The 50,052-nt window shown below is 69.2% G+C and carries 52 protein-coding genes and 1 rRNA gene (1 of these 53 running past the window's edge); 19 read left to right on the plus strand and 34 right to left on the minus strand.

Annotated features, from left to right (window positions below):
• The 5 genes from IG75_RS0111515 to IG75_RS0111535 all read left to right on the plus strand — a co-directional run.
• A protein-coding gene (locus IG75_RS0111515; protein WP_030521212.1) for a M24 family metallopeptidase crosses the window boundary here: on the plus strand, positions 1 to 43 show its final stretch. The gene continues 1,082 nt to the left of window position 1, outside the view; the window shows 43 of its 1,125 coding nt (coding positions 1,083-1,125); its start codon lies off the left edge, out of view; it ends in the stop codon at positions 41 to 43.
• On the plus strand, positions 40 to 1,056 hold the full coding sequence (locus tag IG75_RS0111520; RefSeq protein WP_081876802.1) for an enoyl-CoA hydratase/isomerase family protein: 1,017 nt from the start codon (positions 40 to 42) through the stop codon (positions 1,054 to 1,056). Before IG75_RS0111515 ends, IG75_RS0111520 begins: the two co-directional genes overlap by 4 nt.
• A 182-nt stretch (positions 1,057 to 1,238) precedes the next feature.
• Positions 1,239 to 3,644: a CaiB/BaiF CoA-transferase family protein gene (locus IG75_RS0111525; RefSeq protein WP_030521214.1), complete on the plus strand. Its 2,406-nt coding sequence runs from the start codon at positions 1,239 to 1,241 to the stop codon at positions 3,642 to 3,644.
• 41 nt (positions 3,645 to 3,685) lie between these two features.
• Complete coding sequence (locus IG75_RS0111530) at positions 3,686 to 4,321, plus strand: type 1 glutamine amidotransferase family protein (RefSeq protein ID WP_030521215.1); 636 nt, start codon at positions 3,686 to 3,688, stop codon at positions 4,319 to 4,321.
• 12 nt (positions 4,322 to 4,333) lie between these two features.
• Complete coding sequence (locus IG75_RS0111535) at positions 4,334 to 4,783, plus strand: MarR family winged helix-turn-helix transcriptional regulator (protein ID WP_030521216.1); 450 nt, start codon at positions 4,334 to 4,336, stop codon at positions 4,781 to 4,783.
• Positions 4,784 to 4,804: 21 nt separating this feature from the next.
• Here the strand turns inward: IG75_RS0111535 and IG75_RS0111540 are convergent, their stop codons facing one another.
• The gene (locus IG75_RS0111540; RefSeq protein ID WP_030521217.1) at positions 4,805 to 5,560 is read right to left on the minus strand and encodes an SDR family oxidoreductase; all 756 of its coding nucleotides are present in this window, start codon (positions 5,558 to 5,560) and stop codon (positions 4,805 to 4,807) included.
• A 164-nt stretch (positions 5,561 to 5,724) separates the two neighbouring features.
• Complete coding sequence (locus IG75_RS37325; protein WP_156058846.1) at positions 5,725 to 7,839, minus strand: hypothetical protein; 2,115 nt, start codon at positions 7,837 to 7,839, stop codon at positions 5,725 to 5,727.
• 451 nt (positions 7,840 to 8,290) lie between these two features.
• Between IG75_RS37325 and IG75_RS0111550 the strand changes: the two genes are divergently transcribed.
• The gene (locus IG75_RS0111550; protein ID WP_036513324.1) at positions 8,291 to 10,021 is read left to right on the plus strand and encodes a sodium:solute symporter family protein; all 1,731 of its coding nucleotides are present in this window, start codon (positions 8,291 to 8,293) and stop codon (positions 10,019 to 10,021) included.
• Between the two features lie 10 nt (positions 10,022 to 10,031).
• Positions 10,032 to 10,286 (plus strand): hypothetical protein, encoded by a 255-nt coding sequence (locus IG75_RS0111555; RefSeq protein WP_051714497.1) that lies wholly within the window; start codon positions 10,032 to 10,034, stop codon positions 10,284 to 10,286.
• A gap of 238 nt (positions 10,287 to 10,524) precedes the next feature.
• Here the strand turns inward: IG75_RS0111555 and IG75_RS0111560 are convergent, their stop codons facing one another.
• The 6 genes from IG75_RS0111560 to IG75_RS0111585 form a co-directional block, all read right to left on the minus strand.
• Complete coding sequence (locus IG75_RS0111560) at positions 10,525 to 11,025, minus strand: L,D-transpeptidase (RefSeq protein ID WP_030521221.1); 501 nt, start codon at positions 11,023 to 11,025, stop codon at positions 10,525 to 10,527.
• A 176-nt stretch (positions 11,026 to 11,201) separates the two neighbouring features.
• Positions 11,202 to 12,500 (minus strand): hypothetical protein, encoded by a 1,299-nt coding sequence (locus IG75_RS0111565; protein WP_030521222.1) that lies wholly within the window; start codon positions 12,498 to 12,500, stop codon positions 11,202 to 11,204.
• On the minus strand, positions 12,497 to 12,721 hold the full coding sequence (locus IG75_RS0111570) for a hypothetical protein (protein ID WP_030521223.1): 225 nt from the start codon (positions 12,719 to 12,721) through the stop codon (positions 12,497 to 12,499). The genes IG75_RS0111565 and IG75_RS0111570 overlap by 4 nt, the downstream gene beginning before the upstream one ends.
• Before the next feature lie 212 nt (positions 12,722 to 12,933).
• The gene (locus IG75_RS0111575; protein WP_051714498.1) at positions 12,934 to 13,941 is read right to left on the minus strand and encodes an alpha/beta hydrolase; all 1,008 of its coding nucleotides are present in this window, start codon (positions 13,939 to 13,941) and stop codon (positions 12,934 to 12,936) included.
• Positions 13,938 to 14,585, minus strand: coding sequence for a TetR/AcrR family transcriptional regulator (locus tag IG75_RS0111580; protein WP_030521225.1), 648 nt, complete (start codon positions 14,583 to 14,585; stop codon positions 13,938 to 13,940). Before IG75_RS0111580 ends, IG75_RS0111575 begins: the two co-directional genes overlap by 4 nt.
• Positions 14,582 to 15,928: a flavin-containing monooxygenase gene (locus IG75_RS0111585; RefSeq protein ID WP_030521226.1), complete on the minus strand. Its 1,347-nt coding sequence runs from the start codon at positions 15,926 to 15,928 to the stop codon at positions 14,582 to 14,584. The genes IG75_RS0111580 and IG75_RS0111585 overlap by 4 nt, the downstream gene beginning before the upstream one ends.
• A gap of 175 nt (positions 15,929 to 16,103) precedes the next feature.
• On the opposite strand from IG75_RS0111585, the gene IG75_RS0111590 reads away from it, so the two are divergent.
• Positions 16,104 to 17,144 carry an NAD(P)-dependent alcohol dehydrogenase gene (locus IG75_RS0111590; RefSeq protein ID WP_030521227.1) on the plus strand — a complete coding sequence of 347 codons (1,041 nt, stop codon included), beginning with the start codon at positions 16,104 to 16,106 and terminating at the stop codon, positions 17,142 to 17,144.
• 6 nt (positions 17,145 to 17,150) lie between these two features.
• Here IG75_RS0111590 and IG75_RS0111595 read toward each other — a convergent pair whose 3' ends face one another.
• Complete coding sequence (locus tag IG75_RS0111595) at positions 17,151 to 17,630, minus strand: nuclear transport factor 2 family protein (RefSeq protein WP_030521228.1); 480 nt, start codon at positions 17,628 to 17,630, stop codon at positions 17,151 to 17,153.
• Between the two features lie 178 nt (positions 17,631 to 17,808).
• Between IG75_RS0111595 and IG75_RS0111600 the strand changes: the two genes are divergently transcribed.
• A complete protein-coding gene (locus IG75_RS0111600; protein ID WP_051714499.1) occupies positions 17,809 to 18,348 on the plus strand; it encodes a mycothiol transferase in 540 nt (179 codons plus the stop codon).
• Positions 18,349 to 18,380: 32 nt separating this feature from the next.
• On the opposite strand, the gene IG75_RS0111605 is transcribed toward IG75_RS0111600, so the two are convergent.
• From IG75_RS0111605 to IG75_RS0111620, 4 genes are all read right to left on the minus strand, one after another.
• On the minus strand, positions 18,381 to 19,199 hold the full coding sequence (locus IG75_RS0111605; RefSeq protein WP_030521230.1) for an RNA polymerase sigma factor SigF: 819 nt from the start codon (positions 19,197 to 19,199) through the stop codon (positions 18,381 to 18,383).
• Complete coding sequence (locus IG75_RS0111610) at positions 19,189 to 19,578, minus strand: ATP-binding protein (RefSeq protein ID WP_245713293.1); 390 nt, start codon at positions 19,576 to 19,578, stop codon at positions 19,189 to 19,191. Before IG75_RS0111610 ends, IG75_RS0111605 begins: the two co-directional genes overlap by 11 nt.
• A gap of 223 nt (positions 19,579 to 19,801) precedes the next feature.
• Entirely contained in the window at positions 19,802 to 20,440 is a 639-nt protein-coding gene (locus IG75_RS0111615) for a PAS and ANTAR domain-containing protein (RefSeq protein ID WP_030521232.1), read from the minus strand.
• A gap of 120 nt (positions 20,441 to 20,560) precedes the next feature.
• Positions 20,561 to 20,968, minus strand: coding sequence for an STAS domain-containing protein (locus IG75_RS0111620; protein ID WP_036513328.1), 408 nt, complete (start codon positions 20,966 to 20,968; stop codon positions 20,561 to 20,563).
• A 319-nt stretch (positions 20,969 to 21,287) separates the two neighbouring features.
• Here IG75_RS0111620 and IG75_RS0111625 point away from each other — a divergent pair, with 319 nt between their 5' ends.
• The 8 genes from IG75_RS0111625 (at position 21,288) to IG75_RS0111660 (ending at position 25,878) form a co-directional block, all read left to right on the plus strand.
• A complete protein-coding gene (locus tag IG75_RS0111625) occupies positions 21,288 to 21,896 on the plus strand; it encodes a flavodoxin family protein (RefSeq protein ID WP_030521234.1) in 609 nt (202 codons plus the stop codon).
• A 61-nt stretch (positions 21,897 to 21,957) separates the two neighbouring features.
• A complete protein-coding gene (locus IG75_RS0111630) occupies positions 21,958 to 22,968 on the plus strand; it encodes an iron-containing redox enzyme family protein (protein ID WP_036513331.1) in 1,011 nt (336 codons plus the stop codon).
• 5 nt (positions 22,969 to 22,973) lie between these two features.
• Entirely contained in the window at positions 22,974 to 23,624 is a 651-nt protein-coding gene (locus tag IG75_RS0111635) for a HemK2/MTQ2 family protein methyltransferase (protein WP_030521236.1), read from the plus strand.
• Positions 23,605 to 23,964 carry a CDGSH iron-sulfur domain-containing protein gene (locus tag IG75_RS40750; protein ID WP_307688024.1) on the plus strand — a complete coding sequence of 120 codons (360 nt, stop codon included), beginning with the start codon at positions 23,605 to 23,607 and terminating at the stop codon, positions 23,962 to 23,964. The genes IG75_RS0111635 and IG75_RS40750 overlap by 20 nt, the downstream gene beginning before the upstream one ends.
• 4 nt (positions 23,965 to 23,968) lie before the next feature.
• Entirely contained in the window at positions 23,969 to 24,202 is a 234-nt protein-coding gene (locus IG75_RS0111645) for a DUF6480 family protein (RefSeq protein ID WP_030521238.1), read from the plus strand.
• Positions 24,203 to 24,234: 32 nt separating this feature from the next.
• Complete coding sequence (locus tag IG75_RS0111650; RefSeq protein WP_030521239.1) at positions 24,235 to 24,819, plus strand: nucleotidyltransferase family protein; 585 nt, start codon at positions 24,235 to 24,237, stop codon at positions 24,817 to 24,819.
• Positions 24,820 to 25,098 (plus strand): BON domain-containing protein, encoded by a 279-nt coding sequence (locus IG75_RS40210; RefSeq protein WP_030521240.1) that lies wholly within the window; start codon positions 24,820 to 24,822, stop codon positions 25,096 to 25,098.
• Between the two features lie 24 nt (positions 25,099 to 25,122).
• A complete protein-coding gene (locus IG75_RS0111660) occupies positions 25,123 to 25,878 on the plus strand; it encodes a metallophosphoesterase family protein (RefSeq protein WP_036513334.1) in 756 nt (251 codons plus the stop codon).
• Positions 25,879 to 25,887: 9 nt separating this feature from the next.
• Here the strand turns inward: IG75_RS0111660 and IG75_RS0111665 are convergent, their stop codons facing one another.
• From IG75_RS0111665 to steA, 14 genes are all read right to left on the minus strand, one after another.
• On the minus strand, positions 25,888 to 26,316 hold the full coding sequence (locus IG75_RS0111665; RefSeq protein WP_030521242.1) for a nuclear transport factor 2 family protein: 429 nt from the start codon (positions 26,314 to 26,316) through the stop codon (positions 25,888 to 25,890).
• A 45-nt stretch (positions 26,317 to 26,361) separates the two neighbouring features.
• On the minus strand, positions 26,362 to 26,868 hold the full coding sequence (locus IG75_RS0111670; protein ID WP_030521243.1) for a DnaJ family domain-containing protein: 507 nt from the start codon (positions 26,866 to 26,868) through the stop codon (positions 26,362 to 26,364).
• A 91-nt stretch (positions 26,869 to 26,959) separates the two neighbouring features.
• Positions 26,960 to 28,327, minus strand: coding sequence for a hypothetical protein (locus IG75_RS0111675; protein ID WP_030521244.1), 1,368 nt, complete (start codon positions 28,325 to 28,327; stop codon positions 26,960 to 26,962).
• A 207-nt stretch (positions 28,328 to 28,534) separates the two neighbouring features.
• Entirely contained in the window at positions 28,535 to 29,413 is an 879-nt protein-coding gene (locus IG75_RS0111680) for an alpha/beta hydrolase fold domain-containing protein (protein WP_030521245.1), read from the minus strand.
• Positions 29,414 to 29,976: 563 nt separating this feature from the next.
• The gene (der, locus tag IG75_RS0111690; RefSeq protein WP_030521247.1) at positions 29,977 to 31,404 is read right to left on the minus strand and encodes a ribosome biogenesis GTPase Der; all 1,428 of its coding nucleotides are present in this window, start codon (positions 31,402 to 31,404) and stop codon (positions 29,977 to 29,979) included.
• On the minus strand, positions 31,401 to 32,099 hold the full coding sequence (gene cmk / locus IG75_RS0111695; RefSeq protein WP_051714525.1) for a (d)CMP kinase: 699 nt from the start codon (positions 32,097 to 32,099) through the stop codon (positions 31,401 to 31,403). Before cmk ends, der begins: the two co-directional genes overlap by 4 nt.
• A gap of 65 nt (positions 32,100 to 32,164) precedes the next feature.
• Entirely contained in the window at positions 32,165 to 33,514 is a 1,350-nt protein-coding gene (locus tag IG75_RS38225) for a pseudouridine synthase (protein ID WP_081876805.1), read from the minus strand.
• Between the two features lie 9 nt (positions 33,515 to 33,523).
• Positions 33,524 to 34,180, minus strand: a complete 657-nt coding sequence (scpB, locus tag IG75_RS0111705; RefSeq protein ID WP_030521250.1) for an SMC-Scp complex subunit ScpB — start codon at positions 34,178 to 34,180, stop codon at positions 33,524 to 33,526.
• On the minus strand, positions 34,177 to 35,082 hold the full coding sequence (locus tag IG75_RS0111710) for a segregation and condensation protein A (RefSeq protein WP_373863771.1): 906 nt from the start codon (positions 35,080 to 35,082) through the stop codon (positions 34,177 to 34,179). Before IG75_RS0111710 ends, scpB begins: the two co-directional genes overlap by 4 nt.
• Positions 35,079 to 35,954, minus strand: a complete 876-nt coding sequence (locus IG75_RS0111715; RefSeq protein ID WP_051714501.1) for a ParA family protein — start codon at positions 35,952 to 35,954, stop codon at positions 35,079 to 35,081. The genes IG75_RS0111710 and IG75_RS0111715 overlap by 4 nt, the downstream gene beginning before the upstream one ends.
• A gap of 395 nt (positions 35,955 to 36,349) precedes the next feature.
• The gene (gene xerD, locus IG75_RS0111720; RefSeq protein ID WP_030521253.1) at positions 36,350 to 37,291 is read right to left on the minus strand and encodes a site-specific tyrosine recombinase XerD; all 942 of its coding nucleotides are present in this window, start codon (positions 37,289 to 37,291) and stop codon (positions 36,350 to 36,352) included.
• A gap of 13 nt (positions 37,292 to 37,304) precedes the next feature.
• A complete protein-coding gene (locus IG75_RS0111725; RefSeq protein WP_030521254.1) occupies positions 37,305 to 37,961 on the minus strand; it encodes an NUDIX domain-containing protein in 657 nt (218 codons plus the stop codon).
• Complete coding sequence (pyrG, locus tag IG75_RS0111730; protein WP_030521255.1) at positions 37,958 to 39,685, minus strand: CTP synthase; 1,728 nt, start codon at positions 39,683 to 39,685, stop codon at positions 37,958 to 37,960. Before pyrG ends, IG75_RS0111725 begins: the two co-directional genes overlap by 4 nt.
• A gap of 261 nt (positions 39,686 to 39,946) precedes the next feature.
• Positions 39,947 to 41,158 (minus strand): putative cytokinetic ring protein SteA, encoded by a 1,212-nt coding sequence (steA, locus tag IG75_RS0111735; RefSeq protein ID WP_030521256.1) that lies wholly within the window; start codon positions 41,156 to 41,158, stop codon positions 39,947 to 39,949.
• 169 nt (positions 41,159 to 41,327) lie between these two features.
• Between steA and IG75_RS0111740 the strand changes: the two genes are divergently transcribed.
• Positions 41,328 to 41,747, plus strand: coding sequence for an SRPBCC family protein (locus IG75_RS0111740; protein WP_030521257.1), 420 nt, complete (start codon positions 41,328 to 41,330; stop codon positions 41,745 to 41,747).
• Between the two features lie 567 nt (positions 41,748 to 42,314).
• Here IG75_RS0111740 and recN read toward each other — a convergent pair.
• From recN to IG75_RS0111765, 5 genes are read right to left on the minus strand one after another with little or no spacing between them, the layout of a single operon-like run.
• The gene (gene recN / locus IG75_RS0111745; RefSeq protein ID WP_030521258.1) at positions 42,315 to 44,087 is read right to left on the minus strand and encodes a DNA repair protein RecN; all 1,773 of its coding nucleotides are present in this window, start codon (positions 44,085 to 44,087) and stop codon (positions 42,315 to 42,317) included.
• Positions 44,065 to 45,039 carry an NAD kinase gene (locus IG75_RS0111750; protein WP_030521259.1) on the minus strand — a complete coding sequence of 325 codons (975 nt, stop codon included), beginning with the start codon at positions 45,037 to 45,039 and terminating at the stop codon, positions 44,065 to 44,067. Before IG75_RS0111750 ends, recN begins: the two co-directional genes overlap by 23 nt.
• A complete protein-coding gene (locus IG75_RS0111755; protein WP_030521260.1) occupies positions 45,036 to 45,857 on the minus strand; it encodes a TlyA family RNA methyltransferase in 822 nt (273 codons plus the stop codon). Before IG75_RS0111755 ends, IG75_RS0111750 begins: the two co-directional genes overlap by 4 nt.
• A gap of 1 nt (position 45,858) precedes the next feature.
• Positions 45,859 to 46,143 (minus strand): hypothetical protein, encoded by a 285-nt coding sequence (locus IG75_RS0111760; RefSeq protein WP_030521261.1) that lies wholly within the window; start codon positions 46,141 to 46,143, stop codon positions 45,859 to 45,861.
• Positions 46,144 to 46,156: 13 nt separating this feature from the next.
• Positions 46,157 to 47,053, minus strand: a complete 897-nt coding sequence (locus IG75_RS0111765; protein ID WP_036513335.1) for an HAD-IIA family hydrolase — start codon at positions 47,051 to 47,053, stop codon at positions 46,157 to 46,159.
• A 483-nt stretch (positions 47,054 to 47,536) separates the two neighbouring features.
• On the opposite strand from IG75_RS0111765, the gene IG75_RS0111770 reads away from it, so the two are divergent.
• Positions 47,537 to 48,025: a GyrI-like domain-containing protein gene (locus IG75_RS0111770; RefSeq protein ID WP_036513336.1), complete on the plus strand. Its 489-nt coding sequence runs from the start codon at positions 47,537 to 47,539 to the stop codon at positions 48,023 to 48,025.
• Between the two features lie 10 nt (positions 48,026 to 48,035).
• Here IG75_RS0111770 and IG75_RS40875 read toward each other — a convergent pair whose 3' ends face one another.
• Together IG75_RS40875 and rrf are read right to left on the minus strand one after the other, a co-directional pair.
• Positions 48,036 to 49,241, minus strand: coding sequence for a tetratricopeptide repeat protein (locus IG75_RS40875; protein ID WP_081876826.1), 1,206 nt, complete (start codon positions 49,239 to 49,241; stop codon positions 48,036 to 48,038).
• Between the two features lie 555 nt (positions 49,242 to 49,796).
• Positions 49,797 to 49,913, minus strand: a 5S ribosomal RNA gene (gene rrf / locus IG75_RS0111785).
• Between the last annotated feature and the right edge of the window lie 139 nt (positions 49,914 to 50,052).

Genomic DNA, 50,052 nt, shown 5'->3' on the forward strand with positions numbered 1-50,052 from the left:
CCCGCAGATCCTGACCTCGAGCCCGCACTGGGAGCCGCGATGACCACCCGCACCCCCGGCAACGGAGTCCACGCCGACGACGACGGGAGCACCCGGGACGCAGGGCCCACGCGGCCGACCGCCGAGGAGATCATCCGGTACGCGAAGGATCCCGCGACCCGCATCGCGACCATCACCTTCGATCGGCCGGAACAGCTCAATGCCCCGACCATGGCCGCCCGCCTCCGCTACGGCGACCTGATCCACCGGGCGAGCATCGACGACGAGGTCAAGGTGCTGGTGATCCGCGGCGCGGGTGACGATTTCGGGTCCGGTGCCGACCTCGGCGAGTTCATGGCGGTGCAGAACGACCCGGATCAGGGACCGCGGCTGAGCGAATACAAGATCGGGCCCGACGAGGTCAGGTATCCGCCCAAGGAATCGTTCCGGCACGGCGCCAGCATCAGTCAGTGGTACGCCAATGCCCAGGCGGGCTGCCGGAGCCTGCAGGAATTCAAGAAGATCAGTATTGTCGAGGTCAAGGGCTACTGCTACGGCTGGCACTTCTACCAGGCCGCGGACGCCGATCTGGTGATCTCCGCCGACGACGCGCTGTTCGGGCATCCGTCGTTCCGCTATTACGGCTGGGGCCCGCGGATGTGGACCTGGGCGCAGACCATGGGCCTGCGCAAGTTCCAGGAGATGGTGTTCACCGGCCGGGCCTTCTCCGCCGCGGAGATGGCCGAGTGCAACTTCCTCAACAGTGTCGTGCCCCGGGCGGACCTCGAGGCGGAGACCGACAAGTACGCGCTGGCCTGCGCGCGCAACCGGCCCACGGACACGGTGTTCATGCAGAAGGTCTTCTTCGAGATCATGAAACAGCAGCAGGGTGAGTACATGGGCAGCCTGCTCAGCGGCTTCTTCGAATCCATGGGCGGCCATATCCACGCCGACGACAACGATCTGATGCTGGACAACGCCTTCGACGGTGGCCTGAACAATTCGGTCAAGGACAACGACAGCCGGTTCCCGCCGGAATTCCGGCTGAGCAAATCGGGCCGCCGGAAGAAGGAGTAGCGGACCGCGTCCGCATTTCCGGGGGATCGACCGCACCGGCCCGGGCGTGCCGGTGTGCTGCACCCGCACCACAGTGCGGGTGCAGCGTGGTCTCCAGGGTTGGCCACGCCCGCAGTCCCGGCACAGGAATCGAGAGAGTCATGACAGCGAATCGGGCATCGGGCCGATACGGCCCCCCGGAAATGTCACCGCTGGCGGGTTACGTCGTGGTCGATCTGTCGAGCGGGATCGCCGGCGCGTACTGCACCAAACTCCTCGCCGACGCCGGCGCCCGGGTGATCGCGGTCGAACCACCGGAGGGCAATCCGCTGCGCCGCCGGACGATCTCCGGGGCGGCCCTCGACGACGGCGGCGACGGCGCGCTCTTCGCTTTCCTCGCCGGTCACTCCCACAGCGTGGTGGCCGATCCGCGCAGCGCCGCGGACCGCGATCTGCTCGACCGGCTGCTCGCCGGCGCCGACGCGGTCGTCTGGTCCCCCGGGCCCGGCACCGCCGACCGCCCCGAGCACGCTCCCGCCACACTGCGCGACCGTCATCCCCATCTCGTCGTCACCACGATCACGCCGTTCGGCCTGGACGGCCCGTGGGCCGGGCGGGCCGCCACGGAGTTCACGCTGCAGGCCTGGTCGGGCGGTATCGTCGGCCTCGGCCGCGGCGCGCCCGAACGGGCCCCGCTGCATATCGGCGGCGATGTCGGCGAATGGTTCGCCGGCGCGCACGCGGCGGCCGCGCTGCTCACCGCCCGGCAGCGCGCGCTCGCCACCGGCACCGGTGAACTGGTCGACCTGTCGATGCTGGAAACCCAGATCCTCGGGCTCTCCTACTATCCGGTGTCCTTCTACGAGACGCTGAACCGCCCGTTCCGCACCCAGCGCCGGCTGAGCCGGCCCGGGGTGGCCACCGCCGCCGACGGTCTGATCGCGGTCGGGTGCGGTACCGCGCAGCAGTGGTTCGATCTGTGTGTCATGGTCGGGCATCCGGAATGGATCGAGGAGGACCCGACTCCCGCCATCACCGAACGCACCAACGAGAAAGCGGCCGAGATCGCCGCCTGGTTCGCGGCGCACAAGGTCGACGAGATCCAGGAGTTGGCCACGGCGTTCCGGATCCCGAACAGTCCCGTGGCCGACGGCGCCACCGTCACCGAGCTGGATCAGCACCGCGCCCGCGATTTCTTCACGGTGCACCCGGGCGGCGGATTCGTCCGGCCCGGACCGCCGTTCCGGTCCCGGCCGCCGCTGTTGCGTGCGCCGGCGGCGGCGCCGCGGCTGGGCGAGCACACCGAGCGGTACCGCCGCGCCGGATCACCCACCCGCGTGGTCCCGCCCGGCGCCGCCACCACGAAACCGCTGCCGTTCGAGGGTCTGCGGGTACTCGATATGACCACGTTCTGGGCAGGCCCATCGTGCACCCATTTCCTGGCGATGCAGGGTGCGGAGGTGATCCATGTCGAATCGGCCCAGCGTCCCGACGGGACCAGGCTCATCGCCGGGGTGCCGATCGACGAGGACCGGTGGTGGGAGAAGTCGGGGATCTTCACCGGCCTCAACACCGGAAAGCGCGGGATCACCGTCGATTTCCGAAAACCGGCGGGCCGCGAGATCCTGCGCAGGCTTGTCGCCTCCTGCGAGGTGATCGTGGAGAACTACACGCCACGGGTGATCGAACAGATCGGTCTCGACTGGGACGCCGTGCGGGCGTTACGCCCCGATGCCGTCATGGTCCGGATGCCGGGGTTCGGTCTCGACGGTCCCTGGCGCGACAATCCGGCCTTCGCCTACGTGATCGAGGACGCCTCCGGGCTCACCGCGCGTACCGGATACCCGGACCAGAACCCGGTCGAGCCCTACAGTCTCGGCGACCCGAACGCCGGCGTACACGCCCTCGTCGCCCTGCTGCTGGCCCTCGAACACCGGCGCCGCACCGGCGAAGGAGTACTGGTGGAGGCGGCCATGGTCGACGCCGCCCTGAACATCACCGCCGAGCAGGTCATCGAATACTCCGCCTACGGTGCGCTGCTGGAACGCGCCGGCAACCGGGGTCCGCACGCCGCGCCGCAGAACCTCTATCGGGCCGCCGGACTCGACGAATTCGGCCGGCCCGACAACTGGATCGCTCTCGCCGTCGCCACCGATGAGCAGTGGGCCGCGCTCGTGGACGTCCTGGGGCGGCCCGGCTGGGCGACCGACCCCGGACTGCGCACGGCCGCGGGCCGCCGGGCCCACCACGACGCGATCGACGACCACCTCGCGGAATGGTTCGCCGGTCAGGAAGCCGGTGCGGTCGTCGCCCGCCTCTGGGACGCCGGAATACCGGTGGCCGAAGTACTACAGCCACACCGCCAGTCGGAGATTCCCCAGTTGCGCCACCGCGAGTTCTTCGAACCCGTCGCGCATCCGGTGAATCCGACCGCGCGGCACAGCACGGTCCCCGCTCGCTATTCCGCCGGTCCCGGCCGCTACCACCGTGCCCACGCCCCGCTCCTCGGCCAGGACAACCACGCGGTACTGGCCGAACTCGGCTACAGCACGGCGGAGGTGGCTGCTCTCGAACGCGACGGGGCGGTGGGCGGTACGCCACAATTCTGATCCATATTGACAATATGATGTCGTATTGACAGGATGTTGTCATGACATCGAAAATCGTGCACGTGGCCGTCTTCGACACCCTCGCCGACTGGGAAGTGGGTGCGGCGACAGCGCATATCAACAATGACGCCTGGCACCGCGAACCGGGCGCCTACCGCACCCGTACCGTCGGCGTGAGCACCGAGCCCGTCACCACGATGGGTGGTATGCGGATCGTGCCCGATATCGCCCTCGCCGAGCTCACCCCGGCCGACAGCGCCATGCTCATCCTGCCGGGCGCCACCGGCTGGGAACTCGGCGAACTGGATCCCTTCGCCCAGAAAGCCCGCGAATTCGCCGCGGCCGGCGTCCCGGTCGCCGCGATCTGCGGCGCGACCTTCGGTCTCGCGCGGGCGGGCCTGCTCGACGACCGCCGGCACACCAGCAATGTCGCCGCATTCCTGGCCGCCAGCGGGTACGCGGGTGGTGACCACTATGTCGACGAACCAGCGGTCACCGATCGCGGGGTGATCACGGCGAATTCCACCGCGCCCTTCGAGTTCGCGCGCGAAGTGCTGGCCGCCCTGGAGATCTACGAACCCGAGGTGCTCGACGGCTGGTACCGCCTGTTCAGCGCGGGAGATCCGGCGGGCTATGCGGTTCTGGCGGAGTACGAGGCGCGGCAGGCGGCGGTCTGAGGTCCAGGCACCGTGCAGAATCCCGAACAGCAGCTGTTCAGCTCGGCCGCCCTCACCTCGTTCCGGCTCAACGGCCAGTTCCTCGCGATCGCCGAGAGCCTGGCCGGCCCGGCCGGCCTCACCGCCGCCTGGTGGCAGGTGCTGGGCGCCGTACTGCACGAACCGCTCCCGGTGGCAGGCATCGCCCGGGCGATGGGCGTCACCCGGCAGGGAGTGCAGCGGATCGCCGACCTGCTGGTGGAACGCGGTCTCGCGGAATACCGGCCGAATCCGGCGCACCGCCGCGCGAAACTGGTCGCGATGACGGACGCGGGCCACGCGGCCGTGGCCCGGATCACGCCGCGGCACGCCGAGTTCGCCGCCCGGCTCACGGCCGAACTCGGTATCGAACGCCTGACCGAGATCGTGGCCGCGCTCACCGACCTCTCCACCGCCGTGACAGTGCTCGAACCGCCGGAATGAGCCGGCCCGCGCCCGGGACCGTCAGATGCCGGCGAGCCGGCGCACGATGGACAGCGGCAGCACCTTCATCGCGTAGGCCAGCGGTACCCACGGCCACGCCGGGCAATAGGCCTTGAACCGCCGCTTCTCGATGGCCGACACCATGGAGCGGACCCCGGTGCGGGTATCGACCAGAAACGTGGGCGGGTGTGCGGCTTTGTCGTTCATCTCCGAGGAGATATAGCCCGGGAAGATGATCGACACATCCACGCCCGGAACCCGTTCGGCCGCGATGCCCTCGGCCAACGCCGCCACGCCGGCCTTGCTCGCGGCGTAGGCGGTCATCGTCTTGGGCATACCGCGGACCGCGGAGATCGACGAGATCACCACGAGATGACCGCCGCCCTGCGCGCGGAAGATCTTCATGGCCGCCTCCATCTGGGCCATTGCGCCGAGGAAATTGGTCTGGACGGTCTGCCGGTTGGGGCGGTCGCCGCCCTTCCCGAACGGCACCCCCTTCCCGAGGCCGGCATTGACGATCACCCGGTCGAGCCGGCCGAGATCGGCGGCGAAACCGTCGAAAACCTTCGGCACCGCATCGAAATCGGTGACATCCAGTTCGGCGACCCGCACCCGGGCCCCGGGATGCGCCGACTCGATCTCTCGGGCCAACTCGTCGAGCCGCTCCGTGCGCCGAGCGCACAGGGCCAGGTCGTAGCCGGCAGCGGCGAACTGCCGCGCCATTTCGGCGCCCAGGCCCGAACTCGCGCCGGTGATGAGGATCGAACCTTTGCCCACTGTGCTGCGTCTCCTGCGGTCGGGCCGGCACCGGTGCCGGGTGCGGCGTTGTCCGGCGGTGCCCCGAGCCTAACGGCTGCACGGACGCCCACCCGTCGGTTCGGGCGCAGACAGCCGACGCGTGGCACCAGGCGGCCGGGCACAGCACGGCCGCCGGTACCGACTCAGCGTGCGGCCCGGATCCGTTGCGAGGCCGGGGCCACAAACGGGGTGAGGGCCTGTTCGATCTGCTGGTGCGAGGGCCGGCTGTACCGGCGTCCCGGCAGTCCGTCCTCGGGCGCGCCGGTGGCCGCGCGACACGGATCAGGTTCCGCGGCAGCAGGGTTTGTGCCGAACTCGTCACCGGTGATCTCCATCGCCGCCAGCCGGCTACCGGTGCGGGCCTCGTACACGGTGAGGCGATAGACCGCTGTGAAGAGGTTGAGCGTCCGGCCCACCGGCTGCCCGGGTGCGGGCGGGTATTGGCAGGTGTGGACGAGTTCCCCACGGCGTTCCTGGCCCACACACGCGACCAGTTGCACCGCGCCGGAATCGATCGGACGCCATACCGCGGAGGGCCCGAACGCGGTGTACTCGGGCAGATCCCCGCCGAGATACACCGGACTGGGCCCGGCCGCCGAATACGGTGCCGCGGCCGGATTCCCCTCCCCGCCCGCGCACAACGCACCGTATTCGGCCACATCGAACCGGGCGAAACCGGACGCCGCGAACACCGTCGCCGTCACGGCCGCGAGCGCCACCCCGGCCACCCCCAGTGCCGCCGGATACCGCAAGTTCTTCCCGCGGCGCGCCGGTTCGCCGTAGGCGCGACCGTCCCAGGGCTCTCGCGGTGGCCGGGCAGCCGGACGCGGGCCGGCCGCCGCCCGGCGCGCTCGCGCCGGGACCTCTCGGAGCCCGGCGAGACCCTGTCGTATTCGGGCCGGGACACGGTCACCGATCCGGCGGCCGTGATCGGACTCGGGGGTGGCCGGCGTATCGGCGAAGTCCCGGCCGCCGTGCCCGAGTGAGCGGGACCCGATACGAGCGGGACCGTCCGGCTCGTGGTCCGACGGCGGACCGGCAGATCCGCGCGCCACCGCCGGCTCCGGCGCGGCCTCAGCGGCTGTGCTCCCGTACCCGGCTGTGACAGCCGCCGGGCCCCGCTCGACCGATACCGCCGGCGAGCCGGTCTCCACCCTCGGTTCCGGGCCCGTCCCCCGAGCCGAGCCCCCGAGCCGCTGCCCTGGTTCGGCCGCCGCACCACCGGAAACACCTTCGTCCCGCCCTCGGCCGGTAGCCGCGCCCCGGACAGCCGATTCCCTCGCGGCCGGGCGCCCGACACCGTGCTCCGGCCCGGAAACCCGCTGATTCGAGTCGATCCGACCGCGAGCGGGGATATCCGCGGCCCACATACCGGCCGAGCTCGGCACATCGCTCTCCGGCCGGTGCTCGTCTCCGCTCGGCGACTCCCCGGAACCAGCTGAGCCCTTATCGGTTTCAGGGGTGGTTCCGCCGCGCTCCGGAGGCGGATCCGACGTGACCGTCGGTGCGGTCGGGGCGCCCGAATCCCGGATCGGCGGGGCGGAGCCGGCATCCCGCTCCGCGGACGCAGCCCGCGGCGAAGTCACGAAATCTCCGGTGACGCCTTGTTCCCGGGGCAGGGCGGACGCCGCGGCTATCGCCGCGACAGAGCTCGATTCGCCCCAGGTCATCACCTCCGATGATGCGCCCGACGCAGCACGAATTCCGGCGGCGCCGCCGGGCGCGAAAGCGAACCCCTCCTCGTCGAGTGCGTCCGGATCGGGCAGATACCGTGACACACCCAGGATTTCGAACGCCCGCACGAGGTCCTCGCCGCGCCAGCGCACCGGGCCGGCGGCCGCACGCTCGAAGTATTCCGCCAATCCCTCGGATCGCCCGATCCGGACCAGAACGGTCTCGATACCGTCCTCCGGCGGAGGCGGCGTCCAGCTGATCCGGGAACCGGTTTTGGGGATCAGCACCACGAGAACATCGATATGTTCGGACAGGCCGTGCCGCCGGAAGAGCGCGGCCAGCTCGTTGCGCACTTTGCGCCCGCGCAGTATCGGATTCGGCGTGGCCTTCCCGGTGCGCAGATCCGCGACGCCGTCACCGAGCTGCCAGCGCCCGGTGGGCCCGGTGGTGAGCACCCCGTGCTGGACCGAACCGAAATCGGCCAGTACCACCAGAGTGCAGGCGTACGGCGTCCAGATCAGCAGGTCGGTATCCGGCGCGGCCCGGCGGCGCGAACGCGGTGGCGGCGAGCCGAGTAGTGCCACACCGCCCATCCGCTCGGCGCCCGGACCCCAATCGGATATGAGTCGCCGGACAAAACGTTGAACACTCGACAATTCGGTGCTCTGCACGCGTACAATCACGGCGACCCCTACTTCGGTGACCACGAAACCCGCGCACACCACAGCGGCGCCAGGGACATGTGAAATTCCCTGGCGCACAGTGCGATTGGATGCGCCGCCGTCCATGGTAGCAACACCTGGGACGGCGCACGAGAGCCTGCGCCCGCACGACTGTGCTCGCAGTCGGGCGAAGACCGGCCACCGGGATTCGTATCCACGGACACGCCCGATTCCGCCGGACAGCACCCGGACGGCCGTCCAGCGCGGTACGTTTTATGCACCAGAGCCGGTCTGGTAGTGCGGCCAGCCATCGGTAGAAGCGATGACGCGAGCTGCGCGCGGTTGTCCGGGACCGCTTCGAGGAGAACGACGTATGTCGCAGCACGAGCTATCCCACGAGGTCGTTTCATTGTTCGCGGAAGGCGAGGTACTGCGGCTCGACGCCCAGCCCGTCGACTACGCGATCGTCGCCCTCTATTTCGTCTTCGTCCTCGGTATCGGGCTACTGGCCCGGCAGCGGGTCTCGTCGAGTATGGACTTCTTCCTCTCCGGACGGTCCCTACCGGCCTGGGTCACCGGGCTCGCGTTCATCTCGGCCAACCTCGGCGCGGTAGAGATCATGGGTATGTCGGCCAACGGCGCCGAATACGGTTTCCCCGCTTTCCACTACTTCTGGATCGGCGCGGTCCCGGCCATGCTCTTCCTGGGTGTGGTGATGATGCCGTTCTACTACGGCTCCAAGGTGCGCAGCGTGCCGGAGTTCATGCGCCGCCGCTTCGGCACCGGCGCACATCTGGTGAACGCGCTCAGTTTCGCGGTGGCCCAGGTCCTCATCGCCGGGGTCAACCTCTATCTGCTCGGCACCATCCTCAATGTCCTACTGGGCTGGCCGCTGTGGGTCGCGGTGATCGCGGCGGCGATCATCGTGCTCTCCTACATCACCCTGGGTGGGTTGTCGGCGGCGATCTACAACGAGGTGCTGCAGTTCTTCGTCATCGTGGCCGCCCTGCTCCCACTCACCCTGATCGGGCTGCACCGGGTCGGCGGCTGGGACGGATTGCAGGACAAAGTGGCGGCTTCCCCCGGCGGCCCCGAACAGCTGGACTCCTGGCCGGGTAACGCGCTGTCGGGCTTCGCCAACGATTTCCTGTCCATCCTCGGCATCGTGTTCGGTCTCGGATTCGTGCTCTCGTTCGGGTACTGGACCACCAACTTCGTCGAAGTGCAGCGCGCCCTGGCCACCCATTCCATCGCCGCCGCGCGCCGCACCCCGATCATCGGTGCCTACCCGAAGATCCTCATTCCGCTCATCGTCATCATCCCCGGCATGATCAGCGCGGTGCTGGTTCCGCAGATGGCCCAGTACAAAGCGGCGGTCACCGCGAACCCGGATGTGGAAAGCGACGTCACCTACAACCAGGCGCTGCTCTATCTGATGAAGGACGTCCTGCCCAACGGTCTGCTCGGGGTGGGTCTGGCCGGTCTGCTGGCCGCGTTCATGGCCGGTATGGCGGCCAACGTCTCGGCGTTCAACACGGTGTTCAGTATCGACCTGTGGCAGCAGTACGTGGTCAAGGACAAATCCGACGGCTACTACCTGCGGGTGGGCCGGCTGGCCACGGTGGGCGCCACCATCGCCGCCATCTTCACCGCGTTCATCGCCGGCGGGTTCAGCAACATCATGGACTACCTGCAGACGCTGTTCAGTTTCTTCAACGCGCCCCTGTTCGCCACCTTCATCCTGGGCATGTTCTGGAAACGCATGACACCCACGGCCGGTTGGACCGGTCTGGTGGCGGGTACCGCGGTGGCGGTGACCATCTTCGTGCTGAACGAGACGGAAGTGTTCTCGCTCTCCGGCCAGGGCGTCAGCTTCGTCGCCGCCGGCGCGGCCTTCGTGGTGGATATCCTGGTCAGCGTGGCCGTGACGCTGGTGACCGCACCGAAACCGGCCGCCGAGCTGGTCGGGCTGGTCTACTCGGAGACACCGCGCGAACTGCGCACGGACCCCGAGGCCGCCACCCTGCCCTGGTATCAGCGCCCGGTCCTGCTGGCGGGTATCGCGCTGGTGCTCGTGATCGTCCTCAATATCGTCACCGGATAGGACAACCATCGTGCTCTTCGATATCCGCACCATTGTGGGCAGCCTGCTCGGCCTCTACGGCATCATCCTGGTGATCACCGGACTCGTTCACGACACGGTCGACGAGGAGGCCAAGACCGGCGGTATCAATGTGAACCTGTGGGCCGGCCTGGCCCTGGTGGTGGTCGCCGCGGCCTTCGTGACCTGGGCGCTACTGCGCCCGGTGGCGGTCGACCGGCCCGGTCGGGAATCGGCCGAGGAGAGCACCGCGCCCGGCACCGACTGATCCGGCGAACGCCGGGCACCAGAGAGAGCCCGTCCGCTGTGCAGCGGGCGGGCTGTTACGCGGACCGGCGGCAGCTCAGTCCGGCAGACCCAGTGCGAAGCCGATCGCGATGAGCACACAACTGATGACGGCGACAGCCACGATGATCCACATGGGGCAAGCGTACGAAACCGGACGCACGACCCGGGTACCGGGTCGCCGGTCCGGGCACCGCGGCCCGGACCGGATCGGCCGGAGATCAGGGCACGACCTCGACCACATCACCGGGGTTCAGGTAGTGGTAGACCGCGACGGCACCGGGTTCGGTCAGCCGGATGCACCCGTGCGATTTGTGTTCCACCGGCCCGATGTGGAACGCGATATCGCCGTTGAAGAAGACCGCGTAGTGCATCGGGGCGTTGTGCATGGTGCTCCAGTGGTACAGCTCTTTGAACGCCACGTGGAAGACACCGGGTGGGGTCTCGTAGCCCTGCATACCGTGCGACATCGGCGTCGGCCCGTAGACGACGTCGCCGTCGTCCATCAACCACACCTCGTTGCTGGACAGCCGCAGGCAGGCCCGGGCCGCCGGTGAGCAGGGCGCCTGGGTCGGGATGATGGCCGGTGCACCGGGCACATCCGGCCCGTTCGGCCAGAGTGGATCGGCCAGCGCGGGCGCTGTGGGCGCCAGCGCGGCCGCCGCGATACCGGCGAGTACAGCCGTACGGCATATCCGATGGAGGAACTGTCCGTTGCTCATCTCGTGCCGACCTCTTTTCGTCGATTTGCCGCCGCATCCGGCGAGGGATAGCAAATTCCGAGCGAAATCAGAGACCTACACGAAGGTAACCGAATATGCCGGGCTGTGGGTAACAATTACCGTAGACGCGCCGAAATGGGGCGCGGTCCGGCGATCGTCCGGCAACCTCCACCCACTCAGGCGACACTCCAGCTATCGGGGGTCGAGCCGCGTCGCCGCCCACGTCGCCGACGCTGGTAGAACACCTCCTCCACCGATATGTTGGGCACTTCCTCGACGATCCCGGCCAGTCGCGCGTCCAGCCGGAGCTCGGCGATCCGCCGGTGCAGCCCGGCTCGCCGTTCCGCCGGCAACCCCGCCCAGATCGCGCCGATCCGGCGTTGCGAGGGGTGATCGGCGAGGGCCACCAGCCTGAGCAGTTCCGGCCAGAGGTCGTCGGCGTTGGCTATCTCCGGCAGCTCGGCGATCCGCTCCACCGGCATCCGCACCAGCAGGCCGACGATATAGCGCTGCACATCGGGATGGCTGCGTTCGGCCAGCAGCAGCAGACCCCGCCACGGCCCGGGAGAGAACGCGATCACCAGGGATTCGACGATCGCGGTGAGCGCGGCGGTATTGGCGAAGATCGGGTTCATCGCCATCCGCTGCAGAGCCGGGTGGCCGAGTTTCGAAACGAAGGTCATCAGTTCCGGCGCCGCGCCCTTCTGGATGACATGGGCGGCGAGTTTGCCCAGCGCCTCCGGACTGGCGATCGCGAGCAGGATATCCCCGATCTCGGACACCACGTCGCGGGAAGCGCGCGACATCACCGAGATCGCCGCCTCCTTCAATTCCGGCGAACCGGCCAGCACCGTCTCCATCATTCGCGGGATCCGTCTCGACCGGCCGTCCAGCAACTGGCGCAGTATGTTGCTGATCGCGGGCGCGGAGTACGCGTAGGCGGCGGAGAAGATGATGCCCTCGTCGTCGAGCGTCCCGTGCTCGACCGCCTCGACGAATTTCGGTTTGGCATATTCGAGAAACGGCCCGACGGTGATGTGGTCCTTGCGGCGCAGGACCTCGTTCACGATGGCGACCAACGGCTCGGAAGCCATGATGTCGCCCAGTTCGCCGAGTGCCTTGGGATCCACATACGGGGTACAGTCCGCGGCATACTCCGTTTTGAGCATGGTGAGTGTCTCGGCGGCCGCATCGGGGTATTCGACGCCGACCGCTCCGGCCGCGCGGCCGGTCATCATGGGCGGCACGATCCGCTGGACCAGAGGCAGGGATACCGTGAGGGGAATGATCGGGATCAGGCGCCCGATCCGTTTGAACATCTCACCGTGGTACTCGAAGATCCGGCCCGACATCCGCTGCTCGAGTTCGTGCAGATGTTCGGCGCCCAGTCGTTCGAGGTAGGCGATACGTTCGACAGGCACGTGTAGCGTGCGCGCGAGCAGAATCATCTGCGCGCGGGTGACCAGATCGCTCATCCTTCGAGTTTGTCCCCGAACATGATCCGGCGGGTGATCGTCCGGAACGGCGGGGGGAAGAACCGGATCATTCCGTTGACGGCTTCGATGAGCAGGTCCTTCTCCTGTTGCTGGGCACTGCGGAACAATCCGAGCAGATCCTGGATCTCGGAGTCGGAGAGCATTTCCGACGCGGCAGTGGGTCCGTTCAGTTCGCGGACGAGTTCGGTTTTGGCACTCATTCTGCTCCTGTGTATCGATCAGGGGCCGGCAGCCGCGACAGCCACCGCCGACACCGGGTATTACCCGCCCGACGATATGCCGAATCGTCGTGAACGTAAGGGCATTCACAACTGGTGTTATCTGCCTGCAATTTGTGCTGTGGCACACCGCCGGGGTGCCGCCGACGCTACCGCAGGCCGGTTCCCGGTCCGGCGGGCCGATGAATCCGGTATCAGCGACTCGCGGCCGGGGGGCGCGTCCCGTTCGGCGCCGCCGCCAGATGCCGGCGCAGGAACAGCAGCTGGTGGGCCACGGCGGACTCGAAGAACGGATTGCCCGGCCAGATACCGAAGTGGTCGCAGGGGTAGTGGCGTACCTCGGCCCGTGCCGCGAACGCCGCCCGTGCCGCGGCGTGCGGCGGTGCGCCGCGATCGAAATCGGCGATCTGCACGAGGACGGGCAGGTTCAGCTCGGCGGCCGCCCGCGCGGGCCGATACCCGGGCAGCTGCCACAGCACACCCGCGTCGATTTCGTTGCGCCAGGTGGGTCCGGCGAGGGCGGTGTAGGAGTCGTAGTAGCCGTCCGATGTCAGCGCGGCGATCTCCCAGGGCCGGCCGACGAGCGGGATGAGCCCGGAACCGCCGAACGCCGCGGCCAGCCCGGCCCGGGCGCCGCCGGCCGCTCCCCGCAGTACTCCCGCGACACCGCTCTCCCGCGCCGCCAGTGCTCCCGCCGCCCGGCCGTCGACCAGCGGAGTGACCGACACGATCGCCGCGAGGGCGGCCCGGACGGCGGTCGAGTCGGCAGGTGTGGCGCCGGCGGCGGCACCGGCGGCGAATACGTGACCGCCGGACAGCGACACGCCCCACAGCACCACTCGGCGCGGGTCCACGCCGGGTAGTTGCGCGGCGGCCAGCACCGCGGCCCGGTAGTCGGCCAGCTGCTCCGACATCCGCACCCGCTGGCGCGGCCGGCCCCCACTCGCGCCGAAATAGCGGAAATCGAAGGCGAGGACGTCGATCCCGGCCGCGGCGTAGGCCCGCGCGAACGGTTCGAGTCCGGAATCCTTGGTCCCGCCGAAACCGTGCGCCATGACCGCGACCGGGCGGCCGGACGGGCCGTCGAACTCGGCGGACGTGGCGGGGAAATGCCAGGCGTGGCAGTCCGTGCCGCCGGAGCGGAAGGTCACGGTGGCCGCACCGGCGGTATCGGCCGGGCCCGGGGTATCGCGCAGAGTCATGAGTCGTTCCTCGCTGTGATGGGTGCGGCGGGACCGGTGCCGTAGATCGACCGCAGCCAGACGGTGACCACCGACTCGATGTAGCGTTCCCGGTCCAGTTCCACATCGAAGGTCAATCGTTCGAGCAGGCGCTCGTTGAGCAGGAGCAGCACATCGGCGACGGCGGTGGCGTCACCGCCGGCCGGGGCGCGACCGGCGGCGCGTTCGGCGTCGATCATGGCCGCGATGGACGGGATGAAGGCCTGGCGGTCGGACTCCCACAGCTCGCGCACGCCCGGGGCACTGCGCACGGCCAGCACCGCACCGTAGAGGTGGCGGTGGCGGTCCCAGAACTCGACGAGTCCACGGATGGCCCGCTCGATACGCTGGGCCGGTGCTCCCGCGCCGACGAGAATATCGTTGAGCGCGAAGACTTCCTCGTAGGTCTCCTCCAGCGCGGCCGCCACGGCCGCGGCCTTGTTCTCGAAATAGAAGTAGAAGGCGGATCTGGTGAGCCCGGCACGCCGCGAGATTTCGGCGATATTGACGGTTTCGAGCCGGCCACCGTTATCGCGCAACAGTTCGTCCAGGGCCGCCAGCAGTGCGCTGCGCCGCCGATCGCCGCGCTGCGGGGCCCGGCGGTCGGTGCGCGACCGCGTGGTCATCCCGCCCGGCCCAGCGGAACCGGACCCCGCGCCCGGGCCCGGCGCAGCCCGGCGGGTAGTTCGGTGAGCCGCAGGTCCCGTTCGTAGACGAAGTAGTCCAGCTGCTGGGTGTGCCGGGGCCGGTCCACCACATGACCGGTGAACCGCTGCCGATCGGTTTCGATGACCCGGCGCATCGTCTCCACCGGCGGCGGGCGGTAGTGCCCGGCCGCGTATGCGGCCACCAGCCGCGCCTGGCATTCGACGAACGGGAACAGCGTGGGAAACGGCTGCGCGAACCCCACGAAGGCGAGATCGTCGATACCCGGTTTGAATATGCGCTTGTACAGGGAGATCCGATTGCCCGGAGCGCTGAGGAATTCCGGGTCGAAGAACGGGAAGGTGATGTTGTAGCCGGTGCAGTAGATGATGACGTCGAAATCCTTCGCCGTCCCGTCCTCGAAATGCACCGTGGCACCGTCCAACCGGCTCACATCGGGTTTGGCGACCACATCACCGGAGCCGAGCCGCAGCGGCAGTTCCACCGATTGGGTGGGGTGGGCCTCGAAGAATTTGTGGTTCGGCGCGGGCAGACCGTATTTCACCGGATCGCCGGAGACGAGCGGCGTGAAGATCTGGGTGATCTTGCGCTGCCAGGACAGCGGCACATAGGGCACGGTGCGGAAATAGCGGTCGGCCGGGGTACCGGCGAAATACTTGGGCACCACCCACGCGCTCGACCGGGTCGACAGCCACACCTCGTTCTCCGTACTGCGCGAGGACAGTTCGACGGCGATATCGGCGGCACTGTTACCGATACCGACGATCAGGATGCGCTTGCCGTACAGATCCAGCGGGGTGCGCGGATCGATATAGGAGTGGGAGTGGATGGATTCTCCGGTGAACTCGCCGGGGAAGTCCGGGAAACGCGGATCCCAGTGGTGCCCGTTGGCGACCACCAGCAGATCGAACCGGCGGATGTCACCGGCCCCGGTCTCGATATCCCAGCCGCCGCCCGCGGCCGGGCGGGCGTACTCGACGGCGGTGCCGAATTCGATGGCGCGTTTCAGGTCGAACGCCGCGGCATAGCCCTCCAGGTACTCCTTGATGAGGGTGTGGTGCGGGAAGTCGGGGTAGGACTCCGGCATCGGATAGTCCCGGAAGGAGAGCTGGTACTTCGAGGTGTCGATATGCAGCGAGCGGTACGCGCTGGAGTGTCCGTTCGGATTGCCGAACGCCCAGTTCCCGCCGATGCGGTCGGAGGCTTCGAAGCAGGTGTACGGGATGCCGTAGTCGCCCAGCATCTTTCCGGTGGTCAATCCGCTGATACCCGCTCCGATGACGGCGACGGTGGGTTCGGGCATACGACCTCCTCGGGCACGACGCCGGCGCAATGGCCGACGCGCCGGGTGATACCGGTCACATGGACCCTAGGTACGGATTTGACAGGTGTCAATAAAAATCAACTCTTGTCAGCCCGCCGCGGAGCGGCCTAGTTTGTGAGACACGCCAGAGTCGGCCGGAGCGGGAGGACACCCCATGAGAGCGCTGCAACTCACCGAACCCGGCACCCTGGAGATACGTGAGGTCCCGACCCCCGAACCGGGTCCGGGCGAGCTGCTGATCCGGGTCGGCGCCTCCGGGATCTGCCACTCCGACCTGCATGTCCTCCATCTCCCCTTCAAGGTCCGCGAGGACCCGCTGACCCTCGGTCACGAGATCGCCGGCACCATCGCCGCGGTCGGCGACCAGGTCGCCGGGCGGACGACCGGCGAACGCGGTGTGGTGTACCTGTGCTGGTCGTGTGGACACTGCCCGGAATGCGCGAGCGGCAACGAGAATGTGTGCCGGGCGGCCGGACGGGTCGCCATGCCGCCCTGTCCCGGACTCGGACCCGACGGCGGTATGGCCGAGTACGTGGCCGTCCCGGCCAACTCCTTCGTTCCCATCGGCGATATGGACTTCGTCGCCGCCGCACCGCTGGCCGACGCCGCGCTCACCAGCTACCACGCCATCCGCGGCGCCCGCGACCAGCTCTACCCCGGAGCCACTGCGGTGGTGATCGGAGCCGGCGGGCTCGGTCATGTCGGCATCCAGATCCTGCGGGCGATCACCCCGGTGCGGGTGATCGCGGTGGACACCGATCCGGACAAACTCGAACTGGCGGCGGAATGCGGCGCGCACGAGGGGCTCGCGGCCGACGCGGACACCGCGGCCCGGATCCTCGCCATGACCGGCGGCCGCGGCGCGGAAGCGGTATTCGATTTCGTCGGCGTGGACGCGACCGCGAAGCTCTCGGTCGAATCGGTCGGACCCAACGGGGCCTACCGGATGATCGGGTTGGGCGAGGGCGATCCCGGTATCACCGCGGGCCCCGCGGGCGGTCCGGGGCTGCCGTGGGGCGCGACGGTGCGGAAATCCTACGGCGGCACCAAACGCGATCTCATCGACAGTATCGCGCTGGCCCGGGAGGGCCGGATCGCCGCGCGCACCCGGCAGTTCCCGCTCGAGGACGGCGCGCACGCCTACGAACTGCTCGAACAGGGCAGAATCCGGGGCCGCGCGGTCCTGGTGCCCTGACCGGGCTCATCTCGTGCCGGTCGCCCACATATTGCTGAGCAACGTATGGCTGGGGGTATCGGCCAGCGACTGCGAGGATTCGTAGATCCGCACGTAGGAGGTGGCGTGGATACGCCAGATCCCGTCGGCGCCGCGTCGGTAGCGGTCGGTGTAGTACCCGGCACCGCGGATCAGCACACCGAAATCCGTGGCCAATACCGTGTCCTCGAACAGCCAGCTACCGGTCGCGGTGTCGCCGTCGACGGTGATCTCCGGATGATTGGCCACATGGGTGGTGACGATGCCGGGGCCCATGTTCTCGCGCATGAACCCGACCACCGCGTCGCGTCCGTCGAGGGTGAGCTCCTTGCCCATGGCGTGGGTGCCGTAGCGGGCTTCGATCTCCGGATCCAGCGTGGCGGCGAAATCGTCCCACTGCTTCAGATCCAGAGTGCGGAAGTACCGGTACTTGAGGCCGCGGAGAAGTTCGAGTGCCTGCAGATCCATGGAGCCACCTTGGCACGGCGACCCGAGCGCGGCAAGAACATGTTCTATTTTCTCGCCACGCCGACCTCCCGTTTGCCCTGCCCGGATCGTGGTACTGCGCCGATACCGGACGACAACTCGCGGTACCCGGTCCGTCGCGCCGGCGTTGCCGCGCTTTCCACCAGCGACGGAGACAGCAATGAACAGTGCCGATCTACTCACCGATGCCTTCGATCGAATCCGCGGGGTGGTCCACGAAGCAGTGGACGGACTCGACGAGCAGGCCCTGACCCACCGTCTCGATCCGGCGGCCAATTCCATCGCGTGGCTGGTCTGGCATCTCACCCGGGTACAGGACGAGCATCTGGCGGAATTGCAGGCCACCGAATCGCTGTGGACGGGCCGCGGCTGGTTCGAGCGCTTCGACCTGCCGATCGACCGGGACGCCACCGGGTACGGCGACACCCCCGCCGAGGTGGCGCTGATCAGTGCTCCGCCCGAGCTGCTCACCGGATACCACGACGCCGTGCACGCGCGCACGGTCCGGTTCGTGGCCGCGCTGGACGACCGGGACCTCGACGCGATCGTCGACACGAACTGGGATCCGCCGGTCACGATGGGCGTACGCCTGGTCAGTGTGATCGCCGACGACCTCCAACACGCGGGCCAGGCCGCTTTCGTCCGCGGCATTCTCTCTCGCGCTCCCGCCGGCCGGACGGATCCGGCGGCGACCCACTGATCCCGGTCCGGCCACCGGGCCGGACGCGCCGATCAGTCGCGCAGCGCCTGCTCCCGCAGCCAGCCGAGGGTACGCGAGAGTATCCGGGAGATGTGCATCTGTGACACTCCCAGTTCCTCCGCGATCTGCGACTGGGTGCGGGATTCGAAGAACCGCATCCGCAACACCTGGCGCTCCCGCTCGGACAGCTCGTCGAGCAGGGGTTCGATCGCGAGGTAGTCCTCCAGCCAGCCGTAGGACGGCTCCTCGGCGCCCAGCGATTCCACCAGCGGCAATGCCGCGCTGTCGCCGTCGTCCCCGGTGGCGGGCGCGTCCAGCGAGGAGGCCTGGTAGGCGTTACCGGCGATGAGGGCCTGGGTCACCTCCACCACATCGATCTCGAGTTCGCCGGCGATCTCCTTGGCCCGCGGCACCCGGCCCAGCCGCTGCGAGAGGATCTCGATGGTGGGGCCCAGATTGAGCTGCAGTTCCTTGACCCGCCGCGGCACCCGGACCGACCAGGTGTTGTCACGGAAATGCCGGCGGACCTCGCCCATGATGGTCGGGACGGCGAAGGACAGGAACGACGAACCACGCGAGACGTCGAAACGGTCCACCGCGTTCACCAGGCCGAGCCGGGCCACCTGCAGCAGATCGTCGTAGTTCTCACCGCGCCCGGAGAACTTCCTGGCGATGTGCTCGGCCAGCGGCAGACACCGCCGCATGATCTCCGCGCGCAGCTCCGCGCGGGCGGGGTCGCCCTCGGCGAGGGCGGCCGCTTTGCCGAACAACGGCTCGATATTGTCGTAACTGTCGTGGCCGCGGTGGCGACGCGAAGGCCCGGGATCCGCCCGTATGCCTTCACGCGCCATCGGCGCCTCCTCGGAACCAGCTGAACTCGACATCGGTCGGGTAACCACCACTCGCCACGTCGTAGGGATGCTGTTCCACGCTGACCGAGCGGGTCAGCGTCCGCACGATATGCCAGCCGAATCCCTCCTGATCGCGGAGCGAGTCGACCTCCGAGATCGAGGTTACGCGCACTGTCATGCGATGCTCGTCGTAATCGAAATCGCAGGTCAGACTCGAATCGGGAACAGCTGCCGCAATCAACGACGTAGCCACCTCATCGAGGGCGAGCCGGATATCGGTCACCTCGTCCAGACCGAAATCGGCGATCAGCGATACGGTCTCGGCCAGCGCGCGCAGCATCACCAGCTGCTCCTGCCGGGCCGGAATCCGAACGCCCACCGTCGTATCCGCCGATGTCGTATACACGGAATCGGAGACACTCTCCCCCATGCGCATCACCACCTCGTTCCTACCGCCCGCGCCCCGGCGGGCGGGGGGCGCCCGCCGGGCCCCGTCGGTGCCCGTGACCGTCGGTGACGCCGCGGTTCGTCTTTCCTCGGATGTCGGCCTGATTGTCACATGCGCACATACCCCGGCCGGAATCGCCGAAACCCTGCCCAGTTCACGTGTGATCTATCCGCTCGTGGACGGTCAGCAGCAGATGATCGAATTCGGTGCGCAGCGCAGGGGCGGCGTAGTCCACCGTGGGCAGCTCGGCGACCAACTGCGCGGCCAGCGCCCGGAGTTTGGTGTTGGTCTCCTGAGAGCGCCAGATCAGCACCCGGAACGCCTGGTCGGCGCTGATCCCGTACACCACCATCAACGCACCCTTGGCCTGCTCGATCACCGCTCGTGCCGCGTAGAGGCCCGGCAGCGTGTCCTGCAGAGCCTCCTCCCGCTCCTCGGCCAGCGTTTCGGTGAGGTCGATGTAGTAGCCCGTGGAACCGATCACGGCACCCTGCTCGTCGGTCATCACATCGGCCACCACGATGACGTGCTTGGTTTCCCCGGCGAGATCGACGATGCGGTGCCTGCTGCAGAACGGCGTCCCCTCGGCCACCGATTTCGCGAGAGCGTTCGCCACCTGCGCGCGGTCGTCGGGATGCTTGTGCCCGAGCAGCAGCTCGGTGCTGGGCGTCATCGGCGCCGACGGGTAACCGTGCATCTCGGCGACGGCTTCCGACCACTCCCAGCGTTGGTCGGCGAACCAGAAGCGGAAGGCGCCCGCACACTGCGAAACGCTCCGATCGAGTCCAGTAATTCCTCGGCGACAGCGCCGTCTTCTCGTGACACGGCTCGAGTATCGACCGTGCCCACGCGGAAAGCGACCCCGCCCCGGCCGCTCGAGCGGCCGGGGCGGGGTGTGAGCGCGGGCTGTGGGTCAGCTCGTGAGCGCGCTGTTCAGGCTCGGGAAATACTCGAACTGCGGCCGCACACCGGCGACCTCGAGCGCCCGCTCCACTTCCTTCCGGCCGCTGACCACCCGAAGTTCGACCCCGGCACGCCACGCGGCGGCCTTGGCCTCGGCGAGGATGACGGCGGCGCGGATACTCATGAAAGTGGTGGCACGCAGGTCCAGCACCACGGCGCGGCACAGACCGGCGCGGCACCGCTCGAGCAGCGCGCGCAGTTCTTCGTGTAGTACGGCATCCAACTCGCCTTCTACGCGGGCGACCACGCATTCGGGGTGTTCGGTACTGCGTCGCGACCACATACGACCGGTGGTCACCGGTCGCGGGTCGCGCCTGCGTTGCTGATCGACCTGGCACCGGGCGGTGGTAACCGACATATCAATCCCATCCCTTGCTGGTGGGGATTTCCGGTTGGCGTACGCGCTACGGGCGGATATCGGAACGGGAGCCGGTCCCGCTCATCGAACCCGGGCACCGAGAGATACGCGGTACCGGGATCGGCTGCATGTTTTCAACCTGCCGACCATTCTGGCACGGTCGGCCGACGGTGTACACCGCCGTCGACCCGGGCATATCCGGTCGCCGGCGCCGTCGCGCGGTCGGATGGAGATGTTTATCCCCCGTGCCACCGGCTATTGCGCACAGGCACAAGGCCGGGTCGGACCGGCCGACCGAACAGGGGCGGAGGTTTCCGGAATGGCTTCTCTGACCGCGGTGGCACTGGTGTGCTCACTGAAGAGCTCACCCGCCGAATCCAGCAGCGATCTGCTGGCCCGGCAGGTGCTCGACGAACTCGCCAAGCATGATGTGGCGGGCGAAGTGATCCGGGTCGTCGATCACGATATCCGTCCGGGCGTCAGCGCCGACGAGGGCGACGGCGACGAATGGCCCGCGGTCCGGGCCCGCGTCATCGATGCGGACATTCTGCTCTTCGCGACCCCGACCTGGGTGGGTCATATGTCGTCGGTGGCCCAGCGCGTGCTGGAAAGACTGGACGCCGAGCTGTCGGAAACCGACGACGCGGGACGGCCCGCCCTGTTCGGCAAGGTCGCGCTGACGGCGGTGGTCGGTAACGAGGACGGCGCCCACAAGATCACCGCGGACCTGTTCCAGGGCCTGAACGATATCGGCTACACCCTGCCCGCGCAGGGTGGAACCTACTGGAACGGTGAGGCCATGAGCGGTGTCGACTATCTGGATCTGGACAAGGTTCCCAGCGCGGTCGCCTCCACGAACGCGACCGCTGCCCGGAATGCGGCGCATCTCGCCCGAGCATTGCGCGGAGCGCCCTATCCGGCCGAGTAACGCGCAGCGCGTCCCGCTGCCTCCCAGGGATTCGAAGTTCGATGCCTGCGAAAGGCGAACCATGGTCGAAACACTCACCCCGCGCGAGACCGCCGTCGGCGCGCCCCTGCTCCCCCTGGCCCGCGGCCCGCTGTCGGAGGCCGTACTGACGCTGCTGCGGGACGTATCCGGACGACCGGTACCCGAGGTCCCCGACGATCTCGATCCCTACGGTGACGATTTCCAGCTGACCCTGCACACCTGCTATGAGCTGCACTATCAAGGCTTCCGTGGCGTGGACGCCGGCTGGGAGTGGGATCCGGGACTGCTGCGGATGCGGGCGGAACTCGAGCGCCGGTTCCTCGCCACCCTGCGCGCCGAGGTGCCCGGAGGCGCCGATGTCACAGCGGAACTGGATCGCTTGCTCACCGTCCCCGTGGCCGGCGGTGTCCCGGGCCGGCTGCGCGACGACGGGTCCTGGTGGCAGATGCGCGAGTATTTCGTCCAGCGCTCGATCTACCACCACAAGGAGGCCGATCCGGTGGCCTGGGTGATACCCCGTCTGCGCGGCCGGGCGAAGGCCGGATTGGTGGCAATCGAGTTCGACGAGTTCGGCGGCGGCCACGGAGATCGCATCCACGCCCGGCTCTACGCCGACCTGCTGCGCGGCGCGGGCCTGTCCGACGGCTACCTGCACTATCTGGACGTCGTCCCCGCCTCCATGCTCGCCCTGGTCGACATGATGTCGCTGTTCGGCCTGCACCGTTCGCTGCGGGGCGCGGTCGTGGGCCATTTCGCGGCAGTGGAGATCACCTCCTCACCGGCCTCGAAACTGATGGTCGAGGCGCTGCGACGGTTCTCCGCCCACCCGGACTGCGTCCGTTTCTACAGCGAACACGTGACGGCGGACGCCGTCCACGAACAGGTCGTGCGCCGCGAGGTACTCGACGACCTGTTGGCCCGCGAACCCGGACTGGCCGAGTCGGTGGTCTTCGGAATCCAGGCGACCGATCTGCTCGAGGACCGGTGCGCGGACCAGATGCTCGACCGCTGGCGCGCGGGCGAGAGTTCGCTGCGGACGACGGCGCGGTGAGTCCGGTGTTCGTCAGTGTTCCCGGCGTCTACCGTCCCCAGCCGGATACCCGGCTGCTCGCCCGGGCGATGACCGACGCGGCCCTGCCGCGCGGCGCGCAGGTACTCGACGCGTGTACCGGCACCGGTGCGCTGGCGATCCACGCCGCCCGGTCCGGGGCGGCGGCCGTCACCGCGGTGGACCTGTCACGCGCCGCGCTGGCCTCGGCCTGGTTCAACAGCCGGCTGTACGGGGTGCGGCTGGAACTGCTGTGCGGAGACGTCACCCGGGTGGTCGAGGGCCGCACGTTCGACGTGGTGGTCGCCAACCCGCCGTATGTACCCAGCGAAGCCCATCCGCCCGAGGACGGCCCCGCGCGCGCCTGGGACGCCGGCTGGCACGGCCGCCATCTGCTGGACCCCCTGTGCGAGATGATGCCGCAATTGCTCGCCGTCGGCGGTACCGCGCTGATCGTGCACTCCGCGGTCTCGGGTATCGCCGCCACGCTTACCCGGTTGCGTGCGGGTGGGTTGAAGGCGACCGTGGTGGCCCGCACCGTCATCCCGTTCGGGCCGGTGATGCGCAGCCGGCTGGAGTGGCTGCGGGAACGCGGCCTGATCCAGCCCGAACAAGAGCACGAGGAACTGGTGGTGATCCGTGCCGACCGAACCCGCTGACACACCGCCCGGTCCCGACGAGTTGCTCGCCGCGATCCGCCACGCCGACCCCGCGACGGCGGATGACGCGGCGGCGGACGACGCCTGCGGCTCCCGGCCGGAACCGGCCCCTATCCCACCGGATGCGGCGAACCCGGTACGCCGGATCACCTTCACCGCCGAGGGGCCGGCGCTGGTGGAGGGCCCGCTGGAGGTGATCACCCCGGAGGGTGACCCCATGCTCGCCGACCGCTTCCTGGTCGCGCTGTGTACCTGCAAACGTTCCGGGAGCTACCCGCTGTGCGATACGAGCCATCGCCGCCGGGCCCGGCGCTCCGGAAATGATCGAGAAGGGAGGTAGAGGTATGTCGTCCATGGATCCCGACCCCGCCGAAACCCCTGATCTGGAACCGGGCGGCGGAGTCCCACCGGGTTCCACACCGCCCGATACTCCACAGACCTCCGGGTTGTCGGCAGAGGAGCCGGCCACGCGGCATCACTTTCCCCCGACCGGAGTCCTGGCGGTGGTACTGACGATCGCCCTGGTCGCCGCGTTCGTGGTGGTGGCGGTGGCCCTGGTGATCACGGTCGTGAGCTGATTGGCGGTGCCGTTTCCGGGTAGCCGCCCGGTATGGCTCCGACCCATCAGCAGTTGCTCCATGCGCTGACGCGAGCCGCGAATGCGCTGACGCACCACGACGTCCCCTTCGCCGTGGCGGGTGGTTGCGCGGTCTACGCCCGGGGCGGACCGCCCTCGGATCATGATGTCGATCTCTTCGTCAAACCCGCCGACAGCGGCCGGGCGCGCAGCGAACTGGCCCGGGCGGGCCTGCGTATCGCCGACGCGGCCGAGGATTGGCTCACCAAGGCCTACGACGGCGACACCCTCATCGACATCATCCACCGGCCCAACAACCGCGAGGTGGACGACGCCCTGCTGGCCCGGGCGGAGATCATGCGGGTCGGGCCGACAATGGCGCCGGTGGTGCACGGCACCGATCTGCTGGTCGACAAACTGCTGGTCTTCGACGCCCACCGGCTGGACCTGAGCCCGCTGTTGCGTATCTCGCGCGATCTGCGCGAACAGGTGGACTGGCCGTCGGTGCGCGCCCAGACCGAACATTCGCCCTACGCGCGGGCGTTCCTCGGGTTGATCGACGATCTCGGCATCGCCGATACCCGGACCGATGATCGAACCTCAGGAAAGGCCGGATAGATGTCGGAAACCCAGAACCGTCCGCCCGGCCGGCCACCGGAGTACCTGGCCGCCGAACTACACCGGGCATTGACCGAGGATCCACGCTGCGCCGAACAGGGTGTGCGGGTGCGGATCCGGGGCGATGTGGTGGTGCTCGACGGCGAAGTGGGTACCGCGGAACGGCGGCGCCGGCTCGAGGACGTGGTGCACGAGATCGCCCCGGACGCACAGATCCACAACGACGTACACGTGACCGCGACGCCCGGCCCGGGCGAATGCGAGGACCTCGGTGACTGACACCGGGCGGAAGGGAGTGCACCGATGCGGATCGCCGCTGTGGGGGATGTCCATCTGGGGACCGACTCGCGGGGCATGCTGCGTCCCGCGCTACGCGGTCTACCGGACCACGCCGATGTCCTGCTGTTGGCCGGTGATCTGACCAATCACGGGACCCTGCCCGAAGCCGAGGTGGTGGCCACGGAATTCGCCGATGTCGGTGTCCCGGTCATCGCGGTCCTCGGTAACCACGATTATCACAGCGATCTCTCCGACGAGATCACCGAAATGCTGGCCGCGGCCGGGATCACGGTCCTCGAGGGCAGCGCCACCACGGTCACGATCGGCGATCGCACGCTGGGCGTCGCGGGAACGAAGGGCTTCGGCGGCGGGTTCGCCGGGAAATGCGCCAGCGTGTTCGGCGAACACCTGATGCGCGAGTTCGCCGGGCACACCGTGGAGTTGGCCACCCGGCTCGATACCGCGCTGGCCGAGCTCGACACCGATGTCACGGTGGTCCTCACCCACTACTCTCCCGTCAGCGACACCCTGCACGGAGAACCGCGGGAGATCTACCCGTTTCTGGGTTCCTACCTGCTCGGTGAGCCCATCGACACCCACCGGGCGGATCTGGCGCTGCACGGGCACGCCCACGCCGGGTGCGAACGCGGCACCACACCCGGCGGTATCCGCGTCCGCAATGTCGCCCAGCCGGTCATCCGCTCGGCCTTCGCGGTGTACGAACTGCATCCGCGGCGGACGCGCGTGCGCGAGCACAGCGAAACCGCGTTGACCGGATGACCGGGCCGCCTACTGCGCGAACGCGGCCTCGATACCGTCGAACCACGCCGCTTCCTCGAGCAGCCGGGTGCTGCGCCAGCCGTCGGGAGTCCGGATGAGGTCGTGGTTGTACCAGCCGCCGCAGGTGAACTGCTTGCCCGGGGACACGATCATCGGGTTGAAGAACATCGCCCGCACCTTCGCGCTGTCGCCGTCGAGGTCGACCGCGATATTGGAGATGAAATGCTGGGTGCGGGCGAACAGGTTCAGCTGCTCGGTCAGCCGGGCCACCACGGTGTCGAGATCGCCGACCGGGCCGCCGGCCGTGCTGTAGTCGATCTGCGCGTCGGCAGTGAACACTGTGCGGTACAGCGCCCAGTCCTTGCTGTCGACGGCGGTGGCGTAGCGGGTGAGCAGATCGGTGATCTCGAGCCGATCGGCGAGGGTCGCTGAATCCATCCCTCCATACAACCGCACCGCCGCGGTGTCCGGGCGGGTTCGGTCTCAGCGGCCGCGAAAGATCCGATGCCACCAACGCACGCCGGGTACGGGACGGGGCCGGGCGATATCCGGGCGCCGGGCCGCGACCGCCGGAGCGTCCACCCGGGTGGCCCGCTCCCGCCATTCCCGGACGACCGCGTCCGCGTCGACCGGCGCGACCGGGACCTGCGGACCGGTGGGCATCCGCAACCAGTCGACGATGCGCCGGTTGAGCTCGGCGACCGTCTCGCGCACCTCGTGTTCGGACGCGGCGTCGCGGACCGTCTCCGGTAACCGCTCCACATCACGGCGCAGCAACAGCGAAGGCGGCAGCATGGCGTCGCCGCTCACACCTTCGCGACGCAGGTAGTCGCGCAACCACGCGTTCTCGTCGTGGTAGGGGTTCCCGGCACCCGGTAGCGGTTTACCGGCGCCGGAGAGGTTCTCGAAGTCGCCGCGTTCGGTGGCTTCCCGGATTTTGCGATCGACCCAGGACTCGAAGTCGACACCCACGGGTTTGCGCTCGGTCATCGTGCCTCCTCACCGTCTCCCACCACGGTAACGCTGCGTGCCGGCAGCGGCGCCGGAGGCGACCCGTGCAACCACGGGTCACCTCCCGGGCTCAGGCCCCGTTGGTGGAGGTACTGCGGGCGCGGCCGGAACGGGCCCGGCGGCGCTCCGCCTGGAGGTCGGCGAGCTCCTGCTCGAGGATATCGGCGACCCGGAACTGGCCGGTGTCGTAGCCGTCGGAGGAGCGCACGACGTCGAGGAACTCGTCGGTCTCCTTGTCCCCGGACAGCTTGCCCTTGCTCTCCCCGGAACCGTTCCTGGCACCGTCGGAGGAACCCTTGCTCAACCCCGAGAGCTTTTTCGGTTTGGTCACCGGAAGCTTGTCGGTGGTGTCGGCGGTTTTCGTCGTGGCCGAGTCCCCCTCGAACAGAGGCGAATTGGCCGCCATCTCATCGAGCAGCGAACTCGTCCGCCCGATCAACCCGGAAGTGACCTCCGCCAGATCCCCCGACCGGCGTTTTCCCGTATCACCGCCCTTGCCGTCCGACCGGAAGGCCGAACCACTCGATGCGGAAACAGCTGTCTTCGCCCCGCCCGGCTCCAGCGCGGCCGGTTTCGCCTCGGGCTCGACGGCCGGGAGTTCGGTCGCCAGCTTCGCGTGATCGAGCCGCAGGCTCACCCGGGGCAGGCTGTTGCGGATCTGATCCGCGGGGTCGGGCAGCACCCGGACCTGTTCGGTGGCCCGCAGGATCGCCATACCGTAGCGACTGCTCGCCGCGTCGTGGATGAGCAGCGCGACACCGATCATCACCGGGGCGACCGCGTGCACGGCGGCGTCGTACCATTCCCCGACCCGCAGATAGGGGTAGGTGTTCAGTCCGACGGTCAGGGCGAGCAGCGCGATCTCGGCGGCGGCCACCTGTTTCCGGTTGTTGATCACCCCCCACTCCGCGACCTTGTTGGTGCCGATCATGATGATGATCAGGCAGACACTGATCATCGCTTCCAGCAGATAGCTGAACCAGAACAGCGGATCGGACGCACCGGTGGGGGCGATGTTCTGCTGCACGTTGACGGCCGACCAGAGCATCCCCGCACCGACCACACCGGCCAGCGCACGCAACGACCAGGACCGATGCCGGTACAGCGAGGCGAGTTTGGCGTGCGGGCTGGACTCCCGGCGCTGAGCGGCGATGGCTTTACGGGCGAGCAAGAGGTCGCGCATATCCGCCTTCTCGATCTGCTCGGTGGTCTGCCTGGCACGATCGTTGGCCGAGGCGACCGCTTGGATCTCCTTCCAGCGCTGCCCACGCTCCTGTTCGCGGATGCGCTCGGCGAGATCACGTTCGGCGCGTAGCTCCGTTTCCGACAGTGCCTCGGTGAGGGCGGGGTCGAACTGGTAGGCCAGCCGGCCCCGAGCGTGTTCGACGCGCTGAGCCAGTTGCGTGACATCGTCCTCGAGTGGCGGTTCGACAGTCATTACGGCTCCCGCCTCGGGTGATTCGATGGCAGACAAGTAGTCACGCCCGGGTACGGTACCGGCCTTTGCTCCGCGATGCATCGTCACGGTCGAATCGGCCGAATTCCGTGGGCGTTCACAGGCTGTTCACGAGTTCCCCGGGCAGCCCGGCATTTCCGCGTCCACGGGGGCCCGTCACGACACGGCGGGGGCAGCCGGCGCGGCCGCTCACAGGTCGTCCAGGGTGGTCAGGACCGCTTTCACCGCGGGACGCGCCTCGGGGACCGGAGCGAGCGGATACACGTGGAACAGGCCGGGTTCGGCGATGAGACGCACGCGGGCGCCGGCGCGTTCGGCGAATGCGCGCGCGTCGGGGTACAGGATGTCGTGCGTACCGACGAAGAGATCCGTTTCCGGTAGCCCGTCCACCGGACCGTTGATCGGGCTGAGTTCCGGCAGCCCGAGGTCGTCCCCGCCGGCCCAGACGCGTCCCGCCTCGAGCAGACCGGGGCGCGCCAGCCACGGATCGTCCGCCTGCACCCGGTCGATCTCCGGTGCGGACAAACGCATATCGAGACACGGTGCGAACAGGATCAGCCGCGCCGGGCCGGGCAGTCCGGCGTCCGGCAGCGTCTGGGCGAGCAGCAGCGCCAGGGTGCCACCGGCGGAATCCCCGGCGAGTACCACCCGCCCGGGCTCCACGGCGCCGATCACCTCCCGATACACCGCGAGCAGATACGGCCGCGCCGACCGGTAGGTGTACCGCGGCGCCAGCGGATAGATCGGCACCTCGACCCGGTGCCCGGCCGTGACGAGCCGATCGATGAACCGCCAGTGCCACCAGCTGATCTCCCGGAAGAAGCTACCGCCGTGCAGATAGAGCACGACTTTCCCGGACTCCGGCGCCGTCCGGGGCGTCACGCGGTAGCAGGGGAAGCCGTCGACGAGGCGGTCTTCCACCCGATGCCGGCGCCGCAGCCGCCGCGGCGGGGTGTGGGGGCCGGCGGGTTCGGCCATGGCGACCCGGGCCTTCTCCGCGGTCGCCATACCGCGTTGGCGGGTGACCCGCAGGAACACCGACAGCGCCCGGGCGCGGCGACTGACCATGAATGTCTACTCCCTCCGTATCCGCCCGCCGGGCGGAACCGGACCGGTCCCGGCTCTCCGGAGCATATTCCGATGCGTCCACCGGCGCGGGCGCGTTACCTTCGTCGGATATGCGACGACAGGTCGTACCGGTACCGGACGCACTACGTCTGCCCCTAGTGCCGGATATCGCGGATCCGCCCCGAGCCGGCGGCCCGGGGCGGATCCGCATTCGGCCGTGCGGTACGGTTGCCCCGTTGTGGATTCGAAATGTATTGCGCCGGACCGGACTTCGCCGCGCCCGGACGAAACGACCGCGCTACCCGGTCGGTCGTCGCCGCGGTCTTGAGCGCCGGTATGCGATACGACGGATACGACAGCCGCGGCCGGGAGCGGAAGTTCGGTCCACGCACCAGTGCCGAACTCCGGGCCGCCGCGACTACGCAGCGCGGCACGAGCTGCCATCGGCCGACACCCGGTCCCGGCGCGACCCCTGGCGCGCATCCCCGCGGTAGTGACCGGACCTACGGCACCGGCCGGAAACCTCGGTGCTCACCCGCCGTGGCGGCGGGTGAGCACCGGGTTCACTTCTTGGCGCGCTTCTCCCGGATCCGGACCGAGATCCGCACCGGCGACCCGTCGAACCCGAACTCCTCGCGCAGCCGCCGCTCCAGGAACCGGCGATAGCCGGCCTCCAGGAACCCGGTGGTGAACAGGACGAAGGTCGGTGGCCTGGTGGTGGCCTGGGTGGCGAACAGCACCCGGGGCAGCCGCCCGCCACGCATGGGCGGCGGTGTCGCGGCGACCACCTCTTTCAACCAGGTGTTCAGGCGGCCGGTCGAAATCCGCTTGTCCCAGGATTCCAGCGCGGTCTCCATGGCCGGGACGAGCTTCTGCACCGCCCGGCCCGTCTGCGCGGAGATATTGACCCGCTGCGCCCACGGCACCCGCACCAGATCGCGATCGACCTCGCGCTCGAGTTGCAGGCGGCGGTCCTCGTCCACCAGATCCCATTTGTTGAACGCCAGCACCAGGGCCCGCCCGGAGTCGGCGACCAGGCTGATCACCCGCAGGTCCTGTTCGGTGATGGGCTGCGCGGCGTCGATCAGCATGATCGCCACCTCGGAGGCCTCCAGTGCCGATTTGGTGCGCAACGAGGCGTAGTACTCGGTACCGCTGGCATTGGCGACCTTACGCCGCAGCCCCGCGGTATCGACGAAACGCCAGACCTTGCCGCCCAGTTCCACCAGCGAATCGACCGGATCGACCGTGGTGCCGGCGATATCGTGCACCACCGACCGCTCGTCACCGCTCAGCTTGTTCAGCAGGCTCGATTTACCGACGTTCGGTTTCCCGACCAGCGCCACCCGGCGCGGCCCGCCGCCGGGCCCGCCGAGTTCCCGCGGGGTCTCCGGCAGCACTTCGAGCACATCGTCGAGCAGGTCACCGGTCCCGCGGCCGTGTGCGGCGGAGACCATACGCGGTTCCCCGAGACCCAGCGACCACAGCGCGGCCGCATCGGCCTCCAAGCGCTGGTCGTCGACCTTGTTGGCGACGAGGATGACCGGTGTCTTCGCCCGCCGCAGCACCTTCACGGCGGCCTCGTCGGTGGCGGTCGCGCCGACCACCGCGTCGACCACCAGCACAATGGCGTCGGCCGTGTTCATGGCGAGTTCGGCCTGCCGCGCCACCGACTGCTGCAGTCCCTTGGCGTCCGGTTCCCAGCCGCCGGTGTCCTGCACCCAGAAACGGCGGCCCGCCCAGTTGGCTTCGTAGGAGACCCGGTCCCGGGTCACCCCGGGCACATCCTCGACCACGGCTTCGCGGCGGCCGAGAATACGGTTCACCAGCGTCGATTTACCGACATTCGGGCGTCCGACCACAGCCAGCGTGGGCATCGGCACCTGGTCGGCGGCCTCCGCGTCACCGGCGAGATCGGTGAGCTCCCAATCCGATTCGTCGCTCCATACGCCGTCGCCGGCGAGTACGTCACTCACAGTGTCCTCGCTCATCCGGCAGCTCCCCGGCTGCGCGCCGCGGCACGATCCCGCGGCCGGTCCAACTGCCGGCCGACCTCGCGGTACAGCTCGTCGATGGTCTCGTCCATGGTCAGTTCGCTGGTGTCGACCTGCACCGCGTCCTCGGCCCGCCGCAGCGGCGACACCGCGCGCGTCGAATCGAGGCGGTCACGGCGCTCCACATCGGCGAGTACCCCGGCGTAGTCGTCCCCGCGGCCCTCGGCGATGTTCTGCTGATTACGGCGATGGGCGCGCGCCTGCGCGGACGCGGTCAGATAGATCTTGGCGTCGGCGTCGGGCAGGACGGTGGTGCCGATATCGCGGCCCTCGACCACGATCCGGCCCGCGCTCACCGCGATCTCACGCTGCAGCGCCACCAGTTGCTCCCGGACCTCCGGCACGGCCGAGACGGCCGATACCGCCGCGGTGACCTCGGCTCCGCGGATCTCGGTACGCACATCGTCGCCGTCGAGTTCGATCAGTTCCCGTTCGGGATCGGTACCGATCCGCAACGGCATGTCGGTGACCGTCGCGGCCACCGCGGCGGAATCCGCCGGGTCGACCCCCGCACGCAGCACCTGCAGCGTGGCGACCCGGTACATCGCGCCGGTATCGAGGTAGCGGGCCGAAAGCCGTACCGCCAGCCGCCGCGACACACTGGACTTCCCGGTCCCCGAGGGACCGTCCATCGCGACGACCAGGGACCGGTCGCGGGCCGGATCCACGACGACCCCCACCGGAGCTTCCACACCGTTCACAAAGACACCGCCTCGTAGAGTTTGCCGATTTCATCGCGCCCCAGCACGCGCAGCGTGCCCGGACGTTGGTCGTTCAGGACGACCGGGCCGATATGGGTGCGGACAAGCCTGGTCACCGGATGCCCGACCGCGTCCAGCAGCCGCCGCACGATATGTTTGCGCCCCTCGTGCAACACCACTTTCACCAGGGAACGTCCCGCGTCGACCTCGAGCACCTGGAAGCGGTCCACCTTGGCCGGTCCGTCGTCGAGCTCCACGCCCTCGCGCAGGATCTTGCCGATCGAACGGTGCACTTCGCCCTGCACGGTCGCCAGGTAGGTCTTCGACACCTCGTAGGACGGGTGCATCAGCCGGTGCGCGAGATCACCGTCATTGGTGAGCAACAGCAACCCCTCGGTATCGGCATCCAACCGGCCGACATGGAACAGCCGCTGCCCGGCCGCGACCCGCTCGGCGACGATATCGCCGACACAGGGCCGGCCCAGATCGTCGGACATGGTGGACTGCCAGCCCTTGGGCTTGTTGAGGGCCAGGTGCACCAGTTCCTCGCGCACCACCACCCGGGTCCCGTCCACCCGCACCACGGCGTTCTCCGGGTCGATCCGCAGGCCCTGCTCTCGCACGATGATGCCGTCGACCTCGACGCGACCCTGCTCGATCATCTCCTCGGCCGCCCGGCGCGAGGCGACCCCGGCCTTGGCCAGCACCTTCTGCAGGCGTTCGCCCTCGCCCCAGGGCAACTTCTCGTGACCGGGTTCACCCGATTCCACATGCTGATGCCGGGCCGGTTTCGCATTGTTCAGCTGCGGGGCGCTGCTCCCGGACCGAGTGCTCTGGGTCTTACGGGCCGTACCGCCGCCCGGGCGGCCACCGGCCCGCGATCCGGCGGCGCCGCTCCGGCCCGCTGTCGAGCCGCCACGGCCCGTCCCCGCGGAACCACCGCGGCCCGCGCCCGCCGCTCCGGTCCGGGCCGATCCCGCGGGGCCACCGCGACCCGCACCCGCCGATCCGGTCCGGGCCGATCCCGCGGGACCACCGCGGCCCGTGCCGGCCGAACCCGCCCGGCCCGGGGTCGCGAAGTCACCGCGACCGCCGGCGGTGCGGGCGCCGCGTCCGCCGGACGACGATTCCGCGCTCGCGGGACGCCCGGAACGCGGCAGCTGGTCACTGCGGGCCCCCCGTTCGGTACTGCGCGGTCCCCCGGTACGGCCGGTGCGGGGCGTATCACTGCCACCGCGGCGCGCGTCCCCGGTACGGGGGGCGCCGCGGCCGCGACCGGCCCGACCGGCCTGGTCGTCACTTTTCCTACGATCCGGTATGCCATCACGGCGAGCGGGTGTCTTCACGTTTTCCTGTCAATCCTCGGCGCCGAGTTTCAGATCGTCCTCAGCGGGTTTTCGCAGCCTGGTGTAGCGGGGGTCCGTCTCCAGACTGTCGTTGATCTCATCGATCAGGTCCACCCCCGGCAACAGGGGCGCCAATGGCGGCAGATCGCTCAGCGACGCCAATCCGATCCGCTCCAGGAACAGTTCGGTGGTGCCGTACAGCGTGCCGTTGGTTTCCGGGTCGGTGCCCGCCTCGGTGATCAATCCCCTGGCCAGCAGGGTACGCATCACACCGTCGACGTTGACACCGCGCACCGCGCTGACCCGAGCCCGGGTCACCGGCTGACGGTATGCCACCACCGCCAGCGTCTCCAGAGCCGCCCGGGTCAACTTCGACCGGGCGCCGTCGAGCAACATACGCTCCACATACGGTGCGTACTCGCTGCGAGTATAGAAGCGCCACCCGTCCCCGGCGAAACGCAGATCGATTCCGCTGCGCCGGGCGGCCAGTTCCGCCGACATCTCCCGCAGGGTGCGCTCCACCCGCTGCGGGGCCTCGTCCAGAGCGGTGGCCAGCTGCTCCACCGGCGCCGGAGTGTCCACCACGAGCAGCAACGCCTCGAGCGCCGCCCGGAATTCGTCGTCGTCCAACGGCTCGGGCGCGATATCGGTCACAGCCTCGGTCATCCGTAGTCCTCTTCTATGGTCACCGGCGCGGCGCCGCCGTCCCCGTCTTCGCCGATCCAGCGCACGGCGAGCGGGCCCAGCGGGTCGGGCTGGTCGAACTCGATCGTCTTACCCCGATACAGCTCGAGCAACGCCAGGAACCGCGCCACAATCTGGATCGGCGCCGCGCAATCGGCCACCAGCTCGGCGAACGTGGTCCATACCCCCACGCCCCGGGCGCGCAGCCGTTCCAGCATGAGCGTCGCCTGCTCCGCCACCGATATCGCATGCGCGTGCAGATGGTCCAGGCCCACGGTCGGTACCGGCCGCGGCCGGAACGCCGCCGCCGCGATCTCGGCGAAACCGGCCGCGTCCACCCCGAGGCTGACCTCCGGCAGCAGACTCGCGAACCGCTCCTCCAACCCGACACTGCGCGGATACCGGCGCAGCGCGGCCGCCTCCAGTTCCCCGAGCAACTCGGCGACCTGCTTGAACGCCCGATACTGCAGGAGCCGGGCGAACAGCAGATCCCGGGCCTCGAGCAACTCCAGATCGTCGGGGTCGGTCACCTCACCCGACGGCAGCAGCCGGGCCGCCTTCAGATCCAGCAGGGTCGCCGCCACCACCAGGAACTCGGTGGTCTGATCCAGGATCTTGTCCGTGCGCAGCGTATTGCCGGGCTGGTTCAATGCGGCGGTCAACGCCTTGGTGTAGGCGATGAATTCGTCGGTGACCTTGTGCAGCGCCACCTCGGTCACATCGAGACGGCGTTGCGAGATCAGCTGGAGCAGCAGGTCGAAAGGACCTTCGAAATTGCTCAACCGCAGATGGAATCCGGACTTCTCCGCTACCGCGCCCGCCGGATCCGCGGGCGCGGCGGGTTGGCTGATCGTCGACGATGCCGGCCGGGGCGGCCCGCTCACCGCCCGGACCGGTGGATGACTTCCCGTGCCATCGCCCGATACGCCTCGGCACCACTGGATTTCGGCGCCCATGTGGTGATCGGTTCACCGGCGACGCTGGCATCCGGGAACCGGACCGTCCGCGCGATCGCGGTGTCGTAGACCAGTTCGCCGAACACCTCGACCACCCGCGCCATCACCTGGCGGGAATGCAGCAACCGGGCGTCGAACATGGTCACCACGATGCCGTACAGGCTCAGCCGCGGATTCAGCCGGTCCCGGACCTTCTCCACGGTGTCGTTGAGCAGGGCCAGCCCGCGCAACGAGAAGTACTCGCATTCCATCGGGATGATCACCCCGTCGGAGCAGGCGAGCGCGTTCACGGTGAGCAGACCGAGCGACGGCTGGCAATCGATGAGGATGTAGTCGTAGCGGTCGCGGATCGGTTCCAGCGCCCGGCCCAGCGACTGCTCGCGGCCGACCTCGTTCACCAACTGGATCTCGGCCGCCGACAGGTCGATATTGCTGGGGAGCAGATCCAGATTCTCGACCTTGGTCTGCATGAGCACGTCATCGGCGCTCACCGGCGCTCCGATGAGCAGATTGTGCACGGTCAGATCGAGATCGTGGTGTGCCACACCCAGACCCGCCGACAGCGCGCCCTGGGGATCGAGATCCACCAGCAGTACCCGGCGGCCGTATTCGGCCAGCGCCGCACCCAGATTGATGGTCGAGGTGGTCTTGCCCACCCCGCCTTTCTGATTGCACATCGCCACGATGAGCGCGTTGCCCTCGTGCGACGGCTCGGGCGGATCCGGGACCGCGCGCAGGGGCCGACCCGTCGGCCCGAGCGCAGCGTCGGCAGGAACGGGTTCGGGGCCCGCGCCCCACACAGACGCGGCGCGATCGTCGCTCTCGGCGCCCTTGGGCGAGTCCGCCGCTCCGGCTGTCGTCACGATCCGCTGCTCCTTATACGTTCCTACCCGTCCGTCACCTCGTAGAGCGTAACGAGGCCGATCAAGGCACGGTCTCGCTTTCGCCACGGTCCGGCTAGTCCTAGACGCTACCGGTTGACCCCACTCGAGCGCCGCGTGTATGCACGGCGTGTTCGTGTTGATGGCGCTACCTGCGGCGACGGCTCAGCGCCGGAGGCTCGGGTGCGATGCCCTCGATAGGTATCGTGCGGCGATCCGGCGGACGGATCCGAGGGGGCCGTGGTGCGTGGTGTGCACTCGTTACGCTCCAGCGACCGGCAGCGGACCACCCCGGCCCCGTCCAAGGCCGCGACTCACCGCGCCCGCGGGTGGGCCGTCGCCCAGACCTCGCGCAGTGTCCCCACCGTGACCAATGTGTAGATCTGGGTGGTGGTCACCGACGCGTGGCCCAGTAACTCCTGCACGACCCGCACATCGGCGCCGCCGTCGAGTAGATGGGTGGCGAACGAATGCCGCAGGGTGTGCGGAGAAACCGTGGCGGTGATCCCGGCGTGCTCGGCGGCGCGCTGGAGCACCTGCCAGGCGCTCTGCCGGGACAGCCGGCCGCCGCGCACATTCAGGAACAACGCGGCCGCCGCGCCGGGTGTATGCCGGCGGGCCCGGGCCGCGAGGGCGGGCCGGCCGCGCACCAGGTAGGCGTCCACCGCGGCCAGCGCGGGGCGGCCGATGGGCACGATCCGCTGTTTACCGCCCTTACCGCGCAGGACGACCGCCCGGTCGTCGAGGTCGAGGTCGTCGATATCGAGTCCGACGGTCTCGGAGATCCGCGCGCCGGTCGAGTACAGCAGTTCCAGCAGCGCCCGGTCACGCAACCCGCGCGCCGCAGCTTCGCCCCCGGTCCCGGCACCGGCATCCGCCGCGTCCAGCAGTCGCAACACCTGATCCACCGGGAGCGCTTTGGGCAGCCGCTGGCCCACCATCGGTGGTTTGACGGCCTGCGCGACATCAGCGCTGGTCAGCCCCTCGGCAGCCGCGAACCGGTGCAATCCCCGTACGGCGATCAATGCCCGCGCCACCGAGCCCGGTGCCAGCGGGGGATGGTGCGCGCCACCGGCCCGCAGGGCGACCGCGAACTCGGTGATATCGCGTTCCGCGACGGATGCCAGGTCGGCGCGACCGCGTTCGCTCAGGAACTCCCGGTACCGGGACAGGTCCCGGCGGTACGCGGAGAGGGTGCTGCGCGCGGCACCCCGTTCCACGGCCAGATGGTCCAGGAAGATTTCGACCTCCCGCACCGCCGGCCCCCGGTCAGTCCGTATCCCGCTGCGCGGCCTGGCGGCGCAGCAGTGCGTCCGGCTGGCCCGGCCACGGCGCGTCGGCCGGCCGCAGCGGCAGGCCGGCGGCCTCGGCCGCGCTCAACGCCAGCAGACCGGCGACCGCGGTGGCGTTCACGATCGTCCCGGCCAGCGCCGCACGGACCGCCTCGGCGACCGGCATCCGCACCAACTCCAGGTCGGCTTCCTCGTGTTCGGGGTCCGGACGTTCGGTATCGCCGAGCCCGCGCGCCAGATACACCCGCAGCGCCTCGTCGGTGAAACCCGGCGACAGCGCGACGTCGACCAGCACCGACCACTCCCGGGCGGCCAGCCCGGTTTCCTCGGCGAGTTCACGGCGCGCGGCCTGCAGTGGGTCCTCGCCCTCGATATCGATCAGGCCGGCCGGGAGTTCGAGCAGCCGCTCCCCGAGCGGATGCCGGTACTGGCGGATCAGCACCACCCGGCCGTCGTCGTCGACCGCGACCACGGCGACCGCACCGTGGTGTTCGACGACTTCGCGTTCCACGACCCGCCCGTCCGGCATCTCCACCCGGTCCACCCGCAGCGCCAGGATCGCCCCCGAGTACACGACCCGGCTGTCGACCGTCGCGAAGGCGTGGCTGCCGGGCGCCGGGTTCGCGGGGGTCACGACACCCGCTCGGAGGTACCGGCCAGTTCTTCTTCACCGGGGATATCGACCGGCAGCCGCTCGGCCAATTTGTACCGCAGCGCGGCGGCGATCAGTTCGGCGAACAGCGGATGCGGCCGGGTGGGCCGGCTCTTCAGCTCCGGATGGGCCTGGGTGCCGACGAAGAAGGGGTGGATATCGGCGGGCAGCTCGACGAACTCCACCAGATGCCCGTCCGGGGAGGTGCCGCTGAACCGCAACCCACTGGCGGCGATCTTGTCGCGGTAGGCGTTGTTCACCTCGTAGCGGTGCCGGTGCCGTTCGGAGACCTCGGTGGAGTGGTAGGCCCGGGCCACGACCGATCCCTTCTCCAGGACCGCCGGATAGGCGCCGAGCCGCATGGTGCCGCCCAGATCGGCCTCCCCGGCCACGGCCTGTTCCTGGTCGGCCATGGTGGAGATCACCGGGTGCTCGGTCTCCGGTTCGAACTCGGCGGAGTTGGCGTCGGTGAGGCCCACCGACCGCGCGGCCTCGATGACCATGCACTGCAGGCCCAGGCACAGCCCGAGCAGCGGCAGCCCGCGGGTACGGGCGTGGTGGATGGCGCCGACCTTGCCTTCGATCCCCCGGATCCCGAATCCGCCGGGGATGAGGACCGCGTCCACATCGCGCAGAGCGGCCTGCGCGCCGGCCGGGGTCTCGCAATCATCGGACCGGACCCAGCGCAGCTTCACCTTGGCCCGGTGCGCGAAACCACCGGCCCGCAGCGCCTCGGTCACCGACAGATAGGCGTCGGGCAGATCCACGTACTTGCCGACCAGCGCGACCTCCACCGTCTCCCGGGGCGCGTGGACACGGTCGAGGAGATCGCCCCAGATCGTCCAGTCCACATCCCGGAACGGCAGCCCGAGTTTGCGCACGACGTAGGCGTCGAGGGCCTCCCGGTGCAGCACCTTGGGGATGTCGTAGATCGACGGCGCGTCGGGGGTGGAGATACAGGCGTCGACGTCCACGTCGCACATCAGCGCGATCTTGTTCTTCAGGCCGGCCGGCACCTCGCGGTCACAGCGCAGGATCAGCGCGTCGGGCTGGATACCGATACTGCGCAGCGCGGCCACCGAGTGCTGGGTGGGTTTGGTCTTGAGTTCGCCCGAGGGGGCCAGATACGGAACCAGCGAAACGTGCAGGAAGAAGACATTGTCGCGGCCGACGTCGTGGCGAATCTGCCGGGCCGCCTCGAGGAACGGCTGCGATTCGATATCGCCCACCGTGCCGCCGATCTCGGTGATCACCACATCCGGTTCCTGCCCCTGCAGATCCGGGCCGCGCATGGCCAGGATGCGCGCCTTGATCTCATCGGTGATGTGCGGGATGACCTGCACGGTATCGCCGAGGTATTCGCCGCGCCGCTCCTTGGCGATCACCGACGAGTACACCTGACCGGTGGTGACGTTGGCGTCCCGGGAGAGATCCCGGTCGAGGAAGCGTTCGTAGTGCCCCACATCGAGGTCGGTCTCGGCCCCGTCCTCGGTCACGAACACCTCGCCGTGCTGGAACGGATTCATGGTGCCGGGATCGACGTTCAGATAGGGGTCGAGTTTCTGCATGGTGACCCGTAGCCCCCGCGCGGTCAGCAACTGACCGAGGCTGGAGGCGGTGAGACCCTTACCGAGTGAGGAGGCCACGCCACCGCTGACGAAAATATGCTTGGTGGCTGTCCGCGCCTGAATCCGTGTATGACCCACGGGTCTTCACGGTAACACGAAACCCGGGAGACGATCGACCGCCACCCCCGGTTAACCACCAGATCGCCGTATCCGCCCGGCGCCGCGATCGGGGTACGGAGCAGAAACGTGCCACCCTCGCCCCGGGCGCACCACCGGCCACTTCTCTCACACTTCCGCGCACAGGCGTCGCGGGACCGCCCGTTCCACGCGATGCTGCGGGATTGCGCGAGCCGCCCCGGATACCGCGTCGCATCCGGGCGCCGGACGTGGTGCCCAGCCCTACCCGGGCCGGCTCAGCGTCTCTCGCACCCACAGATCGGCGCGGTGCAGCAGGTCCTGCACCGGCGCGAGCACCTCGCTCCCGTGCCCGGCGGCCAGTACCGCCACGATCAGCACGACGAGCGCGGCCAGGACCAGGAGCGCCATCAGCGTGCCCGACACCCGGCTCCGATACAGCGTGGCCACCGCGGTGGCGTCCATGATCGCGCCCCCGACCTTCAGACGTGTCAGGAATGTCGCGGGGTTGCTGTCCTGGCGGCACCGGTCGAAGAATTCCTCCAGGGAGGCGGGTGCGCCCGCCGTGACGATGAGCGCGGCGCCGCGGTGATGCGCGAGCAGCAGCGCCAGGTCCGCGGGCGTCCCGGAGCACGGGAAGGTGATCGCGCCGATCCCCAGTTCCTTGACCCGGTCCAGCCCCTCGGCATAGCCGTCCAGTTCCGCCGGCACGATCAACTCCGCGCTGCCGGTGAGGATTTTCGCGGGGAGTAGCTCGGGGTTGGCGACGATCAGATCCAGCCGGTAGCCCGCGCGCCGGACGGTCTCCGCGCCCTGCCCCACCCCGATCATGATCGGGGCGTACTCCTTGATGAAGGGTTTGAGCTTTTTCAGGTCCTCGGCATGTCCGGGACCGTCACCGACCACCACCACCTGCCGGCCGTTCAGGTCCAGATCCGGATGGGGCACCCCGATACCGTCCATGAGCAGCGACGATTCGGTCCGGATGAAATCTAGAGTGCCGTCGGCGAAGGCTTCGAGATGGCCGGCGAGACCGTTGCGCGCTTCCGACAGCCGGTCGGCCACCGCGGTTTCGTCGAGTTCGAGGCATTCGACCAGCACCTCGGGTTCCCGGCGGGTGAGCCGGTCGGCGTAGACGACCCCGTTCTCGATCCGCACCTTCGCGCCGTCCTTGATCCGGCCGAAGGCGTCGGAGGTGACCGTATCCAGCAGCAGCACGCCGCCGGCCACCAGGAGTTCGGGTCCCGGATTGGGATAGCGCCCGGAGATCGAGGGCGAGGTGTTCACCACCGCCGCCACCCCGGCCGCGAGCAGCCGGTCGGCAGTGACCTGATCCAGGTCCATTTCGTCGAGGACCGCGATATCACCGGGTTCCACGCGTTCGAGCAGCCGCCGGGTATCGCGGTCGACCCGGGCGGTGCCGGTCCGGCCGGGCAGCGTCTCCGAATTCTTCGACAGCAGCGCCAGCATCCTCATGCAGCGATGATCGCCGCAAACCCTCAACCATTGGTGGAGACACGCCGCGAGTCGATACTCAACAGCTATTGATCGGTTACCGGGCGTGCCCGGCGGCCTCGTCGCGGGACGGAAATCCGCTGCCATGCGCCGTAAGCTGCCCGGGACAGCTATACGAAGAGGAGTCTCCATGGCCAGCACCACCGTCGATACCGTGATCGCCGCCCCGCGCGCGACCGTGTACCGGCTGTTCGCCGACCGCGAGAGCATCGATCCGTTTCTTGCGGTGAACGTCACGCTCGTCACACCGGGCACCACCGAACGAGAAGGCGTCGGCGCCCGGCACAAGATCGGTATCGGCCCGGTCGGGGTGGTCGAGGAGATCACCGCGCTGGTGCCGAACGAGCGGATGGAGTACAAGATCGTCAAAGGCGCCCCGGTGAAGAGCCATACCGGCGTCATCACCTTCGCCGACGCCGACAACGGCACCCGGGTCACCTACACGATGACCTCCGACCCCTCTCTCCCCGTGCCGGCCAAGGTGCTCGAGATCGGCCTCAAAGGCCTGATCAACCAGTTCATCTCCGCCGCGCGTAAAGCCGTCGACTGACCTGCCGGCGCACGAGGTCGAAGCCGCGCTGCCGCGCCGGACGAGATCCTCGGCCGGTACCGGCCTCTCTCCGGCACGTCGGCAGCCGGTACCGGTCCACGTACCGGCGGCGACGACGGGTTCACCACCGGCCTCGGGCGGATGCGGCCGGTGCTACGCGTAGCGTAGGCGCCGCCGCCGGGCCGGTTTTCCGGTCGCTTCGGCGAGGCGACATCATCGTCGCTGTCGTCGCAGGCGCCGGTACCACACCGCACGAAGGACAAGTGTCCGCGTACCGGGCGCTGAATCCACGGCCGTCGGCGGACCACCGCCACGACTCACCGTGATCCGGCCCGACCTCGGGCTCCCCCGGGGCCGCACGCGGATTGCCCACAGAGACCGGCAGCCCCGGTTCGCCCTGACCACCCGGATGTCCGCGCCCGGAGAACGCGGGTCCCGGAGCCCGAGGTCGTCTGCGGCCCGGCTGCGAACTCGAACGCGAATACACCGGCGAGCCGGGTGGTGAAGAAAGAGCCCACCGGAGCGTGCTGAACACCGCTCGGCACCGCGAACCGGGCCGACCACCGGTCAGTACGCCGCCATCCGCTCGGCGCGGGCGGTGTTCAGCAACTCCCAGGCGTGCGCGCGACCGGTCTCGGTATCGTCGAGCCCGGCCAGCATGCGGGCCAGCTCCACGATCCGCTCGTCCTGGGTCAATGCCCGGACCCCCGAATTCACGGCGCCCTCGCCGTCATCGGATTTGTTGACCACCAGATGCGTATCGGCGAACGCCGCCACCTGCGCCAGATGTGTCACCACGATGACCTGATGGGTGCGTGCCAGCCGGGCCAGCCGCCGCCCGATCTCCACCGCCGCCCGGCCACCGACCCCCGCGTCCACCTCGTCGAACACCATCGTCGCCCCGTGCTCGGCACCGGCCAGCACCACTTCCAGGGCCAGCATCACCCGGGACAGCTCACCGCCGGACGCGCTCTTGCTCAACGGCAGCGACTGCGCACCGGAATGCGCGGCCAGCCGGAACTCCACCTCGTCCACCCCGGCCGGACCGGCGTGCAGTTCGGCGCCGTCGATCAGCAGCGGCGCGGAATCCTGCGCACCGGCCGGCAGCGGCCGCACCTCCACCTCCAGCCGCGCCTTGCCCATGGCGAGCCCGCTCAACTCCTCGGTCACCGCCGCCGCCAGATCCCCCGCGGCGGCGGCCCGCACCTGCGACAGTTTCACCGCCGCGGCCCGCACCCGTTCGGCCCCCACCTCGACCTCGGCGGTCAGCGCCGCGAGGGTCTCCTCCGAGACATCCAGCGAATCCAGCCGGGTCCGCGCCTCGTCCGCCCACGCGATCACGCCATCGATATCGGGTGCGTATTTCCGGGTCAGCGATTTCAACTCCGCCTGCCGCGACAGCATGGATTCCAGCGCGCCGGGGTCCGACGGCAGATCCGACAGATAACCGCTCAGTTCGGTGGTCAGATCCACCACCACCGCGATCGCCTCCGCCAGCCGCGGCGACAGCGCCGCCAGCGCCGGATCCTCGGCACCTTCCACCCGGGATCGGGCCACGCCGAGCGCGTCCAGCGCCCCGACCCCTTCGCCGGGGTTGTCGGCCGGACCGGCGAGCGCCTCGTGCGCGGTCGCCGCCGCCTCGCGCAGCGAATCCAGATCACTGAGCCGCCGGATCTCCGCGACCAGGCGCTCGTCCTCTCCCGGCTCCGGTGCGACGGCGTCGATTTCGGCCAGCGACTGGGTGAGCCGTTCGGCCTCGGCCGCCATCTCCCGGCCGCGCGCGGTGCGTTCCAGCAGCGTCGTCCGGGCATCCAGCCAGGCGCGGCGGTGTTCGATGTAGTCCCGCAGCAGCGGCCCCACCGTCGCGTCGGCGAACTGGTCCAGCGCGTGCAACTGCTGTTCGGGACGCTGTAATCGCAACTGGTCGTTCTGGCCGTGCACGGTGAGCATCGGTGCGGTGAAATCGGCCAGCACCGAGGCCGGTACGCCACGACCGCCCAGATGCGCCCGGGACCGCCCGTCGCTACCGACGGTACGGATCGCGATCACCGTACCGTCGTCGTCGGCAACGGCCGCCGCCGATTCCAGTACGCGCTCCGCTTCGGCACGCGCGGACTCGTTCACCTCGTCGAGCGTGAACCGGCCCTCCACCACCGCGCGATTCGCGCCCAGCCGGACCCGTCCGGCGTCGGCGCGCGCACCGCTCAGCAGGTGCAGACTGGTGACCACCATCGTCTTGCCCGCTCCGGTTTCCCCGGTGAGCACAGTCAGCCCTTCGTGGAATTGCGCGGTGGCCGTCGAGATGACGCCCAATCCGTCAATTCTTATCTCTGTCAGCACGTGTGCCCTCCGTTCGCCGCCGGCCCCGCCAACCCGTGACCGGCAGCTCGAACTTGCGCACCATCCGATCCGCGAACGGCGCGGAATCCAGTCGCACCCACCGCACCGGCTCGGCACCCCGGACCGCTTCGACCCGGCCGCCCCGCGGCAGTGCGAGGGTGCGCCTGCCATCCAGGAAAACTATCGCATCGTGGCCGGTGGCAACGGATTCGACCGCGATTCGTGAATCCGGGCTGGTGACCAGGGGCCGAGCGAACAGGGCGTGCGCGTTGCTCGGAATCACCAGCAGCGCTTCCAGTTCCGGCCACACCACCGGCCCGCCCGCGGAGAAAGCATACGCCGTCGATCCGGTAGGGGTCGCGACAAGGATCCCGTCACAACCGTAGGACGAGACCGGTCGCCCGTCGACTTCGAGCACCACTTCGAGAACACCCATCCGGGCCGCGTTCTCGATACTGGCCTCGTTCAGCGCCCAACCCCGTTCGATGATCTCGTCGTCGAGCCGGATGTTGACGTCCAGGGTCATCCGCTCTTCGACGCGGTAGTCGCGCCGGACGACCTGGGCGAGCGCCTCGTCCAGGTTCTCCGCCTCGGCCTCGGTGAGAAACCCGATCCGCCCCAGGTTGATACCCAGCACCGGGACCGTCACCTGGCGGGCCAGTTCCGCGGCACGCAGCAGCGTGCCGTCGCCGCCGAGCGCCAGCACCATCTCACAGCCCAGTGCCGCGTCCGGTTCGTGGGCGACCACCTGCACCGGATATCCGCAGGGGTCGGCGATCGGCTCGGTATCGGCGTCGAATCGGGTGCTGTAGGCCTCGTCCGCCAGCACCCGCAACCCGATTCCGGCCTCCGCGCAGATCTTCGCGACCCGATGCGCCGTCTCACTGATCTCGGCCCGTCCGGGATGGGAGACCAGCAGGATCTCCCGCGGCCGGGACGCCTCCGTGTTCACTGTGGCCCCTCCTCGACTGCCCGTCGCACCAGTTCCCCCACCTCGCCGGCGGTGTAGCTCGCCGACTCGTCCCGGCGCAGCCACAGAAAGTATTCGACATTGCCGGACGGTCCGGGCAACGGACTGGCCACCACACCGCGGGTCTGCAACCCCAGATCCGCGGCAGCGGCGGCGACCGAACACACCGCGTCGGCCCGCAGTTGCGGATCCCGCACCACCCCGCCGGATCCGACCCGGTCCTTGCCGACCTCGAACTGCGGTTTCACCATCGGCAGCAGATCGGCGCCCGGCACCACGCAGCCCGCCAGCGCGGGCAGTACCAGTGTCAGCGCGATGAACGAGAGATCGGCGACCACCAGTTCCACCGGCCCGCCGATATCCTCGGCGGTCAGGCTCCGCACATTGGTCCGGTCGTGCACGCGCACCCGGTCGTCGGTACGCAGCCGCCACACCAGTTGCCCGTAACCCACATCGACCGCGACCACTTCGCGCGCCTCCCGGCTGAGCAGCACATCGGTGAAACCGCCGGTCGATGCCCCGGCGTCGAGGCAGCGCCGGCCCGCGACCCGCAGCCCCCGCGGTTCGAACGCCTCCAGCGCGCCCAGCAGTTTATGCGCCCCACGTGAGGCCCAGGCGACCTCGTCGACCTGTTCTTTGACCACCAGTGGAGTACCGGTCTCCACCGCGGTCGCCGGTTTCACCGCGCGGGTGCCGTTGATCAGCACCCGTCCGGCGCCGATCAACTCCACCGCGTGTTCCCGTGACCGCGCCAGACCACGGCGGACCAGTTCCGCGTCCACCCGCGCCCGCCTGGCCACCTCAGATCTTGTCCACCGTGGCCAGTGCCCGCACCAGCACTTCGTGTGCCTGGTCCAGGATGTGCGCACGGCGGGCCAGATCGGCGCCGACGGAATCGTCCCCGGTCGCGCCTCCGGTGTTCGGCACGGGCCCGAGTTCGGCGAGCAGGTCGCGGACCTCGGCGCGAATGCGATCCGGGTCGGCGGGTTCACCGTGCCCGGCCGTCCCGGGCAGATGCCGACCGGGCAGCGGCACCCCGGAGCGGGCGGTGCCGGGAGTGTTCGGGCGGGAAGTCGGGGTAGTCATCGTGGGCTCAACGCTATCGGATTTCCGAACGGGGCGCGCGCACCGTCAGCGCCCGGCCCGGGTACGCCCGCAGTTGCGCGCGCACATCCTCCGGGGCGACGCGGCCCGGCACCGGCGGCTGCCGCAGGGCGTCCAGACCGTCGGCGACATACGTGGGCAGTTCCTCTTCCGGCAGACCGATCAGTTCGGCGGCAGTACTGACCCCGGTCAGTACGAGCAGCGAATCCAGATCCACGGCTTGCGCACCGGAGATATCGGTGTCGAGCCGGTCGCCCACGACCAGCGCCGCACGCGTATCCGCCCGGATCAGCGCATCTTCGAGCAGCGGCGGATACGGCTTACCGGCCACCACGGGTTCCAGATCGGTGGCGGCCCGCAGCGCCGCGACCATCGCCCCGTTGCCCGGCGCGAGTCCGCGCTCGTTCGGCAGCGTCCGGTCGGTATTGGCCGCCACCCACACCGCGCCCGCCCGCAACGCGTAGGCCGCCTCGGCCAGGTCCGGCCAGGCCGTCTGCGGCGAATGTCCCTGGACGACCGCCGCCACCGTCTCCGTCGCCCGGCGCACCGGTTGCAGGCCGGCCGTTTTGATCTCCGCCGCCAGATCGTCGGAGCCCACGACCAGCACCTCCGATCCGGGTGCCAGCCGCTCGGCGAGCAACCGGCTCGCCGCCTGCGCGCTGGTCACCACATCCGCCTCCGTCGCCGGATACCCCAGCTCGGCCAGGTGGGCCGCCACGCTGCCGGCCGCCCGGCTCGCGTTATTGGTGACATACACCGATCGCTGGGCCCCGCCGGCCAGCGCCTCGGGCGCACCGTCGATCACGTCGGCACCCCGGTAGAGGGTCCCGTCCAGATCCAGTAGCAGCGCCTCGTACCTGTCCCGCAACGGTGTCTCACTCGCTTCCCGCACACCTCGGACCCTACGTCCTGCCCCCGACGCCCCGGGCACCCAGCCGCTTCCCACGGCCCACACGGCCACCCCGATGGACGGGCGACCGACGTCCTGGGACGAAGAGCGCGGTATCGATGTTCACCGCCCGGGCATCACCTGGATAGCGCTTGCACCGAGGCCGAAGCCATAGCTGGGGTTCCGGTAGCCGTGCCGGCAAGTAGCGCGAGGCCGATCACCTCGGAGGTGCCGGCCGGCCCGCTGTTGTCTCCGCGCGCACCTGCCCACGAATCCCGGTCCACAGGCATCGCCTGGTAGCACCCGCCCGGTCCGCCCGGCCCGGGTCGACGACTCCCGTCACGCCTACGGCGGACGCCCCACCTGTCGCCTCCGGCCGCGGTGAACACGGTGCGCGAAGACCGATGAATTTCCACGCCGTGACCCGTCGGAACCGGAGAGAGGCCGGCCCGCAGCGGCCGACCGCCGACTTCATCGAGGAGAACCGTGACTGCCGAACCGGCCGACCGCACAGCCGAACCCGAACTGCTCGAAATCGCCGAAACGATCACCGCTGTGGTGCGCGGCCGGGTGGCGCCGGCACAGACGATCTCGTTCTTCGACACCTCGTTCGGCATTCTCCCACCGGCTATCGCCGCACAGGAGGCCGCGATCACCGGCCCGGCTCTCTCCCGGTGGGGGGACGCTTCCGAGGAGGCCACGGACCTGGAGGTGGGCTTCCCCGTCGACCGGCGGATCCGTCCCGACGGGGATGTCGTCCCCGGGGTGCTCCCGGCGTGCCGGGTCGCCCGCGTAGTGCATTACGGCGCATTCGACGCGCTGGGCGCCACCTGGGACCGCCTGCACGGCTGGATCACCGAGCAGCGCCTGGTTCCGGGAGCGGACCGCTGGGAGGTCTACCTCACCGAACCCGATCCGCACATGGACCCGGCCGATCTGCGGACCGAGCTCAACTGGTCGGTCACGCGGCCTTGACGGCCGTGGGTCAGGCTTCGCCGGTCAGCTCGGCCGCGCGCTCCTCGGCATCGGTTTCGCCGTCGAGGTCGGCGGCGGCCGCGTTGAAGAACCAGGTCTGTCCCTCGTCGGTACGACCGGCCGCGACCAGCGCGTCGGCGTAGGCATAGAACAGCCGGGCGGGACCCGAACCGGTGCGGGACGGGTCGAGGTCCGAGGTCTGCAGAGTCACCACGGCCTGGTCGTATTGACCGAGGTCCATCCGCGCGCCCGCGACCACAATCCGCAGTTCGATCGCCTCGTCGCCGGTCAGCGCCCGGCCCTCGTCGCTGCGGCCGATCTCGATCGCGCGTTCGGGCCGGCCGAGACCGCGTTCACAGTCCGCCATCACCGCGAGCAGACCGGACCCGCCCGCCATCCGCCGAGCCGCACGCAGCTCGGACAGAGCCTCGGCCCATTCCCCGGCGTGATAGGCGACGACGCCGGCGGTCTCCCGTACGACGGCAATCCGTCCCGCCCGCTGCCGCGCGGCCCGTGCGTGGGCCAAAGCGAGCTGCGGATCGTCGTCGAGCACCTGCACGGCCATCGCCAGATGCCGGGCGACGGTTTCCGCATTCCCCTTGTCGAGACTCAGCAGGTCACGCCGGATCGAGGTATCGAGGTCACCGGCCTGGACCTCATCGGGCAGGTCGGGCTCGTCGGGACGCGGCGGGCGACGATCGGCCCCACGGCCCCCACCCTCACCGCCCCGACGCCGGGGTCCTCCGGCGTCGCCACCGCGCGAGAATCCCGGACCGCTGCTGCTCTCCACCGGTCCTACCCGGTCCCGGTACGGCCGGTCGCTTCCGCGGTCCGGCCGGTCGGACGCACCGCGCCCGCCGAAACGACGCTCATCGCTCCCACGCTCCGGCCGGTCCGATCCGCCCCGTCCACCGAAGCGACGGTCGTCGGCACCGCGAGCGGGCCGATCGGCCCCACCCCGTCCACCGAAACGACGGTCGTCGGCACCGCGAGCGGACTGCTCGGACGGGCGCCCACCGAACCGGCGGTCGTCCGGACCGCCTCGGCTGTCCGCGCGCCCGGCGCCGCGATTGTCCCGGCCTCGGTCCGAGTCACCGGAGGAAGAGCGCCCCTGCGACCGGAAGTCTCCGCGATCACGCGTTCCGTACTCCCGTTTGTCACCGTCCGGACGCGACTGCGGCCGCGGACCGCGGGATCGATTGTCCTCCCAGTCCAACCGTGCCCCTTCGGCCCGGAAACCCGGGCGGCCGCCCGACCGGTCGGCACCGCGGTCGCGCTGCCCCGGAGTTCCGGTCCGCTCCCCGCGGCCGGCGCGATCGGACCGCTGCGGGCCGCGGGGCCGGTCACCACCGAATCCGCTACCGCCGGACGCCGGACGTCCCCCGCCCCTGGCGTCCGGTTCGCTGCTCCGGCGGGCATCGCCGCGATTATCGTCCCGGCGGAAACCGCCCCGGTCACTCGAGCGGCCGGTGTCTCCCGTACCGCCGGAATCGCCACCCGAGCGCCTGCCGTTACCGGCGCCCTCGCCGCCACGACGGAAGCCGGCATCGGGTCCGGAAGAATTGCGCCGGAACGGTTTCCTGCCATTGTTCTGTTCCGGCACGGCGGTCCCTCTCTCGGTTACCAGTCTGGATCAATGGAGTGCGACGGCAACACGGTCGAACCGCCGACAATGGTGGATTTGTGCTCACACCAAGTTTACGGGCCATATCACCGTAGGCAGAAATGCAGGTAGGGGACCCACGAATGGGTCCCCTACCTTGAAAGTATGTTCCGGCGGTGTCCTACTCTCCCACACCCTGTCGAGTGCAGTACCATCGGCGCTGGCAGGCTTAGCTTCCGGGTTCGGAATGGGCCCGGGCGTTCCCCTGCCGCTATAACCGCCGTAACTCTATGAAACTATCCACAGAGAGCCACCCACACTCTCTCCGGAAATGTTTTCCGGTGTGTGTGGTGTCTTCTGTATCTGTGTGTTGTTTCAGATACTGCACAGTGGACGCGTAGCAATCTTCGTTTGGTAAGCCCTC

It is taken from the genome of Nocardia rhamnosiphila NBRC 108938 (assembly GCF_000720425.1).
Classification (GTDB): domain Bacteria; phylum Actinomycetota; class Actinomycetes; order Mycobacteriales; family Mycobacteriaceae; genus Nocardia; species Nocardia rhamnosiphila.

Bases quoted from the DNA above. Each gene is read 5' to 3' on its own strand.
- IG75_RS0111520 (WP_081876802.1), top strand. From the start codon at position 40: ATGACCACCCGCACCCCCGGCAACGGAGTCCACGCCGACGACGACGGG.
- IG75_RS0111525 (WP_030521214.1), top strand. From the start codon at position 1,239: ATGTCACCGCTGGCGGGTTACGTCGTGGTCGATCTGTCGAGCGGGATC.
- IG75_RS0111530 (WP_030521215.1), top strand. From the start codon at position 3,686: ATGACATCGAAAATCGTGCACGTGGCCGTCTTCGACACCCTCGCCGAC.
- IG75_RS0111550 (WP_036513324.1), top strand. From the start codon at position 8,291: ATGTCGCAGCACGAGCTATCCCACGAGGTCGTTTCATTGTTCGCGGAA.
- IG75_RS0111560 (WP_030521221.1), bottom strand. From the start codon at position 11,025: ATGAGCAACGGACAGTTCCTCCATCGGATATGCCGTACGGCTGTACTC.
- IG75_RS0111565 (WP_030521222.1), bottom strand. From the start codon at position 12,500: ATGAGCGATCTGGTCACCCGCGCGCAGATGATTCTGCTCGCGCGCACG.
- IG75_RS0111570 (WP_030521223.1), bottom strand. From the start codon at position 12,721: ATGAGTGCCAAAACCGAACTCGTCCGCGAACTGAACGGACCCACTGCC.
- IG75_RS0111575 (WP_051714498.1), bottom strand. From the start codon at position 13,941: ATGACTCTGCGCGATACCCCGGGCCCGGCCGATACCGCCGGTGCGGCC.
- IG75_RS0111580 (WP_030521225.1), bottom strand. From the start codon at position 14,585: ATGACCACGCGGTCGCGCACCGACCGCCGGGCCCCGCAGCGCGGCGAT.
- IG75_RS0111585 (WP_030521226.1), bottom strand. From the start codon at position 15,928: ATGCCCGAACCCACCGTCGCCGTCATCGGAGCGGGTATCAGCGGATTG.
- IG75_RS0111590 (WP_030521227.1), top strand. From the start codon at position 16,104: ATGAGAGCGCTGCAACTCACCGAACCCGGCACCCTGGAGATACGTGAG.
- IG75_RS0111595 (WP_030521228.1), bottom strand. From the start codon at position 17,630: ATGGATCTGCAGGCACTCGAACTTCTCCGCGGCCTCAAGTACCGGTAC.
- IG75_RS0111600 (WP_051714499.1), top strand. From the start codon at position 17,809: ATGAACAGTGCCGATCTACTCACCGATGCCTTCGATCGAATCCGCGGG.
- IG75_RS0111605 (WP_030521230.1), bottom strand. From the start codon at position 19,199: ATGGCGCGTGAAGGCATACGGGCGGATCCCGGGCCTTCGCGTCGCCAC.
- IG75_RS0111620 (WP_036513328.1), bottom strand. From the start codon at position 20,968: ATGTCGGTTACCACCGCCCGGTGCCAGGTCGATCAGCAACGCAGGCGC.
- IG75_RS0111625 (WP_030521234.1), top strand. From the start codon at position 21,288: ATGGCTTCTCTGACCGCGGTGGCACTGGTGTGCTCACTGAAGAGCTCA.
- IG75_RS0111630 (WP_036513331.1), top strand. From the start codon at position 21,958: ATGGTCGAAACACTCACCCCGCGCGAGACCGCCGTCGGCGCGCCCCTG.
- IG75_RS0111645 (WP_030521238.1), top strand. From the start codon at position 23,969: ATGTCGTCCATGGATCCCGACCCCGCCGAAACCCCTGATCTGGAACCG.
- IG75_RS0111650 (WP_030521239.1), top strand. From the start codon at position 24,235: ATGGCTCCGACCCATCAGCAGTTGCTCCATGCGCTGACGCGAGCCGCG.
- IG75_RS40210 (WP_030521240.1), top strand. From the start codon at position 24,820: ATGTCGGAAACCCAGAACCGTCCGCCCGGCCGGCCACCGGAGTACCTG.
- IG75_RS0111660 (WP_036513334.1), top strand. From the start codon at position 25,123: ATGCGGATCGCCGCTGTGGGGGATGTCCATCTGGGGACCGACTCGCGG.
- IG75_RS0111665 (WP_030521242.1), bottom strand. From the start codon at position 26,316: ATGGATTCAGCGACCCTCGCCGATCGGCTCGAGATCACCGATCTGCTC.
- IG75_RS0111670 (WP_030521243.1), bottom strand. From the start codon at position 26,868: ATGACCGAGCGCAAACCCGTGGGTGTCGACTTCGAGTCCTGGGTCGAT.
- IG75_RS0111675 (WP_030521244.1), bottom strand. From the start codon at position 28,327: ATGACTGTCGAACCGCCACTCGAGGACGATGTCACGCAACTGGCTCAG.
- IG75_RS0111680 (WP_030521245.1), bottom strand. From the start codon at position 29,413: ATGGTCAGTCGCCGCGCCCGGGCGCTGTCGGTGTTCCTGCGGGTCACC.
- der (WP_030521247.1), bottom strand. From the start codon at position 31,404: ATGAGCGAGGACACTGTGAGTGACGTACTCGCCGGCGACGGCGTATGG.
- cmk (WP_051714525.1), bottom strand. From the start codon at position 32,099: ATGGACGGTCCCTCGGGGACCGGGAAGTCCAGTGTGTCGCGGCGGCTG.
- scpB (WP_030521250.1), bottom strand. From the start codon at position 34,180: ATGACCGAGGCTGTGACCGATATCGCGCCCGAGCCGTTGGACGACGAC.
- steA (WP_030521256.1), bottom strand. From the start codon at position 41,158: ATGAGGATGCTGGCGCTGCTGTCGAAGAATTCGGAGACGCTGCCCGGC.
- IG75_RS0111740 (WP_030521257.1), top strand. From the start codon at position 41,328: ATGGCCAGCACCACCGTCGATACCGTGATCGCCGCCCCGCGCGCGACC.
- IG75_RS0111760 (WP_030521261.1), bottom strand. From the start codon at position 46,143: ATGACTACCCCGACTTCCCGCCCGAACACTCCCGGCACCGCCCGCTCC.